This is a genomic window from Streptomyces abyssomicinicus, from assembly GCF_008974245.1.
Classification (GTDB): Bacteria; Actinomycetota; Actinomycetes; order Streptomycetales; family Streptomycetaceae; genus Streptomyces; species Streptomyces abyssomicinicus.
This window is the reverse complement of the sequence record NZ_BBZI01000005.1, coordinates 1,568,732-1,623,584: the sequence shown is the minus strand read 5'-3', so window position 1 is coordinate 1,623,584 and position 54,853 is coordinate 1,568,732. Positions and strand designations below refer to the sequence as shown.

Annotated in this window: 53 protein-coding genes and 1 pseudogene (2 of these 54 cut by a window edge); 26 read left to right on the top strand and 28 right to left on the bottom strand. The window is 74.1% G+C overall.

Translation table 11 applies throughout. The annotated features are described in order from the left end of the window. The 4 genes from yjfF to GBN72_RS06835 all read right to left on the bottom strand — a co-directional run. Positions 1-254: the 5' end (the start) of a galactofuranose ABC transporter, permease protein YjfF gene (yjfF, locus tag GBN72_RS06850; protein WP_151770669.1), read on the bottom strand. It extends 772 nt beyond the left edge of the window; 254 of the gene's 1,026 nt are visible here — the first part of the coding sequence; it begins with the start codon at positions 252-254; the stop codon falls past the left edge of the window. After that, positions 251-1,357: an ABC transporter permease gene (locus GBN72_RS06845; protein ID WP_174887070.1), complete on the bottom strand. Its 1,107-nt coding sequence runs from the start codon at positions 1,355-1,357 to the stop codon at positions 251-253. The genes yjfF and GBN72_RS06845 overlap by 4 nt, the downstream gene beginning before the upstream one ends. Beyond that, positions 1,354-2,991 (bottom strand): sugar ABC transporter ATP-binding protein, encoded by a 1,638-nt coding sequence (locus tag GBN72_RS06840; protein ID WP_151770668.1) that lies wholly within the window; start codon positions 2,989-2,991, stop codon positions 1,354-1,356. Before GBN72_RS06840 ends, GBN72_RS06845 begins: the two co-directional genes overlap by 4 nt. A gap of 85 nt (positions 2,992-3,076) precedes the next feature. Further along, a complete protein-coding gene (locus GBN72_RS06835) occupies positions 3,077-4,072 on the bottom strand; it encodes an ABC transporter substrate-binding protein (RefSeq protein WP_151770667.1) in 996 nt (331 codons plus the stop codon). A 357-nt stretch (positions 4,073-4,429) separates the two neighbouring features. Here GBN72_RS06835 and araB point away from each other — a divergent pair, with 357 nt between their 5' ends. After that, positions 4,430-6,133, top strand: coding sequence for a ribulokinase (gene araB / locus GBN72_RS06830; protein WP_151770666.1), 1,704 nt, complete (start codon positions 4,430-4,432; stop codon positions 6,131-6,133). A gap of 75 nt (positions 6,134-6,208) precedes the next feature. Next, positions 6,209-7,720 carry an L-arabinose isomerase gene (araA, locus tag GBN72_RS06825; protein ID WP_151770665.1) on the top strand — a complete coding sequence of 504 codons (1,512 nt, stop codon included), beginning with the start codon at positions 6,209-6,211 and terminating at the stop codon, positions 7,718-7,720. 117 nt (positions 7,721-7,837) lie between these two features. Here araA and GBN72_RS06820 read toward each other — a convergent pair whose 3' ends face one another. Together GBN72_RS06820 and GBN72_RS06815 are read right to left on the bottom strand one after the other, a co-directional pair. After that, the gene (locus tag GBN72_RS06820) at positions 7,838-9,061 is read right to left on the bottom strand and encodes an aminotransferase class V-fold PLP-dependent enzyme (protein ID WP_151770664.1); all 1,224 of its coding nucleotides are present in this window, start codon (positions 9,059-9,061) and stop codon (positions 7,838-7,840) included. Positions 9,062-9,143: 82 nt separating this feature from the next. Beyond that, entirely contained in the window at positions 9,144-9,794 is a 651-nt protein-coding gene (locus GBN72_RS06815; RefSeq protein ID WP_151770663.1) for a TetR/AcrR family transcriptional regulator, read from the bottom strand. A 183-nt stretch (positions 9,795-9,977) separates the two neighbouring features. Between GBN72_RS06815 and GBN72_RS06810 the strand changes: the two genes are divergently transcribed. After that, on the top strand, positions 9,978-10,745 hold the full coding sequence (locus tag GBN72_RS06810) for an SDR family NAD(P)-dependent oxidoreductase (protein WP_151770662.1): 768 nt from the start codon (positions 9,978-9,980) through the stop codon (positions 10,743-10,745). Between the two features lie 233 nt (positions 10,746-10,978). Here GBN72_RS06810 and GBN72_RS06805 read toward each other — a convergent pair whose 3' ends face one another. After that, the gene (locus tag GBN72_RS06805; RefSeq protein ID WP_151770661.1) at positions 10,979-11,326 is read right to left on the bottom strand and encodes a DUF3140 domain-containing protein; all 348 of its coding nucleotides are present in this window, start codon (positions 11,324-11,326) and stop codon (positions 10,979-10,981) included. 145 nt (positions 11,327-11,471) lie between these two features. Between GBN72_RS06805 and GBN72_RS06800 the strand changes: the two genes are divergently transcribed. Together GBN72_RS06800 and GBN72_RS06795 are read left to right on the top strand one after the other, a co-directional pair. Next, positions 11,472-11,693, top strand: a complete 222-nt coding sequence (locus GBN72_RS06800) for a hypothetical protein (protein WP_151770660.1) — start codon at positions 11,472-11,474, stop codon at positions 11,691-11,693. Positions 11,694-11,751: 58 nt separating this feature from the next. After that, positions 11,752-14,391: a SpoIIE family protein phosphatase gene (locus GBN72_RS06795; protein WP_151770659.1), complete on the top strand. Its 2,640-nt coding sequence runs from the start codon at positions 11,752-11,754 to the stop codon at positions 14,389-14,391. A 62-nt stretch (positions 14,392-14,453) separates the two neighbouring features. Here GBN72_RS06795 and GBN72_RS06790 read toward each other — a convergent pair whose 3' ends face one another. Beyond that, complete coding sequence (locus tag GBN72_RS06790; protein ID WP_151770658.1) at positions 14,454-15,248, bottom strand: SDR family NAD(P)-dependent oxidoreductase; 795 nt, start codon at positions 15,246-15,248, stop codon at positions 14,454-14,456. Between the two features lie 76 nt (positions 15,249-15,324). Between GBN72_RS06790 and GBN72_RS34000 the strand changes: the two genes are divergently transcribed. After that, complete coding sequence (locus GBN72_RS34000) at positions 15,325-15,483, top strand: hypothetical protein (protein WP_164540292.1); 159 nt, start codon at positions 15,325-15,327, stop codon at positions 15,481-15,483. A 43-nt stretch (positions 15,484-15,526) separates the two neighbouring features. Here GBN72_RS34000 and GBN72_RS06785 read toward each other — a convergent pair whose 3' ends face one another. Both GBN72_RS06785 and GBN72_RS06780 read right to left on the bottom strand, forming a co-directional pair. Then, positions 15,527-16,090: a Dps family protein gene (locus GBN72_RS06785; RefSeq protein WP_151770657.1), complete on the bottom strand. Its 564-nt coding sequence runs from the start codon at positions 16,088-16,090 to the stop codon at positions 15,527-15,529. 183 nt (positions 16,091-16,273) lie between these two features. Next, positions 16,274-18,541 carry a catalase gene (locus GBN72_RS06780; protein ID WP_151770656.1) on the bottom strand — a complete coding sequence of 756 codons (2,268 nt, stop codon included), beginning with the start codon at positions 18,539-18,541 and terminating at the stop codon, positions 16,274-16,276. 321 nt (positions 18,542-18,862) lie between these two features. Between GBN72_RS06780 and GBN72_RS06775 the strand changes: the two genes are divergently transcribed. Together GBN72_RS06775 and GBN72_RS06770 are read left to right on the top strand one after the other, a co-directional pair. Beyond that, positions 18,863-20,224, top strand: a complete 1,362-nt coding sequence (locus GBN72_RS06775; protein ID WP_151770655.1) for an FAD-dependent oxidoreductase — start codon at positions 18,863-18,865, stop codon at positions 20,222-20,224. Between the two features lie 180 nt (positions 20,225-20,404). Continuing rightward, the gene (locus tag GBN72_RS06770) at positions 20,405-20,827 is read left to right on the top strand and encodes a PPOX class F420-dependent oxidoreductase (RefSeq protein ID WP_151770654.1); all 423 of its coding nucleotides are present in this window, start codon (positions 20,405-20,407) and stop codon (positions 20,825-20,827) included. Between the two features lie 88 nt (positions 20,828-20,915). On the opposite strand, the gene GBN72_RS06765 is transcribed toward GBN72_RS06770, so the two are convergent. The 8 genes from GBN72_RS06765 to GBN72_RS06730 form a co-directional block, all read right to left on the bottom strand. Beyond that, positions 20,916-22,196, bottom strand: coding sequence for an ABC transporter substrate-binding protein (locus GBN72_RS06765; protein ID WP_151770653.1), 1,281 nt, complete (start codon positions 22,194-22,196; stop codon positions 20,916-20,918). Then, positions 22,193-23,341 carry a branched-chain amino acid ABC transporter permease gene (locus GBN72_RS06760; RefSeq protein ID WP_151770652.1) on the bottom strand — a complete coding sequence of 383 codons (1,149 nt, stop codon included), beginning with the start codon at positions 23,339-23,341 and terminating at the stop codon, positions 22,193-22,195. The genes GBN72_RS06765 and GBN72_RS06760 overlap by 4 nt, the downstream gene beginning before the upstream one ends. After that, positions 23,334-24,230: a branched-chain amino acid ABC transporter permease gene (locus tag GBN72_RS06755; RefSeq protein WP_151770651.1), complete on the bottom strand. Its 897-nt coding sequence runs from the start codon at positions 24,228-24,230 to the stop codon at positions 23,334-23,336. Before GBN72_RS06755 ends, GBN72_RS06760 begins: the two co-directional genes overlap by 8 nt. Beyond that, positions 24,227-25,180 (bottom strand): ABC transporter ATP-binding protein, encoded by a 954-nt coding sequence (locus GBN72_RS06750; RefSeq protein ID WP_151770650.1) that lies wholly within the window; start codon positions 25,178-25,180, stop codon positions 24,227-24,229. Before GBN72_RS06750 ends, GBN72_RS06755 begins: the two co-directional genes overlap by 4 nt. Beyond that, on the bottom strand, positions 25,177-26,055 hold the full coding sequence (locus GBN72_RS06745; RefSeq protein ID WP_151770649.1) for an ABC transporter ATP-binding protein: 879 nt from the start codon (positions 26,053-26,055) through the stop codon (positions 25,177-25,179). The genes GBN72_RS06750 and GBN72_RS06745 overlap by 4 nt, the downstream gene beginning before the upstream one ends. A gap of 376 nt (positions 26,056-26,431) precedes the next feature. Then, positions 26,432-27,703 (bottom strand): PucR family transcriptional regulator, encoded by a 1,272-nt coding sequence (locus GBN72_RS06740; RefSeq protein WP_151770648.1) that lies wholly within the window; start codon positions 27,701-27,703, stop codon positions 26,432-26,434. A 207-nt stretch (positions 27,704-27,910) separates the two neighbouring features. Beyond that, positions 27,911-30,670 carry a helix-turn-helix domain-containing protein gene (locus tag GBN72_RS06735; RefSeq protein WP_151770647.1) on the bottom strand — a complete coding sequence of 920 codons (2,760 nt, stop codon included), beginning with the start codon at positions 30,668-30,670 and terminating at the stop codon, positions 27,911-27,913. A gap of 218 nt (positions 30,671-30,888) precedes the next feature. Beyond that, positions 30,889-31,758, bottom strand: coding sequence for an alpha/beta hydrolase family protein (locus GBN72_RS06730; protein WP_151770993.1), 870 nt, complete (start codon positions 31,756-31,758; stop codon positions 30,889-30,891). A 519-nt stretch (positions 31,759-32,277) separates the two neighbouring features. Here GBN72_RS06730 and GBN72_RS06725 point away from each other — a divergent pair. Together GBN72_RS06725 and GBN72_RS36170 are read left to right on the top strand one after the other, a co-directional pair. Next, positions 32,278-33,243, top strand: a complete 966-nt coding sequence (locus GBN72_RS06725; RefSeq protein WP_439959734.1) for a type III PLP-dependent enzyme domain-containing protein — start codon at positions 32,278-32,280, stop codon at positions 33,241-33,243. After that, the gene (locus tag GBN72_RS36170) at positions 33,230-33,499 is read left to right on the top strand and encodes a hypothetical protein (protein ID WP_439959733.1); all 270 of its coding nucleotides are present in this window, start codon (positions 33,230-33,232) and stop codon (positions 33,497-33,499) included. The genes GBN72_RS06725 and GBN72_RS36170 overlap by 14 nt, the downstream gene beginning before the upstream one ends. Positions 33,500-33,579: 80 nt before the next feature. Here the strand turns inward: GBN72_RS36170 and GBN72_RS06720 are convergent, their stop codons facing one another. Then, positions 33,580-33,858: a GlsB/YeaQ/YmgE family stress response membrane protein gene (locus tag GBN72_RS06720; RefSeq protein ID WP_151770646.1), complete on the bottom strand. Its 279-nt coding sequence runs from the start codon at positions 33,856-33,858 to the stop codon at positions 33,580-33,582. Positions 33,859-34,089: 231 nt separating this feature from the next. Between GBN72_RS06720 and tgmA the strand changes: the two genes are divergently transcribed. Then, the gene (gene tgmA, locus GBN72_RS06715; protein WP_151770645.1) at positions 34,090-34,287 is read left to right on the top strand and encodes a putative ATP-grasp-modified RiPP; all 198 of its coding nucleotides are present in this window, start codon (positions 34,090-34,092) and stop codon (positions 34,285-34,287) included. 24 nt (positions 34,288-34,311) lie between these two features. After that, positions 34,312-35,259 (top strand): ATP-grasp ribosomal peptide maturase, encoded by a 948-nt coding sequence (gene tgmB, locus GBN72_RS06710; protein WP_151770644.1) that lies wholly within the window; start codon positions 34,312-34,314, stop codon positions 35,257-35,259. Positions 35,260-35,261: 2 nt separating this feature from the next. Here tgmB and GBN72_RS06705 read toward each other — a convergent pair whose 3' ends face one another. Beyond that, entirely contained in the window at positions 35,262-35,828 is a 567-nt protein-coding gene (locus GBN72_RS06705) for a roadblock/LC7 domain-containing protein (RefSeq protein WP_151770643.1), read from the bottom strand. 212 nt (positions 35,829-36,040) lie between these two features. Next, positions 36,041-36,469: a hypothetical protein gene (locus GBN72_RS06700; RefSeq protein WP_151770642.1), complete on the bottom strand. Its 429-nt coding sequence runs from the start codon at positions 36,467-36,469 to the stop codon at positions 36,041-36,043. A gap of 213 nt (positions 36,470-36,682) precedes the next feature. Here GBN72_RS06700 and GBN72_RS06695 point away from each other — a divergent pair, with 213 nt between their 5' ends. From GBN72_RS06695 to GBN72_RS06675, 5 genes are all read left to right on the top strand, one after another. Further along, a complete protein-coding gene (locus tag GBN72_RS06695; protein ID WP_246212286.1) occupies positions 36,683-37,195 on the top strand; it encodes a DUF5709 domain-containing protein in 513 nt (170 codons plus the stop codon). An 11-nt stretch (positions 37,196-37,206) separates the two neighbouring features. Then, positions 37,207-37,728, top strand: a complete 522-nt coding sequence (locus GBN72_RS06690; protein ID WP_151770991.1) for a 2Fe-2S iron-sulfur cluster-binding protein — start codon at positions 37,207-37,209, stop codon at positions 37,726-37,728. Continuing rightward, a complete protein-coding gene (locus GBN72_RS06685; protein WP_151770641.1) occupies positions 37,725-38,717 on the top strand; it encodes an FAD binding domain-containing protein in 993 nt (330 codons plus the stop codon). Before GBN72_RS06690 ends, GBN72_RS06685 begins: the two co-directional genes overlap by 4 nt. A gap of 166 nt (positions 38,718-38,883) precedes the next feature. Then, on the top strand, positions 38,884-41,010 hold the full coding sequence (locus GBN72_RS06680; RefSeq protein ID WP_151770640.1) for a xanthine dehydrogenase family protein molybdopterin-binding subunit: 2,127 nt from the start codon (positions 38,884-38,886) through the stop codon (positions 41,008-41,010). Positions 41,011-41,107: 97 nt separating this feature from the next. Then, on the top strand, positions 41,108-41,491 hold the full coding sequence (locus GBN72_RS06675) for a YkvA family protein (RefSeq protein ID WP_151770639.1): 384 nt from the start codon (positions 41,108-41,110) through the stop codon (positions 41,489-41,491). 97 nt (positions 41,492-41,588) lie between these two features. Here GBN72_RS06675 and GBN72_RS06670 read toward each other — a convergent pair whose 3' ends face one another. Further along, positions 41,589-43,247, bottom strand: a complete 1,659-nt coding sequence (locus tag GBN72_RS06670) for a catalase (RefSeq protein WP_151770638.1) — start codon at positions 43,245-43,247, stop codon at positions 41,589-41,591. A gap of 208 nt (positions 43,248-43,455) precedes the next feature. Between GBN72_RS06670 and GBN72_RS06665 the strand changes: the two genes are divergently transcribed. From GBN72_RS06665 to GBN72_RS06650, 4 genes are all read left to right on the top strand, one after another. Then, positions 43,456-43,662 (top strand): hypothetical protein, encoded by a 207-nt coding sequence (locus tag GBN72_RS06665; protein ID WP_151770637.1) that lies wholly within the window; start codon positions 43,456-43,458, stop codon positions 43,660-43,662. 224 nt (positions 43,663-43,886) lie between these two features. Continuing rightward, positions 43,887-44,312, top strand: coding sequence for a MerR family transcriptional regulator (locus GBN72_RS06660; RefSeq protein ID WP_151770636.1), 426 nt, complete (start codon positions 43,887-43,889; stop codon positions 44,310-44,312). Next, positions 44,309-44,641 carry a thioredoxin family protein gene (locus GBN72_RS06655; RefSeq protein WP_151770635.1) on the top strand — a complete coding sequence of 111 codons (333 nt, stop codon included), beginning with the start codon at positions 44,309-44,311 and terminating at the stop codon, positions 44,639-44,641. The genes GBN72_RS06660 and GBN72_RS06655 overlap by 4 nt, the downstream gene beginning before the upstream one ends. Before the next feature lie 152 nt (positions 44,642-44,793). Further along, entirely contained in the window at positions 44,794-45,489 is a 696-nt protein-coding gene (locus GBN72_RS06650; RefSeq protein ID WP_151770634.1) for a nucleotidyltransferase domain-containing protein, read from the top strand. 6 nt (positions 45,490-45,495) lie between these two features. Here GBN72_RS06650 and GBN72_RS06645 read toward each other — a convergent pair whose 3' ends face one another. Further along, entirely contained in the window at positions 45,496-45,894 is a 399-nt protein-coding gene (locus GBN72_RS06645; RefSeq protein WP_151770633.1) for a peptidase inhibitor family I36 protein, read from the bottom strand. Positions 45,895-46,095: 201 nt separating this feature from the next. Between GBN72_RS06645 and GBN72_RS06640 the strand changes: the two genes are divergently transcribed. Beyond that, complete coding sequence (locus GBN72_RS06640) at positions 46,096-46,530, top strand: SgcJ/EcaC family oxidoreductase (protein ID WP_151770632.1); 435 nt, start codon at positions 46,096-46,098, stop codon at positions 46,528-46,530. Between the two features lie 23 nt (positions 46,531-46,553). Here the strand turns inward: GBN72_RS06640 and GBN72_RS06635 are convergent, their stop codons facing one another. Then, complete coding sequence (locus GBN72_RS06635) at positions 46,554-47,024, bottom strand: DNA-binding protein (protein ID WP_151770631.1); 471 nt, start codon at positions 47,022-47,024, stop codon at positions 46,554-46,556. Between the two features lie 112 nt (positions 47,025-47,136). Beyond that, positions 47,137-47,853, bottom strand: a complete 717-nt coding sequence (locus GBN72_RS06630; RefSeq protein WP_151770630.1) for a TetR/AcrR family transcriptional regulator — start codon at positions 47,851-47,853, stop codon at positions 47,137-47,139. Positions 47,854-47,999: 146 nt separating this feature from the next. Between GBN72_RS06630 and GBN72_RS06625 the strand changes: the two genes are divergently transcribed. Beyond that, a complete protein-coding gene (locus GBN72_RS06625; protein WP_151770629.1) occupies positions 48,000-49,697 on the top strand; it encodes a CocE/NonD family hydrolase in 1,698 nt (565 codons plus the stop codon). A gap of 18 nt (positions 49,698-49,715) precedes the next feature. Here GBN72_RS06625 and GBN72_RS06620 read toward each other — a convergent pair whose 3' ends face one another. Further along, positions 49,716-50,090, bottom strand: coding sequence for a YybH family protein (locus GBN72_RS06620; protein ID WP_151770628.1), 375 nt, complete (start codon positions 50,088-50,090; stop codon positions 49,716-49,718). Between the two features lie 118 nt (positions 50,091-50,208). Between GBN72_RS06620 and GBN72_RS06615 the strand changes: the two genes are divergently transcribed. After that, positions 50,209-51,096 (top strand): LysR family transcriptional regulator, encoded by an 888-nt coding sequence (locus GBN72_RS06615; RefSeq protein ID WP_151770627.1) that lies wholly within the window; start codon positions 50,209-50,211, stop codon positions 51,094-51,096. Between the two features lie 231 nt (positions 51,097-51,327). On the opposite strand, the gene GBN72_RS06610 is transcribed toward GBN72_RS06615, so the two are convergent. Next, entirely contained in the window at positions 51,328-53,976 is a 2,649-nt protein-coding gene (locus GBN72_RS06610) for a tetratricopeptide repeat protein (RefSeq protein WP_151770626.1), read from the bottom strand. Between GBN72_RS06610 and GBN72_RS36165 the strand changes: the two are divergent. Continuing rightward, a pseudogene (locus tag GBN72_RS36165) lies at positions 53,975-54,175 on the top strand (phosphotransferase-like protein); the annotation flags it as partial. The gene GBN72_RS06610 and the pseudogene GBN72_RS36165 overlap by 2 nt on opposite strands. Before the next feature lie 121 nt (positions 54,176-54,296). Continuing rightward, positions 54,297-54,653, top strand: coding sequence for a hypothetical protein (locus tag GBN72_RS06600; protein WP_151770625.1), 357 nt, complete (start codon positions 54,297-54,299; stop codon positions 54,651-54,653). A gap of 103 nt (positions 54,654-54,756) precedes the next feature. On the opposite strand, the gene GBN72_RS06595 is transcribed toward GBN72_RS06600, so the two are convergent. Further along, positions 54,757-54,853, bottom strand: the 3' portion of a protein-coding gene (locus GBN72_RS06595) for a hypothetical protein (RefSeq protein ID WP_151770624.1). Its footprint extends 218 nt past the window's final position; 97 of the gene's 315 nt are visible here — the last part of the coding sequence; its start codon lies beyond the right edge, outside the window — the gene reads right to left on this strand; it ends in the stop codon at positions 54,757-54,759.

Genomic DNA, 54,853 nt, shown 5'->3' with positions numbered 1-54,853 from the left:
AGGTCGATGCCTCCGGTGAGGATCACGAACGTCGCGCCGACGGCGACCACCAGCAGGAACGCGTTGTCGATCAGCAGGTTGAGGACCACCTGCGTGGAGAAGAAGCCGTCGTAGCGCAGCGATCCGACGGTGAACATGGCCACCAGCAGCACGGCGGTGACGATCAGCGGGATCCTGGTCCCGGCCCGCCGGGACCCGCCGCGGGACAGCGGACGGGTGAGTCGTGCGGCGGTGTTGGCGATGCCGGTGCTCATGCGCGGGCCTCCTGCTGCCGGCCGGCGGCGCCCGCCGTGGTGTCGGATCGGGGGTGCCCGGTCTTTCGGCGCCGCGGCATCCTGGCCCGGAAGGCCGGGGACTGCACCAGGCAGACGGCGATGACCACGAACGCCTTGAAGACGAGGGTGGTCTCGGGCGGCACGCCGAGGGTGTAGACGGTGGTGGAGAGGGTCTGGATGATCATCGCGCCGAGGACCGTGCCGCCGAGCGAGAACCGGCCGCCGGTGAGGGCGGTGCCGCCGATGACGACCGCGAGGATGGCGTCGAGTTCGATCCACAGTCCGGCGTTGTTGCCGTCGGCGGCGTTGACGTTGGAACTGATCATCAGGCCGGCGACGGCCGCGCAGAGCGCGCTGAAGACGTAGACCAGGGTCAGCAGTCCGGCCGCGCGGATGCCGGCCAGGCGGCCGGCCGCCGGGTTGCCGCCGACGGACTCGATCAGCAGGCCGAGGGCGCTGCGCCGGGTGACGAGGGCGGTGAGGGCGACCAGGGCGGCGGCGAGCAGGACGGCGAAGGGGAAGGTGAGCCAGTGGCCGCCGCCGATCATGTGGTACTTGTCGCTGGTCACCGTGATGATCTGCCCGTCGGTGATCAGCTGTGCCACGCCGCGGCCCGCGACCATCAGGATGAGGGTGGCGACGATGGGCTGCACGCCCAGCCGGGCCACCAGCAGGCCGTTGCAGAGACCGAGGACGACGGCGACGCCCAGAGCCACCGCGACGGCGGTCAGGACGGTGCCGGCGCCGTCGGGGTCGGACGAGGTGGCGATGTGTTCGCAGGCGAGTGCGCCGGCGATGGCGACGGTGGATCCCACCGAGAGGTCGATGCCCCGGGTGGCGATCACCATGGTCATGCCGAGGGCGACCAGGGTGAGGGGCGCGCCGTACTGGAGGATGTCGATGAGGCTCCCGTACAGGTGCCCGTCCCGGATGCGTACGGCGAAGAAGTCGTGGGTGAAGGCGAGGTTGCCGAGCAGCAGGGCGATCAGCACGAGCGAGGGCCACAGCAGCCGGTGTCCGGCGAGCCTCTTCAGCATCGGGCCGCGGGCCGTCCCGGCGGGCGGGTCGAGCCGGTTGGTCATGAGTCCGCTCCGGTGGCGATGGTGGCCAGAATGCGGTCGGGGGTGACGCCGTCGTCGTTGACGAGGGTGGCCACCATCCGGTGGTCGCGCAGGACGGCGACGCGGTGGCTGAGGCGGAGGACCTCCTCGAGTTCCGCGGAGATGAACAGCACGGCGGTGCCGTCGGCGGCGAGGCGGGCGACCAGCTTCTGGATCTCCGCCTTGGCGCCGACGTCGATCCCCCGGGTGGGTTCGTCGAGGATGAGCAGCCTGGGTTCGGTCAGCAGCCAGCGCGCGAGGAGGACCTTCTGCTGGTTCCCGCCGCTGAGGTTGCGCAGTTGGGCCTCGGGGTCGGCGGGGCGGATGTCGAGGGCCTCGATCCAGCGCCGGGTGAGCGCGTCCTGCTTGGTGCGGGACAGGGGGCGGGTCCAGCCCCGTGCCGCCTGGAGGGCGAGGATGATGTTCTCGCGGATCGTCAGCTCGCCGAAGATGCCCTCGGCCTTGCGGTTCTCCGAGCAGAAGGCGATCTTGCGGGCGATGGCGTGACGCGGCGTCCGCAGGGAGACCGTCCTGCCTTCGACGGTCACCCTGCCGGAGTCGGCGGTGTCGGCGCCGAACAGGAGCCGCGCGGCCTCGGTGCGTCCGGAGCCGAGGAGTCCGGCGAGGCCGATGACCTCGCCCGCGTGGACGTCGAGGTCGTAGGGCTCGACGGATCCGGCGCGTCCCAGTTCCCGTGCGGTGAGGAAGGGTTCGCCGGCCACGCGCTCGGCGGCTTCCTCCTGGGCCTTCTCGGAGAGTTCGTCGAGGGTGGCGAGTTCGCCGCCGATCATCCGCTGCACCAGGGTGACCGGGGTGAGTTCGCCGATGGGGTACTCACCCTCGAGGCGGCCGTTGCGCAGGATGGTGACGCGGTCGCAGAGTTCGAAGACCTGGTCGAGGAAGTGGGTGACGAACAGGATGGCCACACCGCGGTCGCGCAGGCGGCGCACCAGGGTGAAGAGCTGGGCGACCTCCTCGCGGTCGAGGCTGGAGGTCGGTTCGTCGAGCACCAGCACCTTGGCGGACAGGTCCACCGCCCGCACGATGGCGACCAGTTGCTGCACGGCGAGGGAGTGGGAGCCGAGCGGGGTGGAGACGTCGAGGTCGAGGTCGAGTTCGGTGAGGAGCTCGGCGGCGCGCCGCTTGAGCGCGGACCAGTGGACCAGGCCGAACCGCCGGGGTTCGCGTCCGATGAGGATGTTCTCGGCCACCGAGATGTTGGGGCAGAGGTTGACCTCCTGGTAGACGGTGCTGATGCCCGCCTGCTGCGCCTGGAGAGGGTCGGCGAACGACCGGGGCGCGCCGTCGACGAGCAGGGTCCCGTCGTCGGCCGGGTGGACACCGGTGAGCACCTTGATCAGGGTGGACTTGCCGGCGCCGTTCTCGCCCATCAGGGCGTGCACCTCGCCGGGGTAGAGCCGCAGGGCGACCTGGTCCAGGGCGAGCACGCCCGGGAACTGCTTGCGGATGCCGGTGGCCTCCAGGACGGGCTGCCGCGTGCCGGTGTCCGGTCCCGCGCCTGTGCCTCGGCCTGCGCCCTGGTCTGCGCCGGCACCTGCGGCTGCGCCTGCCGGGGCCGTGCCTGCCGGGTCTGCCGGGGTGGACGGGGTTGTCATCCGCCCTCCTCTCACTCGTGTGACGGGTGCGCCGGAGGAGGAGGCGCTGACGCCTGCCTCCTCCTCCGGCGCGGGTCCGCGCTCGTCAGTACTGGCGGGTGGGCAGGGCCTCGGCGGCCTGGTCCTGGGTGAAGACGCCTTCCTCGGTCTCGACCCGGGGCGGCACGCTCTGACCGTCGGCGACCTTCTTGGTGAGGTCCATCAGCTGGTCCCCGAGGAGCGGGTTGCACTCGACCACGACGTTGATCTTGCCTTCGGTCATAGCGACGAAGGCGTCCTTGATGCCGTCGACGGAGATGATCTTTATGTCCTCACCGGGCTTCTTGCCGGCCTCCTCGATGGCCTGGATGGCGCCGAGGGCCATGTCGTCGTTGTGCGCGTAGAGGACGTCGATGTCCTTGTGGGACTTCAGGAAGGCCTGCATGACCTCCTTGCCCTTGGCGCGGGTGAAGTCGCCGGTCTGGGAGGCGACGATCTTGAACTTGTCGTCCTTCTCGACGATCTCGGCGAAGCCGGCCTTGCGGTCGTTGGCCGGGGCGGAACCGGTGGTGCCCTGGAGCTCGACGATGTTGACCGTGTCCTTCTCGTCCGCGTACTCCTTCGTCAGCCACTCGCCGGCCGACCTGCCCTCCTTCACGAAGTCCGAGCCGAGGAAGGTCTTGTACAGCGAGGTGTCCTTGCTGTCGACGGCGCGGTCGGTGAGGATCACCGGGATTCCGGCGTCCTTCGCCTCCTTGAGCACCGTGTCCCAGCCGGACTCCACCACCGGGGAGAACGCGATGACGTCGACCTTCTGCTGGATGAAGGTGCGGATGGCCTTGATCTGGTTCTCCTGCTTCTGCTGGGCGTCGGAGAACTTGAGGGTGATCCCGGCCTTCTTCGCGGCGTCCTGGACCGACTTGGTGTTGGCGGTGCGCCAGCCGCTCTCCGCGCCGACCTGCGCGAACCCAAGGGTGAGCTTGCCGTCGGAGTCGCCCCCGCCGGGCTTGGCCGAGTCGGGCGCCTCGGTGGAACAGGCCGTCAGCGCCGAGGTGGCGAGGAGGAGAACCGTGCTGAGGGCGAGAGCGGCTTTGCGGGCCATGGCGAGTGTCCTTTCGAGGTGCACGGAGGTGCCGTCGATGCGACCGAACACCGGCCGCGCGAAGAGCGGCCCCCTCATCGGAGGGCGCGCCGTCGCATTGTGAGCGCTAACAAGTCAGGTTCTCAATCCCCTTGCGGGCGTTATCTTTCCGTGACTGCCCGTCCCGCACGGAAGCCCATGTGTGCATCAACTTCGCGCGGGCGCACGGCGATCAATCCCGCGCACGCCTCTTGCGTCGGGAGATTGTGAGCGCTAACACTGCGGTTGTCCCGTCCCGTCCTTGTCCCGTCCCCCGTCGCCTCCCGTCGAGCCTCACAGAGCCCCTCGCCGCCGACCGGCCACCCGAAAGGCACCTCCGTGACCTCTGCCCCTCCTTCCGCGCCCTCTTCCGTCGGGGACTTCCCCGACGGCGCCGAGCGCTACACCGTCGGCGTCGATTTCGGCACCCTGTCGGGACGCGCCGTGGTGGTGCGCGTCCGTGACGGGGAGGAGCTGGCCTCCGCCGTGCACGAGTACCGGCACGGTGTGATCGAGGAGCGCCTGCCCGGCACGGACGCCCCGCTGCCGCCGGACTGGGCCCTGCAGCACCCCGAGGACTGGCGGGACGTGCTGCGCAACGCGGTCCCCGAGGCGGTGGCCGCGGCGGGCGTGGAGCCCGGCGCGGTCATCGGCATCGCCACCGACTTCACCGCCTGCACGGTGCTGCCCACGTCGGCCGGGGGGACCCCGCTGTCCGAGACGGCGCTGGCCGGACGGCCGCACGCCTGGCCGAAGTTGTGGAAGCACCACGCCGCCCAGCCGCAGGCCGACCGGATCAACGCGCTGGCACACGAGCGGGGCGAGAAGTGGATCGGCCGGTACGGCGGCAAGATCTCCGCCGAGTGGCAGTTCGCCAAGGCCCTCCAGGTCCTGGAGGAGGATCCCGAGGTGTACGAGGCGTGCGCCCGCTGGATCGAGGCGGCGGACTGGATCGTCTGGCAGCTCACCGGCGCGGAGTCCCGCAACACCTGCACCGCCGGCTACAAGGGCATCCACCAGGACGGCGGCTACCCCGGCGAGGAGTACCTGGCCGCGCTGAACCCCCGCTTCGCCGACTTCGCGCGGACCCGGCTGGAGTTCCCGCTGTCACCGCTGGGTTCGCGTGCCGGATCACTCACCGAGGAGGCCGCCGCGTGGACGGGGCTCCGGCCCGGCATCGCGGTGGCGGCCGGCAACGTCGACGCCCATGTCACCGCGGCGGCGGCCCAGACCGTGGAGGACGGGCGGCTGCTTGCCATCATGGGCACCTCGACCTGCCACATCGTCAACTCCCCTGTGCTGGCCGAGGTCCCGGGGATCTGCGGCGTCGTCAACGGCGGGGTCGTGGAGGGCTCGTACGGCTACGAGGCGGGCCAGAGCGCGGTGGGCGACATCTTCGCCTGGGTCCTGCGCCAGGGCGTGCCGCGGGAGTACTACGAGGAGGCGGACGCCCGCGGCGAGGACCTGCACGCCCTGCTGACCCGCAAGGCCGCCGCGCAGCCGGTCGGCGCCCACGGCCTGGTGGCGCTGGACTGGCTGAACGGCAACCGGTCCGTCCTGGTCGACCACCACCTCTCCGGCGTCGTCGTGGGCCTCACCCTCGCCACCCGCCCGGAGGACGTGTACCGGGCGATGCTGGAGGCCACCGCCTTCGGCACCCGTGTCATCGTCGAGACGCTGGAGAACGGCGGTGTCCCGGTGCGCGAGTTCGTGGTGGCCGGCGGTCTGGCCAGGAACGAGCTGCTCATGCGGATCTACGCCGACGTGCTGCGCCGCCCGGTCTCCCTCGCCGCCTCCCTCCAGGGGCCGGCGCTGGGCTCGGCCGTCCACGCCGCGGTGGCGGCCGGCGCGCATCCCGACGTGCGGACGGCGACGGCCGCGATGGGCCGCCTGCGCCGCGACGTCTTCCTCCCCGACGACCGGCGGGCCGACGCCTACGACGCGCTGTTCGCCGAGTACCGGCTGCTGCACGACCGGTTCGCCGACGGTGACCAGTTGCACCGCCTGCGCAGGCTGCGCGACACGGCTCTCGCCACGGGCTGACACCGCCCGCCGCCACCTCTCCCCCACCCGCCCACCACGCCCACCGCCGGACCACCACGCCACTCAGGAGCCCTTGTGCCGAGCCCGCATTCCTCCGTCCGCGAGATCTGGTTCCTCACCGGCAGCCAAGGGCTGTACGGCGAGGAGACCCTGAAGCAGGTCGCCGAGCAGTCGCAGCGGATAGCCGCCGCGCTGGACGACGCCGAGGGGCTGCCCGCCCGTGTCGTCTGGAAGCCGGTGCTGACCGACGCCGCCTCCATCCGGAGGGCGTGTCTGGAGGCGGGCGGTGACGACCGGTGCGTCGGGCTGATCGCCTGGATGCACACCTTCTCCCCGGCGAAGATGTGGATCGCCGGCCTGGACGCCCTGCGCAAGCCGCTGCTGCACCTGCACACCCAGTCGAACGTGGCCCTCCCCTGGGACACCATCGACATGGACTTCATGAACCTCAACCAGGCCGCCCACGGGGACCGCGAGTTCGCGCACATCCAGAGCCGGGTCGGGGTGCCGCGCAAGACCGTGGCCGGGCACGTCGGCGATCCGGTGACGGTCGCGCGGGTGGCCGTCTGGGCTCGCGCGGCGGTCGCCCGAGCGGAGCTCGCCACGCTGAAGGTCGCCCGCTTCGGCGACAACATGCGCGACGTGGCGGTGACCGAGGGGGACAAGGTGGAGGCGCAGCTGCGGCTCGGCGTCTCGGTCAACACCTACGGCGTGAACGACCTGGTGGAGGTGGTGGACCGGGCGGAGGAGCAGGCGGTTGCGGATCTGGTCGAGGAGTACCAGGAGGCCTACCGGGTGACGCCCGAGCTGCGCGCGGGAGGCGAGCGGCACGACTCGCTGCGGTACGCGGCGCGGATCGAGGCGGGGCTGCGGCACTTCCTGGCGGAGGGCGGCTTCGGGGCGTTCACCACCAACTTCGAGGATCTCGGCGGGCTCCGGCAGCTGCCGGGCATCGCCGTGCAGCGGCTGATGGCGGACGGGTACGGCTTCGGCGGGGAGGGCGACTGGAAGACGGCCGTCCTCCTGCGGGCGCTCAAGAGCGCCGCTGCCGGGCTGCCGGGCGGCACCTCCTTCATGGAGGACTACACCTACGACCTGACGCCCGGCAGCGAACTCATCCTGGGCGCCCACATGCTGGAGGTGTGCCCGACGGTCGCCGCCGCGACCCCCGCCTGCGAGATCCACCCGCTCGGCATCGGCGGCCGGGAGGACCCCGTGCGCCTGGTGTTCGACGCGGCCCCCGGGCCGGCCGTCGTCGTCGGCCTGGCGGACCTCGGCGACCGGTTCCGCCTGGTGGCCAACGACATCGAGGTGGTGGCGCCGCCGCACCCGCTGCCCGCGCTGCCGGTGGCGCGGGCCGTCTGGCGTCCCGCCCCCGATCTGCGGACGTCCACGGAGTCCTGGCTGACGGCGGGCGGGCCGCACCACACCGTCCTGACCACGGCCCTCACCTCCGAGCACCTGGACGACCTGGCGGAGATGCTGAAGGTGGAACTCGTCCTCATCGACGCCTCGACCACCACCCGGCAGTTCCGGCGCGAGCTGCGCTGGAACCAGGCCTACCACCGGCTGGCGCTCGGCCTGTAGGCCGCCGGCGCCCGCCCCGGCGGCGCGCGGCCCGGGCCTCCGAGGGACCGGGCCGCGCGCCGCCCGCGCCCGGTTCCGGTGGCCGGCCGCCATGCCGTCGGCTGCCGGCTCCGGGCCTCAGCTCCGGCGCTCGCGGGCCCAGTCGGTCAGGACGGGGACGCAGCTCTCGGCGAAGTGGTCGTAGTCGCCAGGGGTGTTGTAGGCGTGCGCGGACAGGCGGACGTAGCCGGTGCCGCCGAAGCTGGTGAAGGCGGCCGTGACCCGGAGCTTGCGGGCGACCTCGTCGCGCAGGGCGTCGGCCTCCTCGCGGGTGCCGGCCAGGCCGTCGGGCAGCCGGACCAGGCGCAGCGCGGGTGCGGGCATGCCGACACGGACCGTGTGGTCCTCGCCGGTGAGCCGGGCGAAGGCGGCGGCGACGGTGTGCTGGGCGTGGTCGCCGAGCCGGGTGACGTAGTCGCGGACGCTGTCCCAGCCCCAGGTGTCCTCGACGAAGCCGAGGGCGGCGGGCGCGGCCAGGTAGTGGGTGGCGTCGACGGTGCCCTGGTGGTCGAAGCGCTCCGGGAACGGCTCGGTCGCACCCCAGGAGTCGATCAGGGGGTGGAGTTCCCGGCGCCGCTCGGCCCGCGCCACCAGGGCCGCCGTGCCGCGGGGGGCGCAGGGGAACTTGTGCAGGTTGCCGACCCAGTAGTCGGCCTCCAGGCCGGCCAGCGGGTCGGCGAGCATCCCGGGGGCGTGCGCCCCGTCCACCAGGAGGGTGATGCCGCGGCGCCGGGCCTCGGCGGCGATGCGGCCGACGGGCATCAGCCGGGCGGTGGCGGAGGTGATGTGGTCGACGACCGCCAGCGCGGTGCGGTCGGTGAAGGCGTCGGTCACCGCCCTGAACGCCTCGTCCGCGGTGGCGTCGAGGGGGACGTGGACGGTACGCAGGGTGCCTCCCCAGCGCCGGGCGAGGCGGGCCGCGCCCATGGTGACGGCTCCGTACCCGTGGTCGGTGACCAGGATCTCGGCGCCCGCCCGGTGGGGCAGGCTGCCGTAGACGACGCTGGCTCCGGCGCTGGCGTTGGGCACCAGCGCCGTGCCGTCGACGGGGGACCGGAGGTATGCGGCGATCTCGCGCCGGGCGTCGGCGATCAGCTGCGGCTGGGCGGGGAACCACTCGACGGGTGACGCCTCCATGCGGCGGCGCAGGGCGGCCTGGACGTCCTGCGCCGCGCGGGGGACCGCGCCGAAGGAACCGTGGTTGAGGTGCCTGACCTCCGGGTCCAGCGTCCAGGCGGAGGCGGCGGGCCGTCCGTCGGGCAGGAGGAGGGGGGAGGGTGCCGCCAGGGGTTCGGTGCTCACGTGACTCCAGGTCGATCGTCGTTCGCCGACACGATCGCACAGGGGCCGGGGCGTCCGGACGGCGGAGGCCGGTTCGGTCCGTTCATTCCCCGGGGAGTGCCGCCGCGGCGTGCCCGAGCGCGGCGCGCATCACGTCCCGCAGGGCGGGCGCTCCGGGTGCGCCGGCGTGCCGGGCCCATTCCTCGACGGCGATCCGCAGGGCCACGTTGAGCGTTCCGGCCCGCACCCGGACGGCGAGGTCGGCGGCGTCGCGGCCCTCCCGTTCGGCGAGGATCGCGGCGAAGGCGTCGGCGGCCTCCGAGTGGATCTGCAGCCAGACGGCGCGCAGCCCCGGTTCACCGCCGGTCAGGCGGACCAGCTGGGCCACCTCGGCGCTGTCGGAGGTCCGGTCGGCGTCGTCGGCGTCCAGGCCGAGGGCCTCCGTCAGGGTGGCGCCGGGCGGCCAGTCACGCAGCCGCTCCACGATGTCCTCCAGTCCGGAGGTGAGCAGCGGGCGGACGCACTCCTCCTTGGAGGGGAAGTACCGCCACAGGGTCCGGGTGGACAGCCCCGCGGCGGCGGCGATCTCGTCCGCGGAGGTGCCGGCCACGCCGTGGGCCGCGAACAGGCGCACCGCCTGGCGCGAGATGTCCAGCCGGGTGGCGGCCTTGCGGCGCTCGGTCAGGGGCGGTCTGCCGGTGCGCCGGGCGGCGGGCCGCGGTGCGGACCGCTCGGCGGGTGGGGTGAACTCCATCGCTCTCTTCCTCGCCTCGGTGTGCGGGAGGGGCTGGGGGCCGGTCCGTCGTGGGGCTGTCACTGTACGTCACCCCCTTCCTGTCGTCGCACGCCTTAATGGCACGGCGCGACAGAAAGTTGTACGGTCGATCCCGCGCCCACCGCCGCAGGGGCGGCGCGGCGCTGTGAGGGAGCACCAGGAATGAGCAACATGACCGGCCTGGCCGGCAAGAGCGTGATCGTGACGGGCGCCGGTTCCGGCATCGGCCGGGCGGCGGCCCTGCGCTTCGCGGCGGCGGAGGCCAAGGTGCTGGTCGCCGACCTGAACGCGGAGACCGCGCGGGAGACCGTGGAACTCGTCGAGGCCGCCGGCGGCACGGCGGTCGCGGTCGCCGGCGACCTCGGCGACCAGTCCGTGGTCGACCAGGTGGTGGACACCGCGGTCGAGCAGTTCGGCACCGTCGACGTGCTGGTCAACAACGCGGGCATCATGGACCGGATGTCCGCCGCCGCCGACGTGTCCGACGCCGAGTGGGACCGCGTGATACGCGTCAACCTCACCGCGCCGTTCATGCTGACCCGCGCCGTGCTGCCGCACATGCTGGCCGCGGGCGGGGGCGCGATCGTCAACACCGCCTCCGAGGCGGGCCTGCGCGGCAGCGCCGCCGGTGCCGCCTACACGGCGTCCAAGCACGGCGTGATCGGCCTGACCAAGAACCTCGCGGTGATGTACCGCGGCAAGGGCATCCGCGCCAACGCGGTCGCCCCGGGCGGCGTCGCCACCAACATCAAGGTCGAGGCGGAGCAGGGCGCCCACGGCCCGGCCACCATAGCCCCGTACTTCCAGAACATCGGCGCGGTCACCACCGCCGAGGACCAGGCGGCGGCGATCGTCTTCCTGGCCTCGGACGCCGCCGCCGGGATCAACGGCGCGATCCTGCCGGTCGACAGCGGCTGGTCGGCCGTCTGACGCACGGCCGCCGAACGCCCGGCCGTCCGACGGTCGGCCGCCCGACGCACGGCCGTCCGACGTCCGCGCGCCGCACCCGGCGAGACGCCCGGCCTCCCCACGACGGGGTGGCCGGGCGCCCGCCGTATCGGCCCCGTGACGCACCCCACGGCGCCTCGGTGCCGCCCCCGCGGACGGCGGCGCCGGCGGGCCCCGGCCTCGACGGCCCGCGCTGCGTCAGGCGGAGACCGGCGTCAGGCGGAGACCGGCTTCAGCGGGTCGTGCCCCAGCGTCATCAGCCGGTGGCGCCAGTTCGACTGCCCGGCCGTGGGCTCCATGTCGACGCCGCGTTCGGCGGTGACCGTGTCGACCACCTTCCGCATCACCCGGACGTCGTCGTCGGTCAGGTCGACACGGCGCTTGCCGAGGATCTCCAGGACGCGGCGGCCGTTCTCGGTCCCCGCCTGGTCCGGCAGCGCCTCGGTCCGCTCGCCTGCGGAGCGGGTCATCAGCCACTCCTGGAGCTCGCGGGAGGTCATGTTGACCACACGGTGGAACTCGTTCCACAGGTCGTCCAGCTCGGGATCCCGGTGGTCGGCCATGATCATCTTTCCCTTCCGTCCGCGGTGGCCACCCCTTGGGGCGCGTTCGGCGCATCGGGTGGCACGCTCCGGGTTGCCCGAGGCCCGCGGGGGAAACGGCGGCGCTCCGGATGCGGGCCGCGGGGCGGCGCACGATGCTGGAGCCATGTCCGAAGAGCCGAGGCCGGTCGTCGTGGAGCCTCCCGGGCCGTCGGGCGGACGGCGGGTCCGGGTGGGCGGCAGCGTGCTCGGCACCGCGTACTCGCTGCGCGACGTGACCGCCTTCCTCCAGGAGGCCGGACTCCAGGGATGGGACGAACTGGATGTCGCGGGCTCCGGTCTGATCGACTGGCGGGGCGGCGGCCCCGACACCTGGGCGGAAACGTGACGCACCGCCGTCATGTCGGACGTGCCGGGTCCGGACACTGCGGGTAGAACTGAGGCCTATGCGACCACCGGGCCGATCAGGCGTTCTGTCGCGGCGCAGCGTCGCCGCGCAGGTCTTCGTCGTACACGTGGTCATCGTGGTGCTGCTCGTCCTCGCCGCCGTGGCGGCGCTGGTCCTCCAGGGCCGGGCCGCCAGCGAGGAGGAGGCCCGCAACCGGTCCCGGGCCGTCGCCGTGTCCTTCGCCGACGCGCCGGGCACCTGGGAGGCGTTGCGGTCTCCCGATCCGACGGCGGAGCTCCAGCCGCGGGCCGAGCAGGTGCGGCGGACCGTCCCGGTGGACTTCGTGGTGGTGATGAACACCGAGGGGATCCGGTACACCCACCCCCGGCCGGACCGGATCGGCAAGAAGTTCGTCGGGGAGATCGGACCGGCGCTGCGGGGCGAACCGGTGGTCGAGGAGATCAGCGGCACCATCGGCAGGCTGGTGCAGGCGGTCGTGCCGGTGCGGGACCCGCAGGGCCGGGTGGTGGGCCTGGTGTCGGCGGGCATCACCGTGGAGAACGTCGGCAACACCGCCGACCGTCAGCTGCCGCTGCTGCTGGGCGCCGCGGCCGCCGCGCTCGCCCTGGCCACGGCGGGGACCGCGGTGGCCGGCCGCAGGCTGCTGCGGCAGACGCACGGGCTGGGCCCGCGCGAGATGACACGGATGTACGAACACCATGACGCGGTCCTGCACTCGGTGCGGGAGGGCGTGGTCATCGTCGGCGCGGACGGTGAGCTGCTGCTGGCCAACGACGAGGCGCAGCGGCTGCTGGGGCTGCCGGAGGACACCGGCCGGCGCCGCGTCGGTGAGCTGGGCCTCTACCCGGACGTGGCGGAACTGCTGCTGTCGGGCCGGGTGGCCACCGACGAGGTGCATCCGGTCGGGGACCGCCTGGTGGTGGTCAACCAGCGGCCGACACGGCTTCGCGGCGGGCCGTCGGGGTCGGTGGCGACGCTGCGGGACTCGACGGAGCTGAGGGCGCTGTCGGGTCGCGCCGAGGCCGCGCGGGAGCGGTTGGACCTGCTGTACGCGGCGGGGCTGGGGATCGGGACCAGCCTGGACGTGCGTCACACCGCGGAGGCGTTGGCGAATCTGGTCGTGCCCCGGTTCGCGGACCACGCGACGGTGGACCTGTTCGACGCGGTGCTGGAGGGCGACGAGCCGTCCGTCCGGCCGGACTCCGGGGCGGCGCTGCGCCGGACGGCGTTGGCGGGGGTCGACGACGCGCCGCTGTTCCCGCTGGGCGCGCAGGTCCGGCCCGACGGCTCGTCACCTCAGGCGCGGGTACTGCGCTCGGGCCGGGCGCTGCTGGAACCGCGGCTGGAGCAGACGCTGCGGTGGGAGGGCCGGAACCGCGAGCAGTGGGCGCAGTTGCTGGATCACGGCGTGCACTCGCTGATCGCGGTGCCGGTGCGGGCGGGCGGTCAGGTCCTGGGCGTGGTGGGGTTCTGGCGCGACCGCCGCAAGGAGCCGTTCGACGAGGAGGAGCTGGCGGTCGCCGAGGAGCTGGTGACCAGGGCGGCGGTGGCGATCGACAACGCCCGGCGGTTCACCCGCGAGCACGGCATGGCGGTGACGCTGCAGCGGAGCCTGCTGCCGCGCCGGCTGCCGGACCAGGACGCGCTGGAGGTGGCCTACCGGTACCTGCCGGCCCAGGCGGGGGTGGGCGGCGACTGGTTCGACGTGCTGCCGCTGTCCGGGGCGAGGGTGGCGCTGGTGGTGGGCGACGTGGTGGGGCACGGCCTGCACGCGGCGGCGACCATGGGGCGGCTGCGGACGGCGGTGCACACCTTCAGCGCGCTGGACCTGCACCCGGAGGAGCTGCTCGGGCTGCTGGACGAACTGGTGGCGCGGATCGACCAGGAGGAGAACCCCGGAGGCGGCGCGACGATCACCGGGGCGACCTGCCTGTACGCGGTGTACGACCCGGTGTCGCGGCGTTGTGTGATGTCGCGGGCCGGGCACCTGCCGCCGGCGGTGGTGCGGCCGGACGGGCGGGTGGAGTTCCTCGAGGTCCCGGCCGGCCCGCCGCTGGGTCTGGGCGGTCTGCCGTACGAGACGGCCGAGGTCGAGCTGGAGGAGGGCAGCCGGCTGGTCCTGTACACGGACGGTCTGGTGGAGGAGCGGGACCGGGACATCGACGCGGGGCTGGAGCTGCTGCGGGAGTCGCTGGCGCGGGCGGGCGCGTCACCGGAGGACACCTGCCGGGACGTCCTGGAGGGGGTGGCGCCGCGGCCCACGGACGACATCGCGGTGCTGGTGGCGCGGACCCGGGCGATCAGGGAGGACCGGATCGCCACCTGGGACGTGCCGCGGGATCCGTCGGCGGTGGGCGAGATCCGGGCGGCGGCGACCCGGCTGCTGACCGAGTGGGGGCTGGAGGAGCAGGCCTTCACCACGGAGCTGATCCTCAGCGAACTGGTGACGAACGCGCTGCGGCACGGCAGCGGGCCGGTGCGGGTGCGGGTGCTGCGGGAGCGCGAGCTGATCTGCGAGGTGTCCGACGCGGGCAGCACCGCCCCGCGGCTGCGGCAGGCGACCACCTTCGACGAGGGCGGACGCGGGCTGTTCCTGGTCGCGCAGCTCGCCGAGCGGTGGGGGACCCGGTGGACACCCGAGGGAAAGATCATCTGGGCGGCGCAGCCGCTGCCGTGACGCCGGTTCGGCGCAGCCGCTGCCATGACGCGGGTCCACGGCAGAGCTGCCGTGACGCCGGTTCAGGGCAGGATCGAGTCCACGTAGCCGCCGTCCACGCGCAGTGCGCCGCCGGTGGTGGCGGATGCCTGGTCCGAGGCGAGGTAGACGACCATGTTGGCGATCTCCTCCGGCTCGATCAGCCGCTGGAGCAGGGACTGCGGGCGGTGCTCGCGCATGAAGGCGCGCTGGGCCTCGTCCCAGGGGAGCTCGGGATCGACGAGTTCGTACACGAACTTCTCCACTCCCCCGGTGTGGGTGGGGCCGGCGATCACGGAGTTGACGGTGACTCCGGTTCCGGCGGCCTCCTTGGCGAAGCCGCGGCCGACGGCGAGCAGCGCGGTCTTGGTCGTCCCATAGTGGATCATCTCGGCGGGGACGACGACGGCGGAGTCGCTGGCGATGTACAGCACCCTCCCCCAGCCGCGTTCCGTCATGCCGGGCAGCAGGGCGCGGGTGAGGCGGACGGCCGCGAGGACGTTGACCTCGAAGTGGCGGCGCCACTCGTCGTCGCTGATCTCCAGCGCGGGCCGGGCGCCGAAGATGCCGAGGTTGTTGACGAGGATGTCGGCGTCCGGCAGTGCGCGGACGGCCCGCTCGGCGCCCTCCTCGGTGGCGAGGTCGGCGGCCACGGGCACGAACCGGCCCTCGGGCACCTGGCGGCGCAGGGCGTCGACGGCCCGCTCGAGGCGCCCGGCGTCACGGCCGTTGACGCCGACCCGGGCGCCGGAGCGGGCCAGCCCGGCGGCGATGGCGGCACCGATGCCCTGGGAGGATCCGGTGACCAGGGCGGTGCGTTCGGTGAGGTCGATCTGCATGGCGGCGGGGTACCCCCCTAGGAGGGCGTGACGCCCTTGTCCAACGCCAGGAGGACCGAATGCACCAGGAGGACGTGTGAACGCGTTGACGACGTTGCTGCGCCGGATGAAGGCGTGGTCCGCCACCCCGCAGGGCCGGCGGACCATCGACCAGGCGCGCCGGGCGGCGGCGGATCCCCGCAACCGGGCGCACGCGCGGCGGCTGCTGACCCGGCTGCGGGCGCCGCGCCGCTGAGCGGCGGGCGTCCGCCCGGGCCGGTGGCCGCCGCGGGCGGCCGTCAGGACACGTCGCCGCCGGCGGAGGCGCCGTCCTTCTCGGTGGTGGCCTCGGCGGTGGCCAGGGTGCCGCCCGCGCTCTCCAGGTGGGCGCGGACGAACCACTGGAACTGCTCGAGGTCGCGCAGCTGCTCGATCAGCAGGTCCTCGGTGGCCGGATCGATCTCGCCGGCGACCTTGACGGCATCGCGCACGGCTTCGAGGACGCCGGTGTAGACGACGTCGAGGGCCCCGAGGTGGGCGATGGCGTCGGCGCGGCCGATGGAGTAGTCGTCCCAGGTGCGCTCCTTGACCAGGGAACCCGGGGTGCCCTGGGCGACGCCGCCGAGGGCGGCGAGGCGCTCGGCGACGTCGTCGGCCATGTCGCGGACCCGGTCGACCTGCGGGTCGAGCATCTCGTGGACGGCGATGAAGTGCGGCCCGACGACGTTCCAGTGGACGTGCTTGAGCGTCAGGTGGAGGTCGTTGAGGGCGTGCAGCCGCAGGCGGAGCAGGTCGATCAGCTTGCGGGCGTCCTCGGTCCTCAGGCCGGGGACGGTGTACTTCGGGGTGGGGACGGTGGCCATGGTGGTGGTGCCTCCTCGGGTGATCGTCCGGTGATGCTGGGCTCGTGCCCCGGCTGGGGCCTCCCATTCGTCCTGGTTTCGGCCGACGGCCGGCATACCGGCCCCTGGCCGCGGCGGGAGGCCGGGCACGAGCGGCGGCGGCCCCGCTGCCCGCGGGGCCGCCGCCGTCGGGCGCCGCGCGGGTCAGACGGTGGTCGGGAACCGCTCCCAGACCCGGTGGCTGCCCATCAGACGGCTGAGCTTCTCCAGGGTGGCCGGGCCGTTCGCGCCGACGACGACCCCGGGCGCGTCGGCCGGGACGCCGGCGGCGGCCAGTGCGGCGTCGCCGCCGCCCCAGGCCCCGATCGCCTTGCCGTGCCGGAAGGCCTCGGCGAGGAGCAGCGCCACACGGGGGTCGATGGGGCCTGCCTGTCCCGCGGACGGGGTGGCCTTGGCGTCCCGGGCGCCGAAGGCGTCGTTGCCGACGGCGGGCGCACCGACGACCATCACGGCGTCGAACTCGGTGGAGCGCGCGGTGACGAAGGTGCGCTGGGGCTTGAGCCCGCCGCTGCCGAGGGGGCCGCCGGTCGGGGCGACGACCAGCGGCACCATGCCCGCGCCGAGCACGGCCTCCCGCACGGCGGCGACGCCGTCGAGGTCGGCGTCGGGCGCGGCGACGATGCCGATCATGCGGCCGTCGGCGGGCCACACCTCGCCGACCTGGGAGAGCGCCGGGCTGGGCCGTACGTCGGCGAGCGGCACGGTCGGCTCGGGCGCCGGCAGGCCGAGGCCCTCGGCGACCTTGGAGCACAGCACCGGGTCGATGTTGGCGAGGACCTGGAGGTTGCGCTCCTTGATCGCCTGCTCGTAGCACTTGCCGAGTTCGAAGGTGTAGGCGGCGATGATGTGTTCGCGCTCGATGGGGCTCATGGAGAGCCAGAAGCGCCGCGGCTGGCTGAAGTGGTCGTCGAAGGTCTCGGACTGGGCGCGGACCTTCACCGACTCCGGCAGCTGCACCGGCACGTCGACGAAGGCGCCCGTGTCGGCGCCCGCGGTGAACGGGCAGCCGCCGTCGAGGGAGTTCGGCCGGTAGGGGGCCACGCCGCGGTGGACGGCGGTCTGGTGGTAGCCGTCGCGCTGCATGTCGTTGACCGGGGCGTGGGTCCGGTTGATCGGCAGCTGGTTGAAGTTGGGGCCGCCGAGACGCGTGAGCTGGGTGTCCAGGTAGGAGAAGAGGCGGCCCTGGAGCAGCGGGTCGTCGGTGACGTCGATGCCCGGGACCAGGTGGCCGACGTGGAAGGCGACCTGTTCCGTCTCCGCGAAGAAGTTGGAGGTGTTGCGGTTGAGGGTGAGCAGGCCGATCGGCTGGACCGGGGCGAGCTCCTCGGGGACGATGTTGGTCGGGTCGAGCAGGTCGATGCCCTCGAAGATCTGGTCGGGGGTGTCGGGGAAGGTCTGGATGCCCAGCTCCCACTGCGGGTGGGCGCCCGATTCGATGGCGTCGAAGAGGTCGCGGCGGTGGTAGTCGGGGTCCACCCCGTTGACGATCTGGGCCTCCTCCCACACCAGGGAGTGCACACCCAGCTTGGGCTTCCAGTGGAACTTGACCAGGGTGGTCTCGCCCGCCGCGTTGACCAGCCGGAAGGTGTGGACGCCGAAGCCCTCCATCATCCGGTAGGAGCGCGGGATGCCCCGGTCGGACATGTTCCACAGCGTGTGGTGGGTGGCCTCGGTGTGCAGGCTGACGAAGTCCCAGAAGGTGTCGTGGGCGCTCTGGGCCTGGGGGATCTCGCGGTCCGGGTGGGGCTTGCCCGCGTGGATGACGTCCGGGAACTTGATGGCGTCCTGGATGAAGAAGACCGGGATGTTGTTGCCGACCAGGTCGAAGACGCCCTCGGTGGTGTAGAACTTCGTCGCGAATCCGCGGGTGTCGCGCACCGTGTCGGAGGAGCCGCGGGAGCCGAGGACGGTGGAGAACCGGACGAAGACCTCGGTCTCGATGTCCTTGGCGAGGAAGGCCGCCTTGGTGACGGAGGCGGCGGTGCCGTAGGACTGGAAGACCCCGTGGACACCGGCGCCGCGGGCGTGGACCACGCGCTCGGGGATGCGCTCGTGGTCGAACTGCATGATCTTCTCGCGCAGGTGGTGGTCCTGGAGGAGGACCGGGCCGCGCGGGCCCGCCTTGAGCGAGTGGTCGGTGTCGTACAGCCGTACGCCCTGCGCGGTGGTCAGGTAGGCGCCGCCCTGGGCGACCTTCGCCTGGTCGACGCCCGTGGTCTGCCCGGTGGGCGAGACGGTGGCGGGGCCGCGCTGGTCGGGCTTGGGGGGCAGCGGCTCCCTGGGCTCGGTCGGTTCGGCGACCGAGGGCGACTCGGGGCCGGGCTTGCCGGGCACGCCGTCCTGAGGGCCCGTCGCGGCGGGTTCGCCGGTGATCTTCTGGGCAGCCCTCTTGAGGGGATTGCTCTCGCTCATGCCTGGTGGATTCCTTCGCTCTCGCCTGTCGCGGGCCGCCGGAGGCGGCAGGACCTCACCTGATCTGGTGACACGGAGCGACGGAACAAAACATGAAATCACCAGAATGATTTCCCTATGCAGCCATTTGCCGACGGCCGGCACGGCACCCCGGGAGGACGTCCGGGGGGTGGCGGTACGATGATCAAGCGACCCCCTGCGCGACGGACGCCCGCATAAGCCGAGCTTATGGGTCCATAAAGCGGACCCGCATTCAAGGTAAGGCTTGCCTTAGCTTAGGCTTTCCCACGAGTCAGTTCACCGCTCGAAGGGAAATCGCACATGTCCCGCCCCCTGCGGGTAGCCATCGTCGGGGCCGGTCCCGCCGGCATCTACGCCGCCGACGCGCTGCTCAAGTCCGAGGTGGCCGCCGAACCCGGCGTGTCCGTCGACCTCTTCGAGCGGATGCCCGCCCCGTTCGGCCTCATCCGTTACGGCGTCGCGCCCGACCACCCGCGCATCAAGGGCATCATCACCGCGCTGCACCAGGTCCTCGACAAGCCCCAGATACGCCTCTTCGGCAATGTCGACTACCCCAACGACATCACGCTGGACGACCTGCGAGCCTTCTACGACGCGGTCGTCTTCTCCACCGGCGCCACCGCCGACCGGGCGCTGCCGGTCCCGGGCGTCGACCTCGACGGCTCCTACGGCGCCGCCGACTTCGTCTCCTGGTACGACGGCCACCCCGACGTCCCGCGCACCTGGCCGCTGACCGCCGACAAGGTCGCCGTGCTCGGCGTCGGCAACGTGGCCCTCGACGTGGCGCGCGTCCTGGCGAAGACCGCCGACGAGTTGCTGCCCACCGAGATCCCGGCCAACGTCTACGACGGCCTGAAGCTCAACCAGGCCAAGGAGATCCACGTCTTCGGCCGCCGCGGCCCGGCGCAGGCGAAGTTCAGCCCGATGGAGCTGCGGGAGCTGGACCACTCCCCCAGCATCGAGGTCATCGTCGACCCCGAGGACATCGACTACGACGAGGGCTCGATCGCCACCCGCCGCGGCAACAAGCAGGCGGACATGGTCGCCAAGACGCTGGAGAACTGGGCGATCCGCGACGTCGGCGACCGCCCGCACAAGCTGTTCCTGCACTTCTTCGAGTCACCGGTGGAGATCCTCGGCGAGGACGGGAAGGTCGTGGGGCTGCGCACCGAGCGCACCGCGCTGGACGGCACCGGCAACGTCAAGGGCACGGGCGAGTTCAAGGACTGGGACCTCGGCGCCGTCTACCGCGCCGTCGGCTACCTGTCGGACGCGCTGCCCAAGCTCCCCTGGGACGAGGCCACCGGCACCGTCCCGGACGAGGGCGGCCGGGTGATCGAGAACGGCGAGCACCTGCAGTCCACCTATGTCACGGGCTGGATCCGCCGCGGTCCGATCGGTCTGATCGGCCACACCAAGGGCGACGCCAACGAGACGGTGTCGAACCTGCTCGACGACCACGCCAACGGCCGGCTGCACACGCCGTCCTCCCCCGCTCCCGAGGCCGTGGAGGCGTTCCTGGCCGAGCGCCAGGTGCGGTACACCACCTGGGACGGCTGGTACCGGCTGGACTCCGCGGAGAAGGCGCTGGGCGAGCCGCAGGGCCGCGAGCGCGTGAAGATCGTGGAGCGCGAGGACATGCTGCGGGCCAGCGGCGCCTGAGCGGCCGCCCCGGCGACGTGACGAAGGGCTCCCGGCTCCGGCCGGGGGCCCTTCGGCGTGTCCCCGCGGACTCGGGGCAGGTGGTGCGGGACCCCGGCGGCCCGATGTGGCAGCGTGACCGGGCGACGCCCCGTCGAAGGATCCCGCACGGCCCCGCTCGTGCGACGAGGAGGAGAGACGATGTCGAAACCGCCGCTTCCCGAAGCAGCGATCACCATGCTGGAGAAGCCCAACCCCGCGGTGATCACCACCGTCCGGGCGGACGGCCAGCCGGTCTCCGCCGCCACCTGGTACGTCTGGGACGACGGCCGGGTGCTGGTCAACATGGACGAGGGCCGCAAGCGGCTCGAGCACATCCGCAACGATCCGCGGGTGACCCTCACCGTCCTGGACGAGACCAACTGGTACTCCCACATCACCCTCATCGGGCGGATCGCCGAGATGCGCGACGACACCGACCTGTCCGGCATCGACCGCCTCTCGCGCCAGTACCTCGGCAAGCCGTACTCCGAGCGGGGACGAGGCCGGATCAGCGCCTGGATCGAGATCGACCGCTGGCACGGCTGGGGCTCCTTCCGCGACAGCGGCCAGGCCGCCGGCTGACTGAGGACGCCCCGGCGGCGCGCGGCGGCCCGCGCCGGTGTGGCGCGGGCCGCCCGCCGTGCCGCCGGCCGCCGGCGGACCGGGTGTGTCAGGAGCGGCCCTTCTCCTTCAGGTACTCCTCGACGCCGGGGGCGACGGCGGCCTCCTCGACGATCTCGGCGCCGCCCAGCGCGTCCTTGGACGGCTTGAGCACGTAGTTCTCGACCGAGGCCGGGCGCTCGACGTCGCTGAAGTCCTGCGGGGTGCCGAGACCGGTGTCGGCGTCGGCGAGCTGACGGTGGGCCTTGACGACGTCCTCACGGGCCAGGCTGCCGTTGTCGCAGGCCTTCTCCAGGGCGAGGCCGAGGAGCAGGGCGGTGTTGTAGCCGGAGAGCACACCGGTGTCGACCGGGGCCTTCGGGTAGGCCTTCTGATACTTGGCCACCATGTCCTTCACACCCGGGATCTCCGCGTTGACCGCGGGGGCGGCGCTGATCATGTGCAGCATGCCCTCGAGGGCCGGGGCGGCCTCGGAGGCCATCAGCTGCGGCGAGTAGCCCGGGATGTTGGAGACGACCGGCACCTGGAGGCCGCGGGAGGCCGCGACACCGACCAGGGAGGCGGTCTGCACCGGACCGGCACTGATCAGGATCGCCTTGACCCCGGCCTTCTGCAGGGCGGCCACCTGGGCGGACAGGTCCTGGTCGGTGGGCTTGATCTTCTGCTCGACGATCTCCAGGCCGGCCTTCTCCGCGGCCCACTTCGAGCCCTCCAGGGCGTTGGCGCCGTAGTCGCCCTCGAAGTAGACGTGGCCGATCGTGTCGCCCTTCTCGATCCCCTTGGCGCTGGTCAGGAAGTCGACGCCGGCGATCATGTCGACGTCGTAGGTGGTGCCGGTGACCTGGACGGGGTCGATGCCCAGCAGCGAGGCGGACCATGCCTGCGGGTAGGTGAGGATCTGGTCCTTCCCGATGTCGTCGACCAGTGCGGCGACCACCGGGGAGCCGATGACCTGGGAGAGGGCGACGGAGTCGGGCGCCACCTCGGAGTAGGCGGCGACGGCCTTCTGCACGTCGTAACCGTGGTCCTTGACGGTGATCTCGATCTTGCGGTCGCAGATGCCGCCCTGGGCGTTCACCTCGTCGGCCCACATCTTCTGGGCGTTGGTGATGGACTCGCCGAGCGTGGCGTAGGGGCCGGTCAGGTCGGTCAGCGATCCGATCCTGATGGTGGTGTCGGTGACACCCGGGCCGCCCTTGACGCCGCCGGCGCCCTCCTCCCCCTTGGGGTCCTCGGCCTTGCTGCTGCAGCCCGCGACGAGCAGCGCCGACAGGGCCGCGGCGACGGTGATGCGGGTGGCGCGACGGTGCGCACGGGGCGTTGCGTTCACGGGGTGTGCTCCTTGACTGGAACGGCGGGGAGGGTGGTCGGTGCGGGATTCACGGGCTCGGCGAGCCCGGGTTCGGGGGGTGGCGGGGACGGCTCGCGCCGCAGCCGCAGCCGCAGCCGCCGGACGAGTCCGTGCAGGCCGTCGGGGGCCCACAGCAGGATCACGACGATCGCGGCGCCGTACAGGTAGCGCGAGGCCTCGGTCGGGCCGAGCGAGCCGTCCGCGGAACCGGGGGCGGCGACCAGCGGGAGCTGGTCGGCGTACTTGGCCATCACCAGCGGCAGGGCGGTCACGAAGAAGGCTCCGGCGACCGCGCCGCCCACCGAGCCCAGCCCGCCGATGACGATCATGGCCAGGTAGTCGATGGAGAGGACCAGCCCGAAGTAGTCGGGCACCACCCGGCGGAAGGACAGCGCGATCAGCACCCCGGCCAGACCGGCGTACATCGAGGAGACCACGAAGGCCGAGGACCGGTAGCGGGCCACCGGGACGCCCATCACGGACGCGGCGGTCTCGCTGTCGCGCAGCGCGACCAGGGCCCGGCCGGGGCGTCCGCGCAGCAGGCCGCGGGCGGTGAACCAGGTGAAGGCCAGCAGCGCCAGGCCGAAGTACCACAGGCGCTCCTCGGCGCCGAACGGCACGCCCAGCACCGCGAGGTCGTCGTGTCCGGAGTCGAGGACGAGGCCGCCGATCTCCATCGGCTCCACCGAACGGCCGTTGAAGCCGCCGGTGACGCCGTCCATGGTGAGCATCAGGTGGTGGCCGACGAAGACCAGCGCCAGGGTGGCGATGCCCAGGTACATGCCCTTCACCCGGCCGGCGACCGGGCTGAAGACGCCGCCCGCGGCACCGGCGAGCAGGACGGCCAGCACCATGGCGACGACCGGCGGGAGGCCCAGGCCGGGGTCGCCGGAGAACCAGACGTAGCCGTAGGCGCCGACGGCCAGGAAGAAGGCGTGACCCATGGAGAGCTGGCCGGCGGTGCCGGACAGCAGGCTCAGCCCGACGGCGCCGATGGCCGCGGCCATGGAGAACAGGCCGATCCGCAGCCAGTAGGACTCCAGGTAGAACGGCAGGGCGCACAGGACCAGCAGCGGGAGCAGCAGCCCGGTCAGGCGCAGCAGGGGCTTGGCGGCGTCAGACACGGACCGCTCCCTTCGCGCCGAAGAGTCCGTTGGGCCGCACCAGCAGCACCAGGATCATCACCACGTAGGGGGCGACGTCGCTCAGCCCGTCGCCGAGGACGTGCAGGTCGCTCTGGTAGGTGATGACGAAGGCCTCGGTCAGGCCGATCACCAGGCTGCCGGCGAGGGCGCCGACGGGTGAGGCGAGGCCGCCGAGGATGGCGGCGGGGAAAGCCTTGAGGGCGATCTGGCCGGTGGTGCGCTCCAGGCCGGTGGCCGGGAAGGCGGCGAGGAACACCGCCGCCAGGGCGGCGAGGGCGCCGGCCAGGCACCAGGCGAGCATGCGGGTCCGGCCCAGCCGGACGCCCTGGAGGGCGGCGGCCTCGGTGTCCTCGGCCGCACAGCGCAGCGACAGGCCCCAGCGGCTGTACCGGAAGAGGGCGAAGACGGCGCCGATGACGAGCGCGGAGACGGCGACGGCGGCCAGCCGGCTGTCGGGCACGGTCACCGGTCCGAGGGTGCGGACCTTGTCGCCCCACGGGTCGCCGAGCGACAGCAGGTCGCCGCCGATCCGGCGGGCCAGGTCGGTGACGAGCAGGATGTCGATGCCGATGGTGACGATGGTGGCGACGTGGGCCGCCTTGGGGTCCTGGGGCAGCCGCTGCAGCAGGACCCGGTCGACGGCGCCGGCCAGCGCGGCGGTGGCGAGGACGCCCACCGCCAGGGCCGCGGCGAAGCCCAGGTGCTCGTGGAGCACAGCGGTGAGGTAGCCGCCGAGGAGCAGCATGGAGCCGTGGGCGAAGTTCATGACGTGCGACGCCTTGAAGATGATCACGAAGCCGAGCGCCACCAGCGCGTAGACCGCTCCGAGGGCGAGGCCCGCGAGGAGGGTGTCGAGCAGGCCTGTCATGCCGCTTCCTTTCCAGGCGTTCCGGGGCCGTCGCCCTCGGGGCCGCTGTTCTTGGCGCCGGAGGGCTCGGCGCCGGTGTTCCCGGCCCGGGTGCTGTCGGCGGCTCCGGTGGTGTCGGCGGCTCCGCTGTTGTCGGCGGCTCCGGTGCTGTCGGCGCCGGTCCCCAGGTAGGCGCGCAGCACCTCGGGGTCCCGGCGGACCTCGTCGGGGGTGCCGTGGGCGATGCGCCGGCCGAAGTCGAGGACGGTGACCTCGTCGGCCAGCCGCATGACCAGCCCCATGTCGTGCTCCACCAGCACGATGGAGAGGCCGAGCCGTTCGCGCACGGTGCGGACGACCTCGACGGCCGCGGCCCGTTCGGTGGTGTTCATCCCGGCGACGGGCTCGTCCAGCAGGAGGACGCGGGGCTCCAGGCACAGGGCGCGGGCCATCTCGACGCGCTTGCGGTCGCCGTAGGACAGCAGGGCGACGGGTGAGTCGAAGTGGCGCTCCAGGCCCACGAGTTCGGCGATCTCGCGGGCCCGGGCGAGGTGTGTGCGCTGTTCGCGGACGGCGTGCGGCAGGTGGAGCGCGGAGGAGACGAAGCCGGCGCGGGTGAGGGCGTGCCGCCCCAGCATCAGGTTGTCGCCGACGGTGCCCTCGGTGGTGACGATGTTCTGGAAGGTCCGCGCGACGCCGAGGGCGGCGATCTTGTGGGGGGCCAGGCCGGTGAGGCGCTGCCCGCCGTAGCGGACGCTGCCGGAGGCCGGCCGGTAGAGGCCGGAGAGGACGTTGAAGCAGGTGGACTTGCCGGCGCCGTTGGGGCCGATCACGGCGTGGACCGAGCCGGGGGCCACGGTGAAGGACACGTCGTCGAGGGCGGTCAGCCCGGCGAAGCGGACGGTGACGCCGTCGACCTCGAGGGGCTGGGGCGCCTGGGCGGGCCCGGTGGCGGTCGTGCGGGGGTTCATGCCACGCCCCTCTCCGTGCCGGCGGGGGCGGCGGCGCCGGTCCCACGGGTCCCACGGGTCTCACCGGTCTCACCGGTCTCACCGGTCTCACCGGTCTCACCGGTCCCACCGGTCTCACTGGTCTCACCGAGGTAGAGGCGGCGGACGGCGTCGGTGCGGGCGAGCTCGCCCGCCGGGCCGGAGAGGCGGACCTCGCCGACCTCCAGGACGTGGGCGTGGTCGGCGAGGGCGAGCGCCATGCCCGCGTTCTGCTCGACCAGGAGGACGGAGGTGCCCTGGGCGTTGATCTCCCGGATCACGTCGGCGATCCGCTCGACCATTTGCGGCGCCAGGCCGAGGGAGGGCTCGTCCAGCAGGAGCAGCCTGGGGGCGGCCATCAGGGCGCGTCCCATGGCCAGCATCTGCTGTTCGCCGCCGGAGAGCAGGCCGGCCTGCTGCTTGGTGCGCTCGGCCAGGCGGGGGAAGAGCGCGAAGACGCGGTCGCGGCCCTCCTTGATCCGCTCGGGCGTGCGGCGGCCGAGGCCGAGGCCGCCGGAGCGCAGGTTCTCGTCCACCGTGAGACCGGCGAACACCCGCCTGCCCTCCGGCACCTGGACGACTCCGGCGCGCACCGCGGCGACCGGGTCCTGTCCGTCGAGGGCGGTGTCGCCGTAGCGGATGCCGCCCGCGGTGACGGCTCCCCGGTGCAGGCGCAGGGTGCCGGACACCGCGCGCAGCAGGGTGGTCTTGCCGGCGCCGTTGGCGCCGAGCAGGGTGACGACGCTGCCGGGCGGCACGTCCAGACTCACGGAGCGCAGTGCGGAGACCGCGCGTCCGTAGGTCACGTCGAGGTTCTCCACCCTGAGGGTGGACGCCTCGTCCGATGCTCGGGGCATCACTGCTCCTTGATTGCGTGCCGCGCGACCGTGGCCGGGGCTGGGGCCGGAGGTGGCCGGCCCTGACGGGACCGGGGCCTGGGCACGGGGATCGTGGTTCGTCCGTGCGGGTGTTCCGTGCGGAGGTTCCGTGCGGAGGTTCCGTGCGGGTGCTCCGTGCGGAAGTGGTGCTCAGATCAGCACGCGCGCAGGGTGCCGGTACAGCGGAAAACCCGTGCTCGCGGCGGTGTACCAACGGTTGCGGGGGCGGGTTGTGCGGGTGCCCAGTGGGCGTCCGGGCGGTGCCGCCGGCGGGGCGCACGACAGTGCCCCGGACCGCGGTCGGGCGGTCCGGGGCACGGTGGTGCGCGGTGGCCCTGGTGGGGCCGGCCGGCGGTCAGGTGCGCAGCAGGCGGCGTGCTGCCAGGGCCAGGCTGACCTGGACGACGTCGGTGGGGCGGGTGAGGGAACGGCCGGTGAGCTGCTCGCAGCGGCGGAGCCGGTTGAGGACGGTGTTGCGGTGGCAGTAGAGGCGGGTGCCGGCCCGCTGGGCGGACCCTCCGCACTCCAGCCAGGCGGCCAGGGTGTCCAGGAGCAGGTCGCGGTCGGAGGGCTCCAGCCGCAGCAGCGGGCCGAGTACCTCTTCGGCGAGGGCCCGGCCCAGCTCGGGGCTGGAAAGCAGCAGGGCGGAGGGGAGTTGTTCGTGCAGCCGGACGGAGCCGCCGGTCTCGGGACATATGCCGAGTGCGGCGTCGGCGTGGCGGCGGGCGTCGCCGAGGGCGGCCAGGCCGTCGACGGGCAGGCCGACGCCGACGCGGGCGCCCTCGGGGGCGCCGGGGGCGGGGGCGAGGCGGCGCAGTGCGTCGTCCGCCTCGAGCAGGACGATCCCGTGGTCGACGTCGACGCCGGTGTGCCAGTGGACCCGCATCCCGGCGGGGACCGCCGAGGCGCGGGCCGTGGCGCTCTCGGCGGCGGCCCCGGCGCTGACCGCGACGACGGCGTAGCGGCCCTGCTCGGGCAGTCCCAGGGCCTCGGCCGCCTCGGGGAGGTCGGCGATGCGGCTGGTTCCGTCGAGCAGGGCGGCGGTGAGCAGGCGCAGCCGGTTCTCGCGACGCCAGGCGAGACGGCGTTCGACCTGCCGGTAGGCGTCGGCGACGAGGGTGCAGTGTTCGTCGACGAAGTTCCAGACGTCGGCGGCGACATGGACCAGGAGGCGGACGTCGTCGGGTGCCCGACGGGAGGTCTCCTCCACGAGTCCCTGCCAGACGAGGGATCCGCCGAGGCGGAAGGCGTGCAGCAGGGCGTCGAGCGGGAAGCCGTGTTCGGCGCGGGTGGCGCCGATCCGCCACGAGCAGCGGCGGGCCTCCTCGCGGGCGGTGCGCGGGTCGAGCAGGGAGGCGACGCTGTGCCGCAGTGAGCCGTGGGCCTCCTGCCAGGTGGCGGCCGGGTCGGCCTCCATGGCCGCGCGGTAGGCGGGTTCCTGCTCGCGCAGGGCGGCCACCAGCCGGTCGGTGAGGTCGGGCAGGTCGTCCTGCATGGCCCGGGCGCCCCGGTGCAGCACGCGGAGCGCCTCCGCGTCGGTCAGTGACCGGAAGCGTGGTGAGCGCGGCTGCGGCACGGCGGGTGCCGTGGGGCGCAGGGCTCCTCGTGACCGTACGGCTTGGTACATCGCGATCCTCCTCCGAGGTCGGCTCTCCCCGGCAGTACGCGTGCGGCGGCCCTGTGCTGCGGCCCCGCGGTCCGGGGGCCGCGGTGCGGCCGTCACCTGACTGGTCCTGACACGAAGAATGACATACCGTCCGGTCGGTCCCTAGAGGTGTGCAGCTAGTTGCTCATTTGTTACCGACGGATGTCCGGGATCGCGCGGTCGGGCGGGCTACTGCTCCCGCCCGACCAGGCGGGCGAGTTCGACGCGGGAGCGGACACCGAGGGCCGCGAAGACGTTGCGCAGGTGGTGGTCGACGGTGCGGGTGCTGACGGACAGGCGCTGGGCGACCTCCCGGTTGGTGTCGCCCGACGCCACGCAGCGGGCGATCCGCTGCTGCTGGGGCGTCAGCCGGGCGAGTGCGCCGTCCTGCGGCGCGGCCGGCGCCTCGCCGTTGGCCCTCAGCTCCGCGCGGGCCTGGTCGGCCCAGGCGCCGGCGCCGCAGCGCTCGAAGATGTGCAGGGCGTCGCGGAGCCGCCCGCGGGCCTCCCGGGGGCGGCGGCGACGGCGCAGCCACTTCCCGTAGAGCAGCTGGGTGCGGGCCTGTTCGAAGTCGCCGCCGGACTGCTCGTGGAGGTCGAGGGCCCTGCGGTAGAGGGTGTCCGCGGCGTCGGGGTCGTCCGGCCTGGCCAGGAGGGCACGACAGCGGGCGAGCTGGGCGGGGGCCTGCGGGTCGGCCCCGAAGTCGGCCCAGAGCGCGAACTCCTCCACGACGATGCGGGCCTCGTCCAGGCGGGCGGCGAGGACGGCCGCCTCGACGAAGCAGGGCATCACCAGCGCCCGCACGGCGAAGTGCCCGCCGGTGCGCCCCGGCCTGACCAGCGGGCCCAGCCGGGCGGCGGCCTCGGAGGGGCGGCCGCGGCCCAGTTCGGCGCGTCCGGCCGCCCATTCGGCGAGGGTGGCGGTCTGGGCGAGGCCGTGGCTGCGCGCGGTGGCGAGGGCGGCGGACGCCTGGGCGGTCACCTCGTCGACGTCGCCCTCGATGGAGGCGGCGAGGGCGAGGACCGCGCGGTGGTGGGCCGCGGTGTTGCGCCGCCGGGAGTGCAGGGCGCAGCGCAGGCCCTCCTCGGCGTGGGCGCGGGCCCGGGCGTGGCGGCCGGCCCGCAGTTCGGCGTAGGCGAGGTACTCGAGGGTCTGCGGCACGAAGGCCTCGTGGCCGCGGGCGCGGGCCGCGGCCAGGGCCCGGGCCCCGGCACGGCAGGCGGTGTCCACCTCGCCGAGCAGCAGGGCGGCGGTCGCGGCGCGCTGCAGTGCCTCGGGTTCCTCCTGGGTCCAGCCGTGGTCGAGCACCCGCCGCAGCGGGCGGGCGGCGTCGGCGAGGCGGGCCTCGAGGATGGCGCGCATCCCGGTGAGGTAGTCGCGGACCGGGTCGGGCCGGCCGGGGCCGGGCTCGGGCGCGGTGGCCGACGCGGTGGCGAGCGCCGACAGGCAGCCCGTGAGGTCTCCGGCGGACCATGCGGCGTCGGCGGCGGCGACGGTGGCGGCGAGTGCCAGGGCGGGTGCCTCGCCCGCCAGCAGGGAGCGGGCGAACAGCAGCGAGGCGTGGGCGTCGGCGACGGGGCCGTCCCCCAGCGTCATGACGCCGCGCAGGAGTTCGGCGCGGCCGCGGACGGTGGCGCGGGCGTCGGGGCCCTGGGCGTCGGCGAGCAGGCCGCGGGCCTGTGCGGGGCGTCCGGCGAGCAGGGCCTGCTCGGCGGCGGCGGTGCGGCGTTCGGCGCGCAGGGTGGGTCCGGGGGTGAGGTCGGCGGCCCGGGAGAGGGCGGCGGCGCGCTCGAGGCGGGAGGCGTCGGTGGCGGGGTCGAGCGCGGCGCGGGCCAGGTCGCCGGCGAGTGCGGGATCGGGGGCGCTCACGGAGTGCGCGAGGTGGAGCAGGGCGGGCAGGCGGTGGCCGTCGGCGGTCAGGACGGCGGCGAGCGCCCGGTGGGCGGCGCGGCGCCGGCCGGGGCTCGCGGTGGCGTGGACGGCGCGGCGTACCAGGGTGCCGGTGAAGCGGAGCCTGCCGTCGGCGAGCACGATCAGGTCGGCGGCGCGTTCCGCCCGGGCCTGGGGCGGGGCGGCTCCGCCGAGGCGGGCCGCGGCGCGGAGCACCAGGTCCGCGTCGACGCCGGTGCGTCCGTCGGGCGGCGCGGTCCCGTGTGCCACCGCGGCGGTGAGCAGGAGGTCGTCGAGCCCGGCGGGCAGGCCGCTCAGGCTCTCCCCGACCACCGAGGCCAGGACGTCGGCGTCGGCCAGGGGGCGGGGCAGGGCGGCGGCGCCGGTCAGTTCCTCGCTGGTCAGGCGGCGGACCAGGGCGTGCAGCAGGGCGGGGTTGCCGTCGGCCTCGGCCAGGAGTTCCTCGCGCACGCCGGGGTCGACGCCGCCGGGGACGAGGTCGGCCAGCAACTGCCGGGCGGCGGCCCGGGGCAGCGGGCCCAGGCGCAGGACGGGCAGGCCCGCGAAGTCGGGGTCGGCGGCGCGGTGGCCGGTGACGGAGATCAGCAGGCCGGCCCGGCCGGCGGCGTGGAGGCGGCGGGCGGCGAAGCCGAGGGCGGCGCGGGAGGGGGCGTCCCACAGGTGGGCGTCGTCGACGCAGAGCAGGAGGGGGCCGCCCGCGGCGGCGGCTCTCAGCAGGTCGAGCAGCCCTTCCGGGGTACGGGGGGTGCGCGGCAGTGCGGCGCCGGTGCGGGCGGCGGCGCAGCGCACGGCGTGCACTCCGCTGTAGGGCAGGCGGGATTCGGCGGCGGCCGCGCCGACCCGCAGGACGGGGCCGGCGTCGAAGGAGCGGGCGACGTCCTCGAGGAGGGTGGTGCGCCCGAGTCCCGGTTCGCCGGCCAGGAGGAGGACGGCGCTCTCGTCCTCCAGACGGTTCGTCAGAGTGGCACGGGCCGCTCGCAGTTCCTCGCCACGGCCGTGCGTTCGCGGGGGGTTGATGACGGTCGTCTGTCCGGTCATTCCCGGGATGTTACGGAGGAGTAAAGCCCGCCGGAAGTCTCCGGTCCGGTCCTCGCGTGCGGGTGTGTGGCGGTCCACGGCGGGATCCGGCCGACTGTGCGCCGGCACACGTCCCACGCGTCTGCGGGCAACGGGCGGGGCCCGCGGACGGGGCGGGCCCGCGCACGCCGAACGGCGGCCGCGCGCGATGCGCGGCCGCCGTCGACGGTTCCCCCGGCTCAGAAGGCGCAGGTGTTCCGGTAGTCGGAGACGTCGCTGAAGAGGCCGGTGCTGGGGCCCGGGCAGAGGAACTGGGAGTAGCGGGTGTCGTTGTCGACCCACCGCTTCAGCCAGGAGATGGAGTACTTCGCGATCGTCGTGTTCGAGGTGTTGGGCGCGAAGTGGCTGGCGTTGTCCAGCTCGAGGTAGGCCTTCTCGGTGGACGAGGGCAGGTTGGTGTAGAAGGGGATGGAGTGCGAGGCCACCGGGGCGACCGCGTCGGACTCGGCCCCGACGATCAGGGTGGGTGTGCGGACCTCGGACCAGGTCTTGTCCAGGTTCCACGGGGTCATCGGGATGATGGCCTTGACGGCAGGACGGTCCTTGGCCGCCTCCAGGGTGCCGCCGCCGCCCATGGAGTGGCCCATCAGCGCGACCCGGGTGGCGTCGACGCGGGTGCGGGCGGAGCTGCGCTGGGTCAGGTAGTCGGCGGCCGCCAGCATCTGGTCGCCGCGGGAGGCGGGCTGGTCCATCGTGGTGTTGGTGTCGATGGTGAACACCACGAAGCCCTGGGACGCGAGCCGTTCGCCGAGCCAGGAGATGGACGACTCGTAGGCGGTGAAGCCCGGCGTGATGACCACGGCGCCGAACGTGCCGTCGCTGGTGGTCGTCGGGTAGTAGATGGTGCCGCCGCCGAATCCGCTGACCAGCAGGGACGAGACGGAGGTGCTGGAGACCGAGTAGGAGCCGCGCAGCGCCTCGATGCTCGAGTTGGTCGGGGCCGGGCCGCGCTCGTAGGGGTTGTCGGCCGCGGTGGCGCCGGGGGCTGCCAGGGTGCTGAACGCGACCGCCGCGGCGACGGAGGCGGACAGGCCTGCGACGCGACCCATACGGCGCCGGCGGTTGACCGGCGTGGGGTGGGCGTCGTTGGACGCGCTGCTCTGCGAGTGCTGCACGACGAGTCGTCCTCTCTGACGAGGCAGGCGCCTCGGCGGTCGCGGCACGCGTCGTCCTGACGTGTCCGCGCCGTCGGCGGTGCTGCCGCTGACTGGCAACGCCACTGTCGGGCCGCTCGCCGGACGCGTACATCGGCAAAATCACCGGTGTCGCCGCTCCGCCCGTCCCGCCCGGGCGGGACGGGCGGGACGGGCGGGACGGGCGGGACGGGCGGGACGGGCGGGACGGGCGAGACCGGGTGGCGCTGCCCGCCTCCGCACGGGGCGGGGCGCGTCGTTGGTGCGCGGGCGTGGGACGGGGCAGGCTGGACGGGGCCGCCGCGTGCGCCGAGGGCGCCGGCGCCGGTCCGTCCCGTCGTCGTGCCGACGAGGAGTCCGCCCGTGGCACCCGAGGAACCCGTGGCTGCCGAGGAACCCGAGAAAAACGTGGAACCCGTGGAAGCCGCGCCTTCCGTGGCGTCCCTGGCATCCGCTGCCGCCCCGCCCGGGGAGGCGGCCGCGCCGGCCGTCGCCGACGTGCCGGCCCGGGCGGTGACGGCCGGGCTGCTGGGCCCGGACCGGCCGGTCGCCGGGTTCCTGGACACCGCCGGGATCCTGCGGTCGGTCGGCGCTCTGCGCGCCGCGTTCTCCGGCGTCCCGGACGTGCTGCACACCTTCGCCGCCCAGGCCTGTCCGCTGGTGCCGGTGCTGCGGCTGCCGGCGGCGGGGATGCGGCGCGAGGTGGCAAGCCCCGGGGAGCTCCGGCCGGCGCCGGCGGCCGGCTTCGCGCCGGGACGGATCGTGCTGGACTCCCCGGTGAAGACCGGGGCGGAGCTGCGGGAGGCACTGGACCTGGGTGTGGCGGTGAACGCGGACAACCTGGCGGAGGTGGGGCGGATCGCCCGGCTCCGATCACGGGGCTGCTCATCCGTGCTGGGCCTGCGGGTCAATCCGCAGGTCGGCGGGGGCGCCGTCGCGGCCACCAGCACGGCCACCGGACACTCCGAGTTCGGGGTGGCACTGCGGGGCCCGGGGCCGAGGAGCGCGTGCTGGAGGCGTTCGACCGCCACCGGTGGCACCCGGCTGCACGTGCACGTCGGGTCGCAGGGCTGTCCGCTGCCGCTGATCGCCGAGGGGGTGGCCGCCGCGCACCGGCCGGCGGCCGCGGTCGACGCCCGGGTGGGCGGGCGGGTGACCGGGCTGGACATCGGGGGCGGTCCGCCCGTCGACTTCGCCGACGAGCGGGTGACGCCGACGCACGCCGAGTACGTGGCCGCTCTCCGGGAGGCGGAGCCGGCGCTGCTGGACGGACGTTGCCGGCTGGTCACGGAGTTCGGCCGGTCGCTGCTCGCCAAGAACGGTTTTCTGGCCGCGCGGGTGGAGTACGTCAAGGAGCGGGAGGACGGCGGGTGGCGCTCACCCACGCGTGCGCGCAGGTAGTCGCGACCCGGACGGCGCCGCTGCCCGACGCCTGGCCCCTGCGGGTCTCCGCGACACGGGCGCCTACTGCTTCACCGGGTCGTGGGGTGACAACAGCCTGCCCCGGCCGGCGGTGCACGGGTACCGGGCCGGAGGCGGTGGCCGGGTGGTCCTCGCGACGGTGCGCGAGGCGCGGCCGGTGGAGGAGATCGTGCGGGAGAACGGACTCGGGCACGCGGACGCGCTGCTGGACGGGTTCGGCGGTACGGCCGGCTGACGTGTGCGCACACGTCGGCGCCCGCACCGGGAACGGTGCGGGCGCCGACGATGGGAAAGGGTCGTGCCTGTCCGGTCGGGTCAGGCGTGGCGGTGCGAGCTTCGGTTACCTGTCACGGCGCGGTAGATCAGCAGCAGAATCACCGAGCCGATGATGGCCGCCACCCATGTGGACAGGTCGAAGAAGCCGTCGATCGAGTCGACGCCGAAGATGACCTTGCCCAGCCAGCCGCCCAGCAGACCACCGACCACACCGATCAGCATGGTGATGATGATGCCACCGGGGTCGCGCCCGGGGAGCAGCGCCTTCGCGATGGCGCCGGCGATCAGGCCGATCAGGATCCAGGCGATGATGCCCACGATTCCTCCACAGTCATCCAGGTTGTCTGTCCTTTCTTCGGATGATCCGTACACGCCACGGCAAACCAACTATTCGCGCCACCTCCCCGGGTGATTACGGAGCGTGAGGAAACCAATCACCGGTCCGGCACGTATAAGTCCCTGGAGGCGGAGCGCCCGGCGACCGAGTGGCAGCGCCGGGCGGGTCGTGTCCGAACGGAGAAGGTGACGGACCGTCCCAGGGAGAGACCCATGCGCATGTTCGCCCTCGACTACGCCCGGCCGGCGGAGGATCCCCAGGTCACCCACGCGCCGCCCTACAGATACGACCCGCTCCTGCAGGTGAACGTCCTCGACGACGGGCGTCCGGCCGTACGCGACCACGCACTGCTCCGCGAGCTGGGGTCGACCACCTCCACCGCCGGTTCCAAGACCCATTTCGACGACTGACGGAGGTGGTGCGGACGCGTAGCGATGACCGTACTGATCCTGACATGTACACAGGATGTGACGGCGGATCTGGTGGTGGACCGGCTCCGCGTACGGGGGGTCCGGGTCGTCCGCCTGGATCCGGCCGATCTTCCGGGAGCGGTCGGCCTGTCCGGGGAGTACGGCGACGGAGGCCTGCGCGGCACGCTCTCGGTGGGCGACCGCCGGGTCGGGCTGGGCGCGCTGCGGTCGGTCTGGGTTCGCCGCCCCGGGGTCGCGGGCAGCGGCGGGGCGCAGGCGTCGGCCTGGCTCACCCAGGAGGCGACACAGGCGCTGTACGGCATGCTGCGGGGCAGTGGTGCGCGCTGGATGAATCCGCCCGAGGCCTCCTACCTGGCGCGGCACAAACCCTGGCAGTTGCGGCTGGCGCAGGAGTGCGGGCTGCCCGTGCCCGCGACCCTGATCACCACGGTGCCGGGCGCGGCACGGGACTTCGCCCGCCGGTACCGGGACCTGGTGGTCAAGCCGGTGTCGGGCGCCCATCCGCAGGACCCTCCGCTGGTGGTGCCCACCAGCCGGGTGGCCCCGGACGCCGACTTCGACGCGGTGGCGCTGGGGCCGACGCTGCTGCAGCGGCTCGTCGTCAAACGCGCCGACATACGCCTGACGGCGGTGGGCGACCGTCTGCTCGCCGCCCGGAAGGAGGTCTCGCCCGACGCGGCGCCGGAGGACGTGGACGTCCGCTTCGCCCCGTCCACCCGGGCCTGGCGGGCCGTCGGCGTGCCCCACCGGGTTGCGGCGGGCGTGCGCGGCTATCTGGACGCGGCCCGGCTCGCGTACGGCGCCTTCGACTTCGCGGAGGACCACGAGGGGACCTGGTGGTTCCTCGAGTGCAACCAGTCCGGGCAGTTCGCCTTCGTCGAACTGGACACGGGGCAGCCCATCACGGAGGCCGTGGCGTCCTGGCTGGCCCGGCCGCGGCCGGGCGGCTGAGCTCAGGCGGTGGACCGCGGGCCCGAGGAGCGGGGTCCGCCGCCCGGCCGCCTTCCGGGGCGGGCGGTCCCCGGTGAGCGGACCGGGAGGGCCGCGGGCTGCTCGTCCCCGCCGGCCGGGCCGCGGCCCGCGGGGACGGTGGTGGCGGCGGGCCCGCCGCCCGGACGCGCCTCGACGACGGGCGCGGCGGGCATCATGGCCGCCAGGCGACGCCCCGCACGGCGTCCCTCCAGATGGAGCCGGCCGACGTTGACCCGGTCGCCGGCGAGCAGGGTGAGCACCGCGGTCCCGCCCGCGGCGTAGGTGGCGACGTAGCCGCCCGAGCCGCGGACCAGCAGTTCACGGAAGTCGCCGCGCGCGGCGGCGTCGGAGAGACGGGCGCCGACGCCCAGGGCCGCGGCGGTGAGCGCGGCGAGCCCTTCCGGTTCGGTGCCGGGGGGTGTCTCGTGGGCCAGTACCAGCCCGTCGGCGCTGGCCAGCATCGCCCCGGTCAGCTCCGGCACGCGCGAGCGCAGCCCGCGGAGTTCCTCCCTGATCTCGGCCTCGTCGATCCCTGCCGCGCCGGTCATCGGCCCGCTCCCTTCGCCTCGCCCGTCAACGCCTTCGTCCCTTCCCGCGTCCGCGGCCTCGCCGTCGGGGCGGCCGCCCGCACTGCCCGCGCCGTCCGCGCCGCCGACGCCGGTGCCGACGCCGGTGCCGACGCCGGTGCCGGCACCGGGCGGATCGTCCGTGCCCCCGGTCCCGGCCGGGAGGCCGCCCGCGCGGGGCCGTCCCGGCCGCCTCATCCGAGCACCAGCCGGTCCACGACCTCCGCCAGCCGGATCCGGGCCATCGCGAGGTTGCCCTCGGCGCGGTCGAGCCACAGGTGGAGGCAGACGCTGCTGTCGAAGGCGGTCGGCACGAAGCGCAGGACGTGGTAGGCCGAGGCGGTGGTCACGATCACGTCCTCGACCGGCGGCTCCTGGCCGGCGTCACCGGCCCCGCCCTGCCCCGCGCCCGCCCCCGGGAGGGCGCCTGCCGGGGCGAACACACGGTGCTCGGCACTGATCCGGGCCACCTCGGCGACCTCGGCGGCCGCGGCGTCCGGATCGCTGCCCGGCGCCTCGCCGGCCGCGCCCAGGGAGAGCCCGCTGATCCAGTCGACCAGTGCGGCGCCCCGTGCCCCCGGCAGCCGCATGGCCTCCAGCAGGCTCTCGTCGATTCCGGGCACGCCGAATCCCCTCCCCCACTGCTCATCTGTCCGCGGACGCGACCAGAGACTACGGAATGTGCCGCCCCCCGTTCGGGGCTTTGGCATTTTCATTTGGAACATGCACGCATTGGGATCGGTTCCTTGTCATGATCGATCGCGGCGGGGCGGGGCGTCCGGGTGGCGGCCATGGCCGGGGGGTGTCAGCCGACCGGGGCTGGATACGTGGTCCCCATGACTGACCCGAGTGACGCGATGGACGAGAACGCCGGCGGCCAGGAGTTCGGCGACGAGGTGTACCAGCCGCAGGACGGCCCGGAGGGGCGCGAGGACGACGGCGTCCTGGACCCGGAGGACACCCTCGACGAGCGGGAGACCGAGCCCTACGACGAGGGCTACTCGCCTCCGGAGCGGCCGCTGGGGGTGGACAGCCACGGCACCACCGCCCGTGAGCAGCGCGAGGGCGAGACCCTCGACGAGCGGCTGGCCGAGGAGCGGCCCGACCCGGTCTCCGAGCCCCCGGCGGAGGGCGACGGGGTGGGCGACCTGCCGGGCGGCGAGGGCGAGCCCCTCGACGACCAGGTCGGGGAGGAGCGCGCGGGTCGTCTGGTGGCCCCGGACGAGGGCGCGCGGGAGGACGCGGAGAAGGACATGATCGCGGAGGACGTCGGCATCAGCGGCGGCGCGGCCTCCGCCGAGGAGGCCGCGGTGCACCGGGTCCCGGACGAGGACGAGCGGTCCCGGTGAACGGCCGCGCGATGGGCCCGGCCTCCCGCACCACCCTCACGGTCAACGGCCGGGAGCACACGCTGACGGTCGACAACCGGCGGGTGCTGCTGGACCTGCTGCGTGAGGACCTGGACCTGATCGGGGCCAAGAAGGGCTGCGACCACGGCCAGTGCGGCGCCTGCACGGTACTGGTCGACGGGCGGCGGGTGAACAGCTGTCTGCTGCTCGCCGTCACCCTGGACGGCAGCGAGGTGACCACGGTGGAAGGGCTGGCCGGCCCGGACGGCGAGCCGCACCCGCTGCAGCGGGCGTTCCTGGAGCGGGACGCCTTCCAGTGCGGCTACTGCACTCCCGGGCAGCTCTGTTCGGCCGTGGGCGCGCTGGCCGAGGCGGCGGCCGGGCACCCGTCGGCGGTGACCGGTCCCGGTGTGCGGGCGGGGGATCCGGTGCCTCTCGGGGCGTCGGAGATCCGCGAGCGGATGAGCGGCAACCTCTGCCGCTGCGGGGCGTACCCGCGCATCGTCGAGGCGGTCGAGGACGTGATCCCGTGAGGACCTTCGACTACGTCCGCGCCCGCACGGCCGAGGAGGCCACCGCTGCCTGGGCGGCGACGCCGGGCGCCCGCTACCTGGGCGGCGGCACCAATCTGGTCGATCTGATGAAGCTGGGCGTGGAACGGCCGGAAGCGCTGGTGGACGTCTCACGGCTTCCGCTGGACACGGTGGAGGAGCTGCCGGACGGTTCGCTGCGGGTCGGCGCCACCGTCCGCAACAGCGACCTGGCGGCCCACCCGCTGGTCGTGGAGGGCTGGCCGGCCCTTTCCCGGGCGCTGCTGTCCGGCGCCTCCGGTCAGCTGCGCAACGCGGCCACCACCGGCGGGAACCTGCTCCAGCGCACCCGGTGCCCGTACTTCCAGGACCTCTCCAAGCCGTGCAACAAGCGCGAGCCCGGCAGCGGCTGCGGAGCCCGCGAGGGCGTGCACCGCGATCACGCGGTACTGGGCCACTCCCCGCACTGCGTCGCCACCCATCCGTCGGACATGGCGGTGGCGCTGGCGGCGCTGGACGCCCGCGTGGAGCTGCGCGGGACCGACGGCGGGCGCGAGCTGGCCGCGGAGGCGTTCCACCGGCTGCCGGGCGACCGTCCGGAGCTGGACACCGAGCTGCGGCCCGGGGAGCTGGTGACCGCCGTGGTGCTGCCCGCCGCCACCCGCGGTCTGCCGTCCGCCTACCGCAAGGTCCGCGACCGGGCGTCCTACGCCTTCGCGCTGGCCTCGGCCGCGGTGGTCCTGTCGGTCGCGGACGGCGTCGTCGCCCACGTGGGGATCGCCCTGGGCGGTGTGGCGCACCGGCCGTGGCGGGCGCGCAGGGCGGAGGAGGCGCTGACCGGCGCCGCCCCGACCCGGGCCGCGTTCGAGCACGCGCTGGAGCTGGAGCTGTCGGCGGCCGAGCCGCTGCGCGACAACGGCTACAAGGTGCCGCTGGCCCGCTCCCTGACCGTCGACGTCCTCACCCGTCTCGCCGCCCGGCACTCCGGGTGACCGTGCCGCCCGCCCGGGCGGCCCGCCACCGTACGGACCGCCCGCACGCGTACGGCGCCACCGCGGGCACCACCGCGCGGACGCCCGCACGGAACGACCACACGAAGACCACCGCACGGAACCATCGCACCGAACGACCGCACCGAACGACCGCACGGAGGAACGCATGGCAGACGCCCCCGCGGCGCTCGGCGCGCCGCTGATCCGCCGGGAGGGCCTGGAGAAGGTCACCGGCCGGGCCCGTTACGCCGTCGAGCACCGGCTGCCCGGTTCGGCGCACGCCTGGCCGGTCACCGCCCGGGTGGCCTCCGGCCGCGTGCTCCGCGTCGACGCCTCCGCCGCCCTCGCCGCACCCGGCGTGCTGGCGGTGCTCACCCACGAGAACGCGCCACGCCTGGCGGAGCCCGACGACCCCACGCTGGCGGTCCTCCAGGACGCGCACGTCCCGCACCGCGGCTGGGTCGTCGCCCTGGTGGTCGCCGAGACCCTGGAGGCCGCCCGGGAAGGGGCCGGGGCGGTGGACGTGGAGTACCTGGCCGAGGACCACGACGTGCTGCTGACGCCGGACCGCCCCGACGCCTACGTGCCGGAGAAGGCCAACGGCGGCCACCCCGGGCTACGGGAGCACGGCGACCCGGACGGCGCGTTCGCCTCCGCCCCGGTACGCGTGGACACCGCCTACCGGGTGCCGCCGCTGCACAACCACCCGATGGAGCCGCACGCCTCCACCGCCCGGTGGACCGACGACGGGCGGCTGGAGGCCTACTGCTCCAGCCAGGGCACAACCAAGGTCCGCCAGACGCTGGCCACGATGTTCGGGCTGCCGGAGGAGTCCGTCACCGTGCGCGCGGAGCACGTCGGCGGAGGCTTCGGCTCCAAGGGCACGCCCCGCCCCGATGTCGTGCTGGCCTCGATGGCGGCGCTGCACACCGGACGGCCGGTGGCGCTCGCGCTGCCCCGCCGCGACCTGCCCCAGCTGGTCGGCCACCGGGCGCCGACGCTGCACCGGGTGCGGCTGGGCGCGGACTCGGACGGCCGGATCCGCTCGCTGGTGCACGAGGTGACCACCCACACCTCCCGGGTCCGGGAGTTCGTGGAGCAGGCGGCCGTACCGGGCCGGACGATGTACACCTCCCCGCACAGCCGGACCGTGCACCGCGTGGCGCGGCTGGACGTCGCCACGCCCTCGTGGATGCGCGCCCCGGGCGAGACGCCGGGGATGTACGCGCTGGAGTCCGCGATGGACGAGCTCGCCGAGGCCCTCGGCATGGATCCGGTCGAGCTGCGGGTGGTCAACGACTGCCGGACCGAACCGGACACCGGGAAGCCGTTCAGCAGCCGGCACCTGGTGGAGTGCCTGCGCGAGGGCGCGCGCCGTTTCGGCTGGGCGGAGCGTGACCCCCGTCCGGGGGCGCGCCGTGCCGGACAGGTGCTGACCGGCACCGGTGTGGCGTCGGCCACCTATCCGGTGCTGGTCTCGCCCAGCACCGCCTCGGCGCGTGCCCTGCCGGACGGGACCTTCGTGGTGCGCACCAACGCCACCGACATCGGCACCGGGGCGCGCACGGTGCTGGGCCAGGTCGCCGCCGAGGCGCTCGGCGCGGCCGGCGACCGGGTGCGGATGGAGATCGGCGACAGCGACCTGCCGTCCGCGCCCCTGGCCGGAGGTTCGTCCGGGACCGCGTCCTGGGGCTGGGCGGTGCACGAGGCCTGCACCCGGCTGGCCCGGCGGCTCGCCGTCCACCGCGGTCCGCTCCCCCAGGACGGGCTGGAGGAGCACGCCGACACCGCGGGCACCGCCGACGCGGAGAGCGATCACGCCCGCCACGCGTTCGGCGCGCACTTCGCCGAGGTCGGCGTCGACACCGTCACCGGCGAGGTCCGGGTGAACCGGCTGCTGGGCGTGTACGCGGCCGGGCGCATCCTCAATCCGCGCACGGCCCGCTCGCAGTTCGTCGGCGGGATGGTGATGGGCCTGGGGATGGCCCTCACCGAGGGGTCGACGGTGGACCCGGCCTTCGGCGACTTCGCCGAGCGGGACCTCGCCGCCTACCACGTGCCGGTCAACGCCGACGTGCTGTCGGTCGAGGCGCACTGGATCGAGGAGGACGACCCGCATCTCAACCCCGTCGGCGGCAAGGGCATCGGGGAGATCGGCATCGTGGGCACGGCCGCCGCCGTGGGCAACGCCTTCCATCACGCGGTGGGCGTCCGGATGCGGGAGCTGCCGCTGACCCCCGACCGCGTCCTGGACGCCCTGGCACGGCGGTCGCCGGAGCGCGGGCGGGCGTGACCTCGGCCACGCGGGAGGCCGTACGGGCCGCCGGTCGGGGAAGCTGGAGAGGGAGGGCGTCGCGTCCGCGCCGCCCTCCTCGCTCTGGAGGTGTTCGGTGGACGAGCGGACGACGCTGGTACTGATCGTGGCGGTCGTGGTGGTCGCCCTGGTCCTGCTGGCGGTCGCGGTGCGGCTGCTGCTGCGGCTGGTGCGCACCCGCCGCGCGCTGCGGCGGGCAGGCCTGCCCGCGGGCCCGAAGTGGGTGTTCTGGGGCGCGGTCGCCTACCTGGTGCTGCCCGCCGACCTGGTCCCGGACCCGGTGTACCTGGACGACATCGGCGCCCTGCTGCTCGCCCTGCGCACCATGGGGGCCGCGCTCCCGAAGGGCGTGAGGCTGTCGAAGAGCTCGCGCGAGCCCGTCAAGGGCGGCGTGGGCGAGCCCGTGAGGGGCGGATCGCGTGCCCCCGGCCACCTCACCGCCAGGCCGCAGGAGGACTGAGGGCCGCCGCTCCCTTCCCACTGCCGCCGTCACGTGCGTCGCGCCCCCCGTGGAGATCCGCGGGGGGCGCCGCACGTGACGGCTGCGGGCGGCCGGGTCAGCGGGCGACCACGAACCGCTCGTCGGGGACGCAGTGGGTCATGGTGAGGCCCTCGACGTCGCGCGGCGGGTTGTTCCCGAGGTTCCGCAGCCGCTGCTTGTCCTCGTCGGTGAGGTCCTGGCTCTCCAGCGGCTCGAGGTGGGCGACGTCCTTGGCCGCGATGCCCAGCCCCTCGCCGACCCGGGCGCCGAAGTCGTTCTCCACCAGCAGGAAGTGCCAGACCATGCGCTCCTGGACCGGGCGGTCGCACTGGGAGAGCAGGTCGACCATGTTCTTGACCAGGTCGTCCCGCTCCCACTGCTCCATCAGGCAGTAGCGCTGCCCGGCCTGGAGGTAGTCGTTGGTGCGCGGGATGCGCTTACGGGTGAGCCGGCCGTGGATCTCCGGGCCCTGCTCGTCGTGGGTCGGGTAGTGGGCCTCGCGCAGCCCGCCCAGGATGGACGGCTCGTAGTTGACGATCGGGTTCCCGCCCCCGCCGTCGACGTGGTAGGTCATCTGGCCGTCGCGCTGGTTGGTGCGGACCAGCCCGTGGTCGGGCTGGTTGACGGGGAGCTGGAGGTAGTTGGGGCCCACCCGGTAGCGCTGGGTGTCGCTGTAGGAGAAGGTCCGGCCGACCAGCATCTTGTCGTCCGAGAAGTCCAGGCCGTCGACGAGGACGCCCGTGCCGAAGGCGATCTGCTCGGACTCGGCGAAGAAGTCGTCCGGACAGCGGTCGAGCACCATCCGGCCCACCGCCTTGGGCGGGAACTCCTGCTCGGGCCAGGTCTTGGTGTCGTCCAGCGGGTCGAAGTCCAGCTCGGGGTGCTCGTGGTCGTCCATCATCTGGACGAGCAGCTCCCACTCCGGGTACTCCCCGCGCTCGATGGCGCCATAGAGGTCCGCCGTGGCGTGGCCGGTGTCCTGCGCCTGGAGACCGGCGGCGTCCTCCTCGGTCATGCTCTTGACGCCCTGCTTGGGCATCCAGTGGTACTTGACCAGCTTGGTCTCACCCTGCTGGTTGACCCACTTGTACGTGTTGACGCCGAAGCCCTGCTGATGCCGGTAGTCCGCCGGGATGCCGCGTGGGCTGAACAGGTTGACCAGCATGTGCATCGACTCCGGGGTCTGCGACATGAAGTCGAAGATCCGGCGCGGCTGCTGGACGAAGGTGACCGGGTCCGGCTTGAGGGCGTGGATCACGTCGGGGAACTTGATCGCGTCCCGGATGAAGAAGACGCCCAGGTTGTTGCCGACGAGGTCCCAGTTGCCGTCCTCGGTGTAGAACTTGATCGCGAAGCCCCGGGGGTCCCGGTTGCACTCCGAGGAGTCCCGGCCGCCGATCACGGTGGAGAAGCGGCAGGCGACGCGGGTCCGCCTGCCCCGCTCCTGGAAGAGCTTGGCGCGGGTGTACTGCGCGATGGGCTCGTCGCCCCAGGCCCCGTAGGCCTCGAAGTACCCGAACGCGGTGGCGCCGCGGGCGTGCACCACGCGCTCCGGGATCCGCTCGCGGTCGAAGTGGCTGATCTTCTCGAGGAACTGGTAGTTCTCCAGCGTGGCCGGTCCCCGCGCGCCCACGGTGCGCTGGTTCTGGTTGTCGTAGACGAAGTGACCCTGCCGGTTGGTGAGGATTTCCCTGTCGTCACCCTGCGCGGGGTCCTTGCTGGATACGTCCGTCATACGGGGTGCTCCTTCGCTGGTCGCCGCGCTCACGCACCGTATGCGGGCACGCGACACGCAGTTATGGGGCTTTTAAGGTTTTAGCACCCTTTGCCCGGTAGGGCGAACGATGCGCCGGGGTCCGAAGCCTCTCTTTGCGCCGTTCGAGGCATAGGTCACGTTTCCTCCGGGTACGCGGGTGCCTATCGGCGAGCCGAGGGAGAGACCCATGTCGACTGCACAGCCCGACGAGTCCCGCGCATCCTTCGAGGGGGTCACCCCGGACGGGAAGCTCCACACCCGTCCCGACACCGCGGTGACCCCCGAGGACCTGGTCCTGGCCACGGGACGCGACGTCACGCCCGACACCTTGAGGTGGGCCGAGCGCAAGCTCGCCACCGAGGGATCCGCGGCGATGGAGAAGTTGCTGCCCTAGCTCGGCCGGGCGGCCACTCGCGCCGGCACCGGGGGCGGCCTGGCCCACCCCCGGTGTTCGGCGTGCCCGCGCCCGGTGATCGGCGTCCCCGCGCCCGGTGATCGGTGTGCCCGCCCCCGCCCCGCGCGCCCGGTCCGGCTGCGCGCCCGGTCCGGCTGCCCCGTGCGCCCGGCCCCGACCGCGACGTTGCCTTGACGTCGGCGTCAAGCCGTACCGTCGTCGGCATGCGAATCGGCGAGCTGGCCGCCGCGGCCGGGACCACCACCCGGACCCTGCGGTACTACGAGTCGCGCGGGCTGCTGTCGGCGCGACGGGACGGCAACGGGCACCGGACCTACGACGAGGACGACCTCGCGCAGGTCCGCCAGATCCGGACGCTGCAGGACGTCGGCTTCGGGCTCGAGGAGACCCGGCCCTTCGTCGAGTGCCTGCGCGCGGGTCACGCGGAGGGGGACTCCTGCCCGGCGTCCCAGGTGGTGTACCGGCGCAAGCTCGACGAGCTGGACTCGATGATCGAGCAGCTGGCGGCGGCCCGGGAGAAGGTCGCCCGGCAGCTGGCCAGGGCCGAGCGGGCGCGTGACGGGCTGGCCGCCGATGCGCTGGTTCCGGGGGGCCCGGAACCCGTGTGCGAACTGGGAGGCCGGGAGTGATCAGGGCGAAGGGCGTGGCCGAGGTGACGGACGCGGATTTCGGGACGGAGGTGCTCGGGGCGGAGCTGCCGGTCCTGGTGGAGTTCACCGCGGACTGGTGCCCGCCGTGCCGGCAGATGGCGCCGGTGCTCACCGCGCTCGCGGCGGAGGAGGCCGCCCGGCTGAAGGTGGTGCAGCTCGACGTGGACACCAGCCCGGAGACGACCAACCGCTACGGGGTGCTGTCCATGCCGACCTTCATGCTGTTCCGCGACGGGGAGCCGCTGCGCTCCATGGTGGGCGCACGGCCCAGGCGCAGACTGCTGGCGGAGCTGGAGGAGGCCCTGTAGGGCCGGCTGGTCCGGCAGGCGCGGGCGCCCCGCGGGCGGGAAGGGCGGGGCCCCGCGGAAAATGCGGGTGACGCGCGCGGCGGCGTTCACGACAATGGGCGCCACGCGGATCCGCACCGGTCCGCCGCGCGATCACCGGGGGAGGCGGCACCATGACCGCTGTGGCGAACGTCCTGCTGTCCGGCGTGGTCGGTTCCACCGCGTACGGCCTCGCCCACCCCGGCTCCGACGTGGACCGGCTCGGCCTGTTCGCCGCGCCCACGGTGGAACTGCACGGGCTGCGGACGCCGAAGGAGTCGTACGTCACCACCGCCCCTGACCGCACCCTGCACGAGGCGGCCAAATGGTGCCGCCTCGCCCTCTCCGGCAACCCCACCGCCATGGAACTGGTCTGGCTGCCGGACGAGTTGTACGAGGTCCGCACCCCCCTGGGCGACGAACTCATCGCCGTCCGCAGCGCGTTCCTGAGCGCCGGGCGGGTGCGCAACGCGTATCTGGGCTACGCCCAGCAGCAGTTCCGGCGGCTGCAGAACCGGAGCGACGACTCCCTCCGGGCCGAGCGGCGCGGACGGACCGCCAAGCACGCCCGCCACCTCAAGCGGCTCTGCGCGCAGGGGCTGGAGCTGTACACCACCGGCAGGCTGACCCTGCGGGTCGACGACCCGCAGGAGTTCCACGACTTCGGCGAGCGGGTGGCGGCCGACCCCGCGGCGGCGCTGTCGCTGCTGCGCCACTACGAGACCGCCTTCGCGCAGGCCCGCGGCGTGCTGCCCGAGGCGCCGGACGAGGGCCCGGTGGAGGCGTGGCTGCACCGGGTCCGCGCGCACTTCTACCGGGCGGCGTCCTGAATCGGCTCAGCAGTTCCGGTAAATCGTCACCGCGTCGATCCGGCTGCCGAACTTGCCTCCCCACCTGTAGGCGGCGGAGTGGTCCCCCATGGCGACCCGGCGCATCTCGTGGGGCTCCCAGTCGATGAAGCAGCCGGGGGCGTTGGCGTGGAACGAGCCGACGTTGTCGTGGAGGTAGGGCGGCAGGTCCCGGTAGCCGGAGGCCGGCGTCCAGCGCCAGGGAGTGCCCTCGAAGTCGTTGTCCTGCCAGAAGCAGATCTCGTTCGGTCCGCACTGGGCGGCCGCCCGGGCGGGAGCGGTGCTCCCGCCGGGGGCCGCGGCGGTCGCGGTGGTTCCTCCGAGCAGGGCGGCCAGAGCGAGGGCGATACCGATGCCGGTCCGCCTGGTGGCCGAGGGACGACGCATGCGTACTCCGTGAGTGAGAGGTCGGGTTCCGCCCCTCACCGTGCCCGCACCGGAGGCCGCGCACCTGCGTCCGGGCCCGACACCACTCCTGCGGGTCACGTCGCGGCGTCACCCCGTTGACCCCCGCGCCGTCCGACGGGCGCCGTGAGCGCCGGGGGAAGAACTTGACCTCGAGCGCGGTCGAGGTCGCACGGTGGGGACATGACCTCTTTGACGAACGACGCCGGCCGTCCGCCCGCCGGCCTCGAGCCGGAGACCGCCGCCCTGCGCGCCCTGGTGGCGGCCGTCGAGCGGGCGCAGCGGGAGGAACTCGTGGACGACTTCGTCGCCCTCTTCCGCGCCGACGCCCTGTGGACGACCAGTGGCGGAGTCCGCCTCTACGGGCGCCGGGCCATCGCCGAGTTCACCGCGAAGGCGCTTCCCGGCTGGAGCTCGGACGGCAGCAGCGCCACCTACGAGGTGGAGCACGTGACCTTCGTCCGGCCGGACGTCGCCGCGGTCAAGGTGCGCCAGCGGTACTTCGCCCCCGACGGCACGCCCGACGGTGAGGGCACCCCGTTGTACGTCGCCGCCAAGGAGGACGGCCGGTGGCTGCTCACCGCCTGCCAGAACACGGCGGTGGGCACGGAGAGCTGACGCCCCTGGCGGCCTCCGGTCCGTCAGGGCGTCTCCTCCTCGCGGGCCGCGCGGGAGGCCAGGCGTTCGTAACGCTGCCGGGCCGCCTGCTGGGTGCCCAGGCCGAGACCGAAGGCGATCTCCTGCCAGGTCATGCCCCGGCCGCGGGCCATCTCCAGAAGACCGGTCTCGAGTTCGTCGAGTTCCCCTCGCACCAAGGGGAGGAGGGTGAGCGCGGCGGTGATGTCGGCCCGGTCGACCTCGGGCTCGCCTTCCTCCGGGCGGGCGGCCCCACTGAGCAGGAACGCCACCACGCGGACCGCCTCGTGCGGCGCCGGCAGCATCGGATTGGTCTGGCGGCGGCGCTGCTCCTCCGTCGCGGCGTGCCGTTCGGCGATGCGGAAGAGGGCGGAGTGGGCCCGCCTGGCACGCGCCTGTGCGGGGTCGGGCGGCAGGAACGGGTCGGCGTCGGCGTCGGCGTCGGCACCGAGCGGATGTCCGGATGTCTCAGGCATGGACCCAGCATCCCGTCGACAGCAATAGTTGTCAACGATTTATTGTGAACGACTCGTTCACATCAAGCGGTCCGGTTCCCACCCCCCACCGCCTCGGGCCACGCGATTTCCGTCAGGCCACGTCCAGACCGTCCACGAGCCGGTCGAGGAACCGGGTGAAGGTGGCGTCCGGGTCGACGGGCCGCCGGGGGGAGGCCAGGGCCTCGGCGAGCTCCGGATGCCGGCCGTCGGCCGCCACTTCGGCCAGGTAGCGCGCCTCGGCGGCGAGGCGTTCGGGGGTCCGCGCGGCCGCAGCCTGGGCGACCTCGTGGGCGACATGTCCGGCGACGAACCCGGTGACCTGCGCGAACACCTCCATCCTGGCGGCGCCGTCCAGCCCGGTCGGCCGGAGGGCGGCGAGGACGTGCTCCATGAACGCGAGGGTGTGGGGCCCGGGGGTGCGGCGGGAGCCCAGGGCGGCCGGGAGCCAGGGGTGGCGCAGCATGTTGGCGCGCTGCGACCGGGCGACGGCCTTGAGGTCGGCCCGCCAGTCCCCGGTGGGCGCCGGGCCGCCGGACAGCTCGCCGGCCACCCGGTCGACCATCAGCTCCAGGAGCGTCTCCTTGTCCGGGGCGTAGCTGTACAGCGACATGACCCCCGCGCCGACCCGCGCGGCGACCTTCCGCATGGTGACGGCCTCCAGGCCCTCCATGTCGGCCAGTTCCACCGCCGCGTCGACGATTCCCTCCCGGGTGAAGGCGGGCCGCCGGCCCCGGCGCGGCCGGTCCTGATGCAGCCAGAGCTCCCGCGGGTCCACCCCCTGGGGAACGGAGGCTCCGTCACCGGACATCCCTCGCCACCTGCCCTTCCACCGCCCCGTCCCGCGGTGCGGCACTCCGTGACCTCGCGGTCGCCATCCAAGCATGGTCTATTGTCGTACGTCGTACGAGAATTATCTCGTCGGAGTCCCCCAGTTGCCCGGCCGAGGAGTTGGCGATGCGGTCACCCGAGAACCACACACCCACGAGCGCCAAGGCGTGGACGCCGTCCGGCACGAGACCGCCGCTCTCCTCCCGGCTGCTGCGGGCCACCTGGCGCGGGCTGCCCGAGCGGCGGTACCCGGTCGGGTTCGAACGGGCCCTCAAGGTCCCGGCCGCCGACGGAAGCGCGCTGGTCACCGACCACTACTTCCCGCGCGTCCGGGGCGACTTCCCGACCCTGCTGGTGCGGTCGCCCTACGGGCGGGGTTTGCCCTGGTCGCCGATGTACGGGCTTCTCTTCGCCGAGCAGGGGTTCCATGTCGTCCTGCAGAGCTGCCGGGGCACCGGCGGGTCGGGCGGAGCATGGCACTACTGGCGCAACGAGTCCGCCGACGCGCTCGCCGCGGTCGAATGGCTGCGGCGGCGCACGTGGTTCGACGGCCGGCTGGGCACGGTGGGGCCCAGCTATCTCGGCTACACCCAGTGGGCGCTGGCCGCCGATCCGCCCCCGGAGCTCAAGGCGATGGCCGTGCAGGTCGGCCTGCACGATCCCCACGCCTTCCTGCACGGCGGGGGCGCGCTGCATCTGGAGAACGCCCTGGTCTCCGGCGTCGGCATGACGCATCAGCACCGCGGCGTCCTGCGGTTCGCCGCGGCGGCGAACCGGTTGCGCCGCGACCTCGGGCGCATCGCCGGCGCCTGGCCGATGAGGCCCGCCTGGCGCGAGGCCCTCGGCGAGGAGGCCGGCTGGCTGGACGACGCCCTCACCCACCCGGACTCCGACGACCCGTACTGGGAGGGCGTCGACCTCGCGGGGGCCGCGGACGGTCTGCGGGTTCCCACCGCCCTGATCACCGGTTTCCACGACGTCCTGGCCGACCAGACCTTCGCCCAGTACGCCCGGCTGCGGGCGGCGGGCTGCGAGGTCTCGCTGCTCGCCGGTCCCTGGACCCACGGCTCCGCCCTCCAGCAGGGCTGGGCCGAGGGATTCGCCGAGATGCTCGCGTGGCTGCGCGCCCATCTGTGCGGCGACCCGTCGGCCCTGCGGCCCACCCGGGTACGCGTCCACGTCGGCGGAGCCAACGTGTGGCGGGACCTGGCCGACTGGCCGCCCGCCGCCGACCCGTCCTCCTGGTTCGCGGCGCCCGGGGGCCGGCTCGGCCGCGAGCAGCCCGCCGTCCCAGGAGCCGTGGCCTCGTTCCGTTACGACCCCGCCGACCCGACCCCGTCGGTCGGCGGTCCGCTGCTCTCCACTGCCGCTGGCCCGCGGGACAACCGTGAGCTGGAGGCGCGGGAGGACGTCGTCACCTTCACCGGGGAGCGGCTGGCGGAACCACTGGAGGCCGTCGGCTGGGTCACCGCCCTCGTCAGGGCCTCCGCGGACACCGGCCGCTGCCATGTCTTCGTCCGGCTCTGCGACGTGGACGAGCAAGGCCGGTCCGTCAACGTCTGCGACGGGCTGGGAGTGCTGGAGGCGGAGAGCGAAGCGGTCGTGGAACTCGCCGTTCCGCTGGGCGCCGCGGCACACCGCTTCGCGGCCGGGCACCGGGTCCGCTGGCAGATCAGCGGCGGCGCCCACCCGCGCTTCGCCCGCCACCCCGGTACGGCCGGACCCCCGGCCGAGGCGGCGGCCGGCTCCCCGGTCCGCATCACCGTCCTTCCCGGATCGGCGCTGCTGCTGCCGGTGACGGGCGAAGGCGGGTCGTCGGACTGACGCCCGGACGCGGGATGCTCAGCTCTCCACCGGCACGAACTCCGGCCGGTCCAGCACCCGCAGCCAGCTGCCGTCGGGCTGGCGGCGCACGACCTGCGCACGGGCGCCGGCGCCGTCCTTCGGCGGGGTGGCGGTCAGGGCGACACCGTCGGCGATCAGCGTGGGCAGCGGCTCCTCCCGCTCGAACCTCGGGCGGGCGGTCAGCACCTTCTCCCAGAGGGCGCGGATGGCCTCCCGGCCGACGGTCGTGGAACCGGGAGGGTAGGCCATCACCGCGTCCTCCTCGTAGAGCGCGGCCACACCGGCGGCGTCGCCGGCGTTGGACCGCTCGACGAAGAGCCGGGTGATGTCCTCGGGCCGCATCGCCTTCTCGTAGCGGTCGTAGGTCGGCATGGGTGGCGCTCCTCCCGGTCCGGACGGAGACGGTTCTCCGTCGCTCCGGGTTCCAGCCTCTGCCCGGACCCACCAGAAGTCCAACAGATGGTTCTGATGGTCAGTAGAATCAGCAGTCATGGAACTGCGTCAGTTGGAGTACTTCGTCGCGGTCGCCGAGGAGCGGAACTTCACGCGCGCCGCCGAGCGGGTCCACATCAGCCAGTCGGGGGTGAGCGCCCAGATCCGGCAGCTCGAGCGGGAGCTCGGTGCCGAGCTCTTCGACCGGTCCTCGCGTGCCGCGGCCCTCACCGTCGCGGGCAAGGCGGTACTGGAGCACGCGCGGGCGGCCCTGGCCGCAGCCGAGGCAGTGCGGCGCGGCGTGGACGAGGTGACGGGGCTGCTGCGGGGACGGATCGCGGTCGGCATGGTGGTGGGCTGCACGGTGATGCCGCTGTTCGAGGCGCTCGCAGCCTTCCACGAAGCGCATCCGGGTGTGGAGCTCTCGCTGCTGGAGGACAACTCCGACCGGCTGCTGGAAGCGGTGCGCGGCGGCGCCCTCGACCTGGCGCTGGTCGGGGCGGCCGCCCTGCCGGAGGGGGTGAACTCGGTGGCCGTGGTGAGTGAGCCGCTGGTGGTCGCGGTGCCCGCCGGGCATCCGCTGGCGCGGCGGAAGCGGGTCGCTCTGCGGGAGGCCTGCGCGCACCCCCTGGTGTGCATGCCCCGGGGCACCGGGCTGCGCACGGTCCTCGACCAGGCCTGTGCCGCACGGGGGTTGCGGCCCTCCATCGCGCTGGAGGCCAGTGCCGCGGGCGCGGTGGCGGACCTGGCGGCCCGGGGTCTGGGGGTGGCCGTCCTCAGCGAGTCGATGGCCGCCGGGTACGCCGACCGGCTCACCGCGATCGCCCTGCGGGACGTCCCGTCCCCGGCGCTGCTCGCGCTGGTGTGGCGCGACGGCGGCCCCGTCGTGCCGGCGCTGCCTGCCCTGCTGCGGCGGATGCGGCAGGCGTTCGGCCTGGCCGGCTGAGCCGACGGCGCCGCCCCGCCCGATGCGGTGGGCGAGGCGGGCCGTCCGTCGGGGCCCGGCGGCCCCTACCGCGTGGAGGGCGCCGAACCGGAGCGCCGGACCATCACGGTGACCGCGGAGTGCCGGGGGGCGGGGTCCGGGCTGCCCGGTGCGGGGTGCAGGGTCCGGGGTGCGGCCAGGGGACGCGGTGGTCGGTGGACATCGTGGAAGCGCTCCTTGGCGGGCTGCGTTTCACGCCGGGGCAGGGGGCGCTCCAGGGGGCTCGGGCGCCGCCCCGGGCTCCCCGGGGCCGGAGGGCTCCGCCGGTGCCGTCGATGACGGGGGACCCTGAGGGCGGGCCGGGCGGGCCCGGGCCGCGTGGTCCGGAACCGTCCGCACGCCGCGTGCTGGGGGGCCGTCCGTCCCGCCCGCCGTGTCGTGGCGCCACTCGCCGTCCGGGTCCAGGACCGCCGCCCGGTCGAAGTCCTGCCGGGCGTCCGCGTGGCGGTCCGCCGCCGCCCGGGCGCGGCCCCGCCCGACGAGCGCCCACACATCGTCCGGGTCGACGTCCAGCGCGGCCGTGAAGTCGGCCTCCGCCGCCGCGTGGCGGGCGGCCGCCAGATGGGCGTTGCCGCGTTCCACGAGCGCCCAGCGGTAGCGGGGGACGAACGCGAGCGCGGCGGTGAGGTCGGCGACCGCCTCGTCCGGCCGGCCGGCCAGACGGTGCGTCTTGCCCCGCTCGGCCAGCGCCCAGGCGTAGTCGGGCCGGAGCCTCAGCGCCGCGGTGAGGTCCGCCAGGGCCTCGGGGTGGCGCCCGGCCTGACGGTGCGTCCGGCCCCGTGAGCCGAGCGCCCACGCGTACTGCGGATCGATCGCCAGCGCGGCGGTGAAGTCGGCGACGGCCTCGTCGAGCCGCCCGGCCTGCCGGTGCACCTGGCCGCGTGAGCCGAGCGCCCGGGCCTGGCGCGGGTCGAGGGCCAGCGCGTCGGTGAAGTCGGCGATCGCCTCTTCGAGCCGCCCGGCGCGGCGGTGCGCCTCGCCCCGCTGCGCGAATGCCCGCGCGTCGCAGGGGTCGAGGCGGATCGCGGCCGTCAGGTCGGCCACGGCCTCGTCGGGGCGGCCCGCCCGGAGGCGGGCGCGTCCCCGGTGGAACCGGGCCCCGGCGTCGTCCGGACCGAGGGCGACGGCGCGGTCGAACTCGGCCGCCGCCTCGTCCTCGCGTCCGGCCAGCTCCAGGTGGCCGCCGCGGACGAGGTGTGCCCGCGCCTGTGCCGCCGGAACAAGCGCGCGGTGGGTGAGCAGCACGCCCAGCACGGCGGCCACCGGGTCCTCCCCCGCCGCCGTCGCGTCGCGCAGGCGGCCGGCCCAGAGGCCCAGGGTCTCGTCGTGCGTGTCCAGCGCCGCCCGGGTGAAGGCGTCGCTCCACTCCCGCAGCGCCTCCGGGCCGTCCTCGCCGGCGTCCACGGCCTCCGCGAGGGCGTCCGCCAGCGCGCCACCGGGGTGGGCGCAGAGCCGGTGGTACATCTCGTCCAGCCGGTGACAGCGCCACCGGGCGTCCTGCCGGTGCCCGCCGTCGGGCAGGTTCCGTTCGATGTCGGCGCCCCAGGCGGCGTGCGCGTCGGCGAGCCGCAGATGGACCGCCGTCCAGCCCCTCGGGGACCGGGCACGCTCGCGCCGCACCATCCCGGCGCGCACGACGGCGTGGTACCGCTTGAAGTCGCCGCTGCCGCTCACGAACGGCTGTCCGCACAGCCATTCCCACAGCCCGCGCCCCTCTTCGGGCACCGCCGCGGCGAAGACGTCCGCGTTGAGCCGGGGCGCCAGCGCGCAGGTGAGGACCACCTCCCGGCGCAGCGGATCGGCGATCCACCGCACGAACCGTTCGACGGCGGTGTCCACGGAGTCCCCGTCCGCGTCGACGGCGGCAGCGCTCTCCGGCCGGGCCAGGGCGAGGATGTCGGCCAGCAGCGGCAGCCCCATGGACAGCCGCGCCACCGCCTCGACGGTTCCCGGTTCGGTGACGCCTCGCCGGGCGAGCAGTTCGCGGGTCTCCTGCTCGGTGAACGCCTCCAGGGGCACGTCCCGCCCCTGGGCCGCCATGAGGCCGCCCCAGTCCCGTGTCAGGTCGTCGCGGCCCGCGAGGACGATCATGACGTTGACGGGCAGGGGTCCGAACCCGTCGCACAGCATCGCCCGCAGCCACGCGTCGAGGTGGCGGCCGGTCTGCTCCCAGGTGTCCAGGAACAGCACCACCCACGGGTGCTCCGCGCAGAGTTCGTCCAGCGTGGCGACGAACTCCCGGCTGACGGTGTCGCGTTCCGCGCCTCGCCCGCGAGCCCTGCGGTTGCGCACCCGGTCGAAGGCGTGGTCCATGCCCTCGGCCACCGCGTCCGGGTCGACCATCGTGGCGATGGCTCCGCCGCCCGGCAGCAGGGCGGTGGTGCCTCCGACCACGGCACGGGAGATCGCGCGGCTGGCCATCGAAGGGCCGTCGTCGGCCGCCCCGTCGAGCTCGGTCGGCCGCGCGGCCGCCTCCTGCTCCCGGCGGCACTGCTCGACCGCCCGGTCGAACGCCTTCAACGGCCGTGTCTGCGCCGCGAGTTGACGGGACAGCGCGACCATCGCCGACAGGACGCCGTGCACGTCGTTCTCGTCCACCACGGCGGTGACGGCTCCCGCCTGCCGGGCCGCCTCCCTCCACTGCCGCAGCAGTGTCGACTTGCCGACACCGCCCACGCCGCGCACGTGGAAGAGGTACGCCGCCGGATCCGTCGGCGACAGGGGGTCCTTCGCGAGGTTGCGGGCGAACATCGCCACCTGCTCGCGTCGGCCCACGAACCGGTCCAGCGCGCGCGTGGCGATCAACTCCCCGCGCGACGGTCGCCGTTGCGGTCTCGGCATGTGTCTTCCTCCCTCGTTCGGCCGCTGGGTACGACGCCCGCCGGCCGTCACCGGTTGCCCCGTTCCCTGCCCCGCGGTGGTCGCCCCCGGTGATCGTCCCGAACGGCGGTCGGGCGCGGGGAAGTCGGGCGTCGTCCGGTGCCTGCGGGACGTGCTGCCGGACCCGTGGCCGGTCTTCGGCTGCGACTCGTTCGTCGACGCGCCGCCCGCGAGGTCGCGCCCGGCGGACGGTGGGATCGTACGGGGGCCGGACGGAGGGACGACGCCCCGGACGGCCCACCCGGGCGTGACCGATGGCGGCCGTGATCGTTCCACCCGGCATGCGATCACTTACTCATGTACGCCGTTCCGGAATCGCCCTGCTCTGCGGGCTGGCCCTCACCACGGGCCTGTCGTCCACCGCGTCCGCCGCGTCCGTCACCGCCCCGGCCGCCGTTGCCGCCGCGAAGGGCGAGTTCCACTGGATCGGCGCGAAGGGCAGGCCCTACTTCGTGGAGAACCCGCCCGGTGGCCAGTGCCTCGCCATGGCCGAGAAGGGCCGCGCCGCGAACAACCGCACGTCCGCCAGGGCGACCGTCTACGCGGGCAAGAAGTGCAAGGGCGCGTCCAAGCGCCTGGCTCCCGGGCAGCGGGCGCCCAAGGGCTTCACCTTCGCCAGCGTGCGCTTCGGCAACTGATCCTCAGCGCTGACCGGACCCACGGGCGGTGGACCGGGCCCACGGCCGGCCCTGACACGTCGGCCGGCCTGGAGAGGTCCCGGCCGGCCCTCCCCCGGGCCCGTCAGCCGAGACCGCGGTGGGCCGCCCAGAGCGCTCCGGCGCGGGTGGCGGCCGCCGCGATCAGCTCGGCGAGTCCGGGGCGGTCGCCCGGCACGGGG

Bases quoted from the DNA above. Each gene is read 5' to 3' on its own strand.
- GBN72_RS06835 (WP_151770667.1), bottom strand. From the start codon at position 4,072: ATGGCCCGCAAAGCCGCTCTCGCCCTCAGCACGGTTCTCCTCCTCGCC.
- GBN72_RS06645 (WP_151770633.1), bottom strand. From the start codon at position 45,894: ATGCGTCGTCCCTCGGCCACCAGGCGGACCGGCATCGGTATCGCCCTC.
- GBN72_RS06600 (WP_151770625.1), top strand. From the start codon at position 54,297: ATGCGATCACTTACTCATGTACGCCGTTCCGGAATCGCCCTGCTCTGC.
- GBN72_RS06635 (WP_151770631.1), bottom strand. From the start codon at position 47,024: ATGCCTGAGACATCCGGACATCCGCTCGGTGCCGACGCCGACGCCGAC.
- GBN72_RS06775 (WP_151770655.1), top strand. From the start codon at position 18,863: ATGTCCCGCCCCCTGCGGGTAGCCATCGTCGGGGCCGGTCCCGCCGGC.
- GBN72_RS06660 (WP_151770636.1), top strand. From the start codon at position 43,887: ATGCGAATCGGCGAGCTGGCCGCCGCGGCCGGGACCACCACCCGGACC.
- GBN72_RS06790 (WP_151770658.1), bottom strand. From the start codon at position 15,248: ATGCAGATCGACCTCACCGAACGCACCGCCCTGGTCACCGGATCCTCC.
- GBN72_RS06665 (WP_151770637.1), top strand. From the start codon at position 43,456: ATGTCGACTGCACAGCCCGACGAGTCCCGCGCATCCTTCGAGGGGGTC.
- GBN72_RS06755 (WP_151770651.1), bottom strand. From the start codon at position 24,230: ATGACAGGCCTGCTCGACACCCTCCTCGCGGGCCTCGCCCTCGGAGCG.
- GBN72_RS06615 (WP_151770627.1), top strand. From the start codon at position 50,209: ATGGAACTGCGTCAGTTGGAGTACTTCGTCGCGGTCGCCGAGGAGCGG.
- GBN72_RS06690 (WP_151770991.1), top strand. From the start codon at position 37,207: ATGGGCCCGGCCTCCCGCACCACCCTCACGGTCAACGGCCGGGAGCAC.
- GBN72_RS06625 (WP_151770629.1), top strand. From the start codon at position 48,000: ATGCGGTCACCCGAGAACCACACACCCACGAGCGCCAAGGCGTGGACG.
- GBN72_RS06815 (WP_151770663.1), bottom strand. From the start codon at position 9,794: ATGGAGTTCACCCCACCCGCCGAGCGGTCCGCACCGCGGCCCGCCGCC.
- GBN72_RS06800 (WP_151770660.1), top strand. From the start codon at position 11,472: ATGTCCGAAGAGCCGAGGCCGGTCGTCGTGGAGCCTCCCGGGCCGTCG.
- tgmB (WP_151770644.1), top strand. From the start codon at position 34,312: ATGACCGTACTGATCCTGACATGTACACAGGATGTGACGGCGGATCTG.
- GBN72_RS06805 (WP_151770661.1), bottom strand. From the start codon at position 11,326: ATGGCCGACCACCGGGATCCCGAGCTGGACGACCTGTGGAACGAGTTC.
- GBN72_RS06610 (WP_151770626.1), bottom strand. From the start codon at position 53,976: ATGCCGAGACCGCAACGGCGACCGTCGCGCGGGGAGTTGATCGCCACG.
- GBN72_RS06845 (WP_174887070.1), bottom strand. From the start codon at position 1,357: ATGACCAACCGGCTCGACCCGCCCGCCGGGACGGCCCGCGGCCCGATG.
- GBN72_RS06785 (WP_151770657.1), bottom strand. From the start codon at position 16,090: ATGGCCACCGTCCCCACCCCGAAGTACACCGTCCCCGGCCTGAGGACC.
- GBN72_RS06620 (WP_151770628.1), bottom strand. From the start codon at position 50,090: ATGCCGACCTACGACCGCTACGAGAAGGCGATGCGGCCCGAGGACATC.
- GBN72_RS06680 (WP_151770640.1), top strand. From the start codon at position 38,884: ATGGCAGACGCCCCCGCGGCGCTCGGCGCGCCGCTGATCCGCCGGGAG.
- GBN72_RS06750 (WP_151770650.1), bottom strand. From the start codon at position 25,180: ATGAACCCCCGCACGACCGCCACCGGGCCCGCCCAGGCGCCCCAGCCC.
- tgmA (WP_151770645.1), top strand. From the start codon at position 34,090: ATGCGCATGTTCGCCCTCGACTACGCCCGGCCGGCGGAGGATCCCCAG.
- GBN72_RS06770 (WP_151770654.1), top strand. From the start codon at position 20,405: ATGTCGAAACCGCCGCTTCCCGAAGCAGCGATCACCATGCTGGAGAAG.
- GBN72_RS06740 (WP_151770648.1), bottom strand. From the start codon at position 27,703: ATGTACCAAGCCGTACGGTCACGAGGAGCCCTGCGCCCCACGGCACCC.
- GBN72_RS06695 (WP_246212286.1), top strand. From the start codon at position 36,683: ATGACTGACCCGAGTGACGCGATGGACGAGAACGCCGGCGGCCAGGAG.
- GBN72_RS06745 (WP_151770649.1), bottom strand. From the start codon at position 26,055: ATGCCCCGAGCATCGGACGAGGCGTCCACCCTCAGGGTGGAGAACCTC.
- GBN72_RS06650 (WP_151770634.1), top strand. From the start codon at position 44,794: ATGACCGCTGTGGCGAACGTCCTGCTGTCCGGCGTGGTCGGTTCCACC.
- GBN72_RS06630 (WP_151770630.1), bottom strand. From the start codon at position 47,853: ATGTCCGGTGACGGAGCCTCCGTTCCCCAGGGGGTGGACCCGCGGGAG.
- GBN72_RS06795 (WP_151770659.1), top strand. From the start codon at position 11,752: ATGCGACCACCGGGCCGATCAGGCGTTCTGTCGCGGCGCAGCGTCGCC.
- GBN72_RS06810 (WP_151770662.1), top strand. From the start codon at position 9,978: ATGAGCAACATGACCGGCCTGGCCGGCAAGAGCGTGATCGTGACGGGC.
- GBN72_RS06670 (WP_151770638.1), bottom strand. From the start codon at position 43,247: ATGACGGACGTATCCAGCAAGGACCCCGCGCAGGGTGACGACAGGGAA.
- GBN72_RS06840 (WP_151770668.1), bottom strand. From the start codon at position 2,991: ATGACAACCCCGTCCACCCCGGCAGACCCGGCAGGCACGGCCCCGGCA.
- GBN72_RS06735 (WP_151770647.1), bottom strand. From the start codon at position 30,670: ATGACCGGACAGACGACCGTCATCAACCCCCCGCGAACGCACGGCCGT.
- GBN72_RS06730 (WP_151770993.1), bottom strand. From the start codon at position 31,758: ATGGGTCGCGTCGCAGGCCTGTCCGCCTCCGTCGCCGCGGCGGTCGCG.
- GBN72_RS06640 (WP_151770632.1), top strand. From the start codon at position 46,096: ATGACCTCTTTGACGAACGACGCCGGCCGTCCGCCCGCCGGCCTCGAG.
- GBN72_RS06780 (WP_151770656.1), bottom strand. From the start codon at position 18,541: ATGAGCGAGAGCAATCCCCTCAAGAGGGCTGCCCAGAAGATCACCGGC.
- GBN72_RS06705 (WP_151770643.1), bottom strand. From the start codon at position 35,828: ATGACCGGCGCGGCAGGGATCGACGAGGCCGAGATCAGGGAGGAACTC.